This window comes from Rhizobium aethiopicum, assembly GCF_900094625.1.
Lineage (GTDB): Bacteria > Pseudomonadota > Alphaproteobacteria > Rhizobiales > Rhizobiaceae > Rhizobium > Rhizobium aethiopicum.
This window is the reverse complement of record NZ_FMAJ01000007.1, coordinates 57,672-112,665: the sequence shown is the minus strand read 5'-3', so window position 1 is coordinate 112,665 and position 54,994 is coordinate 57,672. Positions and strand designations below refer to the sequence as shown.

Sequence of the window (54,994 nt, the reverse complement as noted above, 5' to 3'; positions counted from 1 at the left end):
GCCTGCTTCAGCCGCTCGGCGAGAAAAGCGCGCACGGCAGGGCTGTCGCTGAGGCCGATCGCTGTCATGTAGGCATCGGCCGCGGCGGCATCGTCGCCGGCTCGTGCCAGAAGAAAGGCACGCACGGCCCAGTAGGGCTGATAGGCCGAAATAGTGCGCGGATCGATCCTGTCGAGCAGGTCCAGACCTTGCGCGGGGCTTAAAGCCCTGCCGACCACCGCCGCTTGGGCCACGCGTGCGCCGAGCGTCGGTTTCATCCTAAGCAGCGCGGCATAGAGCGTCGTCAGCGCCGGCCAGTCAATCGTCCCAGAGAGGCGGCGCGCCGCATGTACGGATTGGATCGCTGCCTGACACTGGTAGGGGCCGAAATGGTTGAAACTCCCGGCCTTGCGCAGCAACGCGTCCGCCTCCGCGATCATGTTCGCGTTCCATGCAACCGGATCCTGCTCGTCCAGCGGCACGTAGCAACCGTTGCCGTCACGCCGGACGTCACGGCGGGCTTCGCAGTGGAGCATCAACGAGAGGAGGCCGAGCGCTTCAGGTTCATCCGGCAGCACCGTCAGAAGCGCCCGGCCGAGCCAGATCGCTTCGCCGGCCAGCGAATGGTGCGCTTCCTCGCCGTCGAGACCGTCCCATCCGAGGCCGTAGGCGGCGTAGATCGCCGAAAGCACGGCGGCGAGCCGCCCAGGAAGTGCGGGTCGAGGCGGAACGGTGAAGGGAATGCCGGCCTCACGAATCTTCACCTTGGCCCGCACCAGCCGCTGGCTCATCGCTTCGGCCGAAACAACGAAGGCCCGTGCGATGGTCTTCGCTTCGATGCCGAGAATGGTCTGCAGCATCAGCGCCGTGTGCACGGAGCTGTCGATGGCTGGATGGGTACAGGCGAAGAGCAGCTTCAGCCGCTCATCGGGAAAGATGGAATTGCCCGCCTCGTTCATGCGCTCCTCCGCTTCCTCGAAGGCGAGCGATATCGTCGTTTGCGCTTTGGTCTCGACGGTGCGGTGACGGGCCGCCTGCATCAGGTTGCGGCGGGCGGCCACCAGCAGCCAGGCTTCCGGCTTGGCAGGAATGCCGCGTTTCGGCCAGACGCGCAGGGCCGCAGCCAGTGCTTCCGACAGTGCGTCTTCCGCTGCCGGCACGTCGCGCGAACGGGCGGCGAGAAAGGCGATCAGCTTGCCATAGGACTGTCGCGCCACCTGTTCGGCAACGCGTCCGGCATCGGGCCGCATTGCCGCTTCACATCTGCAGGCGCGGGCGCACCTCGACCGAACCATTGTCGGAAATTGGAACGCGGGTCGCCCATTCGAGCGCGGTGTCGATGTCAGGAACCTCGATCAGATAGAAGCCCCCGAGCTGTTCCTTGGCTTCCGGATAGGGACCGTCCTGGACATCGTGATCCTCGCCTTTTCGGCGCACGATCGTACCGGTTTCGGGCGCTGTCAGGCCGGCGCCGCCGGTCATGATTCCCGCCTGAACGAGCGCCTTGGTGTAAGCGACCCAGCCATCGCGATAAGTTGGATCGCTGCGGCGGGCGAAATCCTCGGCGGCTTCGCGAATAATGAGAGCATATTGCATGGAAAACTCCTGATCTCGTTGTTGCCTTTGCTTCAGGCGGGCCGACGAAAGCCGTTATGCCTGGTAGAGCGGCTCAGCCGTTCCGAGACAATGAGGCGCGACCGCCGGTCGTTTCGACATGCTTTGAAAAAAATACTGAAAAAAGAAAAAGCGCCGGAAATCCAAAAGAGGATGAGCCGCTCTCAAAGAGACCAACGGCACTCAAGGGCACGAAGAAGCAGGGCGGCGATAGCGCCGCCCGTGTCCTGCCACTCAGGCTTCGGCCTTCGTCTGGTCGACGATTTCGGCGCCGGAGGTATTCTTCTTGATGGATTCGATGGCATTCAGAGCGGACGCCTTTGCCTTGTAGCCCTCGGAACTGAACATGGTTTCCCCGTTCGATGCCTTGAAGCGGAAACGGAATTCGCCTGATTTATCCTTGTAGACTTCGAATTTATACATGGATCTCTCCCGAAACGCTGAAATTGCACCATCAGCGTCCGGGAGGCTAGATCAAAATGGCGAGCTTTTCCACTGCCTTAATGAGAATTGAATTGCCATTGCACTCAGTGGGTGGTCCACAGGAGATATTCCGGACAGACGTCTTCCCATCACTCCATCTGGATGTTCGCGCCCTTGACGACCGGTCCCCATTTGGCAAGTTCGGCTTTCACATGGGCGGCAAGTTCCTCCGGTGTCGAGCCAACGATGGTGGCGCTGAACTCCTTCATGCGTTCGGCAACGGCGGGGTCGGCGAGCGCCTTCTTGGCCGAGGCATTGAGGCGCATTACCACCTCGCTCGGCGTCTTTGCCGGAGCGAAGAGCGCATTCCAAGTATAGGTCTCGTAGCCCGGAATGCCCGACTCCGCGACCGTCGGCACGTCGGGGAAGGAGGGCGCGCGCTCAGCCGTCGTCACCGCCAGCGCCCTCAGCGTGCCCGCCTTGATGTGGCTGGAAGAGGAAGGGAGGTTATCGAACATGATCGGCACCTGGTTGCCGATAACGTCGTTCAATGCCGGCCCCGCGCCTTTATAGGGGATGTGCTGCATGCTGACGCCGGCCATGGACTTGAAGAGTTCGCCGGAAAGATGCAGCGGCGTGCCGTTGCCCGACGAAGCGTAACTGTATTTATCGGGCTCAGCCTTCAGGAGGGCGATCAGTTCCTGCACTGTCTTTGCCGGCAGTTCCGGATTGACGACCAGCACGTTCGGCACGACGACGAGCAGTGAGACCGGCGCGAAATCCTTCTCGGGATCATAAGGGGTCGATTTGAGGATCAGCGGATTGAGAGCGTGGGTCGCGACCGTGCCCATCAGAATCGTGTAACCATCGGGCTCAGCGCGCGCGACGTTGCCGGCGCCGAGGTTGCCGCCGGCGCCGGCAACGTTCTGGACGATCACCTGCTGGCCGAGGTCTTCCGACATCTTCTGCGCGACGATGCGCGCGACGACATCGGTCGAGCCGCCAGCCGCGAAGGGCACGACCATGGTGATCGCGCGATCGGGAAAATCCGCGGCAACGGCAGATCTGCCGAGCCCCAGCGTTGCAGTCAGGCCAAGAGCGAGCGCGAGGCCCGTGCGTCGCGTCATGTTGGAAAGCGCCATTCCTATCTCCTCCCACGATTTCAACAGCAATCCCCACCCAGGGGCATGAAGAGGGTAGGGCGGGAGCCCGGAAAAACAACCGCGGGGAGGCGCAGCGGCGCCAGACTTTCGTCGCGGTGCGACCGGAAGCACCTGCCGGCTATTTGGCGGCGGCAAGCACATCCTCGTTGGCGGCGTCGAATTGCAGCCGGGCGAGGCGCGCATAGATGCCACCGTGGCGGATCAGGCTTTGATGCGTGCCTTCCTCGACGACACGTCCCTCATCCATGACGAGGATGCGGTCGGCCTTCAGCACTGTGGCCAGGCGATGGGCGATGACGAGTGTCGTGCGACCATCCACCAGGCCGTCGAGCGCCTTTTGCACCAGTGTCTCGCTTTCGGCATCCAGCGCGGAGGTGGCCTCGTCGAGCAGCAGCACGGGCGCGTTCTTCAGGATGGCGCGGGCAATGGCGATGCGCTGCCGCTGGCCGCCGGAGAGAGTGACGCCGCGTTCGCCAACCTTTGTCTCATAGCCGTTCTCCAGCCGGGCGATGAATTCGTCGGCCTGGGCGGCAATCGCTGCGGCGCGGACTTCCTCACGCGATGCAACGGGGCGGCCAAAGGCGATGTTGTCATGGATCGAGGCGGCGAAGATGGTGACGTCCTGCGGCACGATGGCGATGCGCTGGCGCAACGCGTCGGGTGTCGCCAGCCGGGCGTCGATACCGTCGATCGTCACGCTGCCCTGCTGCGGATCGTAGAAGCGCAGCAGCAGTGAAAAGACGGTGCTTTTGCCGGCGCCGGAGGGACCGACGATGGCGACGGTTTCGCCCGGGGCAACGGCTAAATCCAAGCCATGCAGGGCCGATTTGCCGGGGCGCGAGGGATAGGCGAAATGTACCCCGGAAAACTCGACCCGACCACGGCTGGGCGAGGGAAGCGCCTCGGGGCTGGCCGGAGCGGCGATCGGCGAGACCTCGTCGAGAAGCTCCGTCAGCCGGTCGGCGGCGCCGGCCGCCTGCGAGAGTTCGCCCCAAACCTCGGACAGCGCGCCGAGCGAGCCCGCGGAGATGACGGCGTAGAGCAGGAACTGGCCGAGCGTGCCGGCCGACAGCGTGCCGGCAAGCACGCTGTGGGCGCCGACCCAAAGCACGGCGACGACGCTGCCGAAGATCAGCGTGATGGCGATCCCGGTCAGCAGCGCGCGCGACCGGATAGCGGCGCGCGCGGCCGCGTAGGCGGATTCGACGGCGCTGCCGTAACGTGTCGCCGCGGCATCCTCGCCGTTGAAGGCCTGTACCGTACGGGTAGCGGCGATCGTCTCGTTGGCGAAGGCGGACGCTTCGGCAAGCGTGTCCTGGGCGGCGCGCGAACGCCTGCGCACCGAGCGGCCGAAGGCGACGAGCGGGAAAACGATCAGCGGGATGGCCCCGATGACGAGGCTCGAAAGTTTCGGCGAGGTCACGACCATCATGCCCATGGCGCCGAGACAGAGAATGAGGTTCCTCAGCGCCACCGAGGCGGTGGCGCCGACGGCTGACTTGATCTGTGTCGTATCGGCGGTCAGACGCGAGATGATTTCGCCGGACTGGTTTACGTCGAAGAAGGAGGGCGACAACCGCGTCACATGGTCGAAGACGTCGCGGCGAAGATCGGCGACGATGCGCTCGCCGATGGTGATGACGAAATAATAGCGCAAGGCGCTCGCGACCGCGAGCACGATCGCCATGACCATCAGCATGGCAAAGTAGCTGTTGATGAAGCTGCCGTCGGACCGGGTGAAGCCGTGATCGATCATGCGGCGCACCGCAAGCGGCAGCGCCAGCGAGGTGACGGCGGCAAGCGTCAGTGAAAACAGCGCGCCGGCCACGAGGCCGCGATAACGCATGACGTAAGGCGTCAGCCTGCCGAGCGGCCGCAGCGACCGCCTCTTGTTTTCCTCAGCCTGTGCCTGTTCTGCCAAATCGTCTCCGTTCGCCCGCAGGAGCCGCGCAATGCAGCCTGTTGGCTCTTGTTATCTAGGCGTCCTTCATGTATAGGCACCGCATCCTAATGGGAAGCCGTAGCCATCACGACTGCGGCTTCATTTATTCAAACGGTTCGTTGGCCGCAACTGCATGCGGCAAATTGAACTCCGGTATCGCAGGAAGATTGTTATGAAGGCAGGCATCCATCCCGACTATCACACGATCAAGGTAGTCATGACCGATGGCACCGAATACGAAACCCGCTCGACCTGGGGTTCGGAAGGCGCTGTCATGAACCTCGAAATCGACTCCAAGTCGCATCCGGCATGGACCGGCGGCAACCAGCAGCTCATGGACCGCGGCGGCCGCGTTTCCAAGTTCAACAAGCGTTTCGGCGGCCTCGGCCTCTAATCGCTTTTGCTGACGGAATTTCGCAAAAAGCCCGGCTCTGCCGGGCTTTTTTGCGTTTCCAGGACGCGTGCAGCGGCAACAAAAAACCGGCCGCGCACTGCGCAGCCGGCTCATTGAATTTCACAGATCGGTCAGTTGTTGCCGAAGGCCGTCTGCAGCAGGGAAAGCTGCGCCTGGACGCTGTTCTGATTGTCATGAACGATTACGGCTTCGGCCGGGCGATAGATTTCGCGATCCAACAGGGCGATGCGGTTCTGCAGACGCAGCGAGCGCTCGACGAGATCCCGGAAGGATTCGGGCAGGTCGCCCCAGCCGGGTGCTGCGCGGTCGACGTTGAAGCCGTCGAGCCGGACCTTGTTCTTCTCGGCCAGCACCTGGTCGCGGGACATTTCGCCGTTGTTGACGGCGCGCTGCAGCAGCAGCCACGAGGCCATCTGCATCAGGCGAGTGGTCAGCCGCATCGATTCAGCCGCGTAGAGGACGGATGCCATGCGCGGCAGAACCTTGGAGGCTGCGCGGCCTTGGCCATCGAGATAGGCGGCGGTCTCTTCGACCAGCGACATGCCTTCGGCGTAGAGTGCCTTGAACTGTGAGGATGCAGCCGCGCGGCCCGCAAAACTGATCGTGTTCAATCCAACTTCCGACATCGCAATAGTCCCTGTTGCACGCAGCTACTTATGGTCAGGTAACGCCGGGGTCGACGGAAAAGTTTCCGTGTCCGGTCTTTATGACTTTAAGATGGTATCATTAGCGCAAATGCGCAAGCCGTTTCTTAAGAAAAGGTTAATCTCCACAGTTTCATGGAAATTCCTCGGCCGCAACAAAAAGAAGAGCCGCAAAAGCGGCTCTCAAGGTAAAACAGGGAGAAAAATCAGACCAATTCACCGCATGGAAAACTGTCTGAGATCCAGAGAAAATCTGGATGAATATAGTAATACCTTATAAAGCTTAATAATTTATTAACATTGCGCCGAATGAAGACTTGAGGTCGGTTCATTTTGCCGCCTAGAACATTGTTCTTCGAGGCTTTTGGCGGATCATGAGCGGAAGAAGCTTTCAGCCGCCTGTCGTCCGGAGGCTTTGCGGGCGGCTTCGGCTTCGAGCCGGGCGATCTCCGCTTTCAGCAATTCCACCCGGGCCTTCAGCTCGTCGACCGAAAGCATGGAGAGATCGGCGCCGATCTCGTGGCCGGGTTTCTTCTGCGGCTGGTCGTCATCGATAAAGCTCATCGGTTCTCCTCCGTTTGCTGGTGGCGGCATAATGCCGAAAAATACGGGCGATACGGAATCGGAATTTAGGCCGATCCGGCCTAAATCCAGCCTCGCCTGGAGCATTTTCCGTTTTTTGCGAGCCACCGGCAAAACCGCAGCGCGGGTTTACCGGAAGTCCTAGCCGAACTTTACAGCAGGATCGCCGCCTTCGGGAGATTTGCCGGTGCCGCGATCGGCCAGCGACATGCTCTGCGGTGTCAGCATCGGCGACGTGCCGGTCGGGATCGTCGTGTAGGCGTCGCGATCGCTGGCCGGGACGGCAGCACGGATGCGGCTTCTGATGATGGCGTAAGCCGTGATCAGCACATGGGCGACGGCCGTGACCAAAAACAGCGCATGCGGGGTGATTGCCGACATAACGGGACCGCCGAGCGTCGGGCCGATGACTGTGCCGATGCCGTAGAGGAGCAGCAGGCCGCCGGAGACCTTGACGAAATCCTCCGACGCCGCGAAGTCGTTCGCGTGTGCAACTGCGATCGGATAGAGCGTATTGGCTACCGCGCCGTAGAGGACAACGAGGCCGATCAGCAAGCCGGGGGATGTCGGGTTCAGCAGAAAGATCAGCAAGCCGGCGATCGCGGCAATGGCCGACAGGGCGGCGAGCACGTAGCGCCGGTCGATACGGTCAGAAAGCCGGCCGGCCGGCAGCTGCATCACGGCGCCGGCAAAGATGGTAGCGCTCATCATGACGGCGATGCTGGTGTCGGAAAGGCCGGCGCCGGCGCCGAAGACAGCACCCAGTGTGCCGTAAGCGCCATTGGCAATACCGACGAGCAGGATGCCGAGGCAGGAAACGGGCGAATTGCGATAGAGCGCCGGCAGGTCGAGGCGCACGGCCTTAAGCGGCTGCGGCGAGGCCGCGGTCGAAAGCGTCGTCGGCAGCATGGCGATGCAATAGAAGATGCCGCAGATCATGAAGAGCACCGGCGTGCGCACATCCTCGAGCGGGATCATCATCTGGCCGGCGACGACGCCGATCAGGGTGATGCCGATATAGAGCGAGAAGATCGCACCGCGGCTCTCGTTGCTGGCACGTTCGTTCAGCCAGCTCTCGATGATCATCGACGTACCGGCGGTGGAGAAGCCAGTGACAGCGCGCAGGATCACCCACCAGATCGGGTCGATGATGATGCCGCTTACCAGCGCGATGATGGCGATGATCGAGATGAAGCCGGAGAAGGCGCGGACATGGCCGACGCGGCGCACCAGTTTCGGCGCCACCAGGCAGCCGATGACGAAGCCTCCGGCCCATGAGGTGCCAAGCAAGCCAAGCGTCGTCGTGGCATAACCTTCGATATTGCCGCGCACCGGAAGCAGGATGCCCTGCAGGCCGTTGCCCATGAAAAGGAACAGCGTGCCAAAGAGCAGCGCGGCGACGGACAACAGATTTCTCTTCATTTCCCCAGACTCGGTCTCAGCAATTGTGAATAGACATAAAGCAAGACCTGCGCCTGCCCAGTCTCAAGATGATTGATTGTGTCCCGGAATGCCTTTACGGCCTGTCGAGATCCTGTGTTCGCGCGGAAAAATGTCCGTCCTGTGACATTCCGAAAAATGGAAAAAATAAAGCATGACAAAGCTGATAGGCTTGCTGCTCATCCTTGCCATGGTGATACAGGTGATCAAGCCGCTCGGTTTTCCCGGTCTGAGACGGCGGATGGATTTCTGGAAGATCGCGCTGATCGCCTTCGGCGTCTGGGCAGTGGCGCTGCTGTCTCGCGACTTCCTGATGTAAACCTCGGAATTATGCCTCGATGCGGCCGTCAGTCCTGTAGGATGATTTCGCCGCGCATGACGGCAACGCAGCTTCCCGAGATGATGACATCGGTGATCGCGCCATCGGATTTCGTGACATCAAGGGCGATGATACTGCGTCGACCCATTTCCACGCCCTGTTCGATGGTGATGCGGGTGTTCATATCGGCCTCCGCCGTGAGCGAGACGAGATAGGCGCCGAGCGCTGCGGAAGCGCTGCCTGTCGCGGGATCCTCGGGGACATTGTCGAGTGGCGCGAACATACGAGCGCGGATATTCCACGGATTTTCGGCTGTCCTGACATAGACGAAGAGCGAGAAGTCGTGGCCGCTCGTGGTCTGGCCGCCGGCAGCCGCCTGGAAGCCCGCGAGGTTCGGACGTGAGGCGGCCAGCGCTTCAAGTCCGTTCAATTCGGCGACTGCGAAGTTCAGGCCGACCGAGGCAAAGACCGGCGCATGTGTGGTCGTGAGAACGAGGCCGGGATCGAGTGAGATGCAGCGGGCGATGGTTTCCTCGGCGACGATACCGCCGATCGTCAGCGGCTGCGGCGCGCGAATAGCGGCGGCCGCGATCTTTCCGCCGCTGCGCTTCAGCCTGACTTCGACGATACCGGCCCGTTCCTCGAAGCGCAGCGTATCGCCGACCGGTTTGCCGAAGATTTCCGCCTGCCGGCCGAGCACATAGGCGGTGCCGACATTGGGATGGCCGGCGAAGGGGATTTCCATCGTCGGGGTGAAGATGCGCACGCGGGCGGAGTTCGCGGGATTTTCCGGCGGCAGGACGAAGGTCACTTCGGAATAGTTGAACTCGGTGGCGATCTTCTGCATCGCCGCATCGGTGAGGCCCCGCGCGTCGGAGATGACGGCCAGAGGATTGCCCTCGAAACGCGTGGAGGTGAAGACATCGACGGTGACGTAGGAAATGGTGTCCATAGCGGCTCCTCTTGCAGCGGGCCGTTATGAGTAATCACGATTTTTCGTGGGGCGAAGCGGTTTCTTGTCGCCGAGACAATGATGAGGGATGTATGTACTCAGGCGTTGAGTTGCTTTTCTTGCTCCCTCTTCTCCCCGCTAGGGAGAATGGGTATGTGGCGGCACTGAGTTCCTCCCTCTACGTCACGGGCACAGAAGTTGCGAGGGAGCCGGAGGGATTGGGCAGGAGCGCGGTTGCCGCCCCCACCCGAATCCCAAATGCAAAAAATCAGGCTGCCTTTTCAAGGTCCTTTTTCCAGCTGCCCTTGGCGGCAAGGCTGTTCATCTCGGCGCGATGCGTGAATTCGCGCTGGCCGGCGGCGACGTTTTCCGGCTTGCCGTTCCAGGCCTTCAGCGCGCTGTCCTGCAGAGCGCGGCCGTAGGAGAAAGTCACGAACCAAGGCAGGTCGGCGGTGGCATTGATGGCCGAAAGGTGCGCGCTTGCCTCTTCGGTCGACTGGCCGCCGGAGAGGAAGGCGATACCGGGAACTGCAGAGGGAACGGTGCGCTTCAGCACCTGGACGGTGCGTTCGGCAACTTCCGCGACCGAAGCCTTGCGGGCATTCTTGCCGTCGATCACCATGTTCGGCTTCAGGATCATGCCTTCGAGGCTGACGCGGGCATCGGCCAGTTCCTCGAAGACGATGCGCAGCGTCGCTTCGGTGACTTCGGCGCAGCGGTCGATATTGTGGTCGCCCGGCTTGCCGTCCATCAGGCATTCGGGCTCGACTATCGGAACGATCTTGGCTTGCTGGCAAAGAGCCGCATAGCGGGCAAGCGCCTGAGCGTTGGCGCGGACCGAACCGCGGGTCGGCAGCGATGAGGAGATGGCGATAACGCCGCGCCACTTAGCGAAGCGGGCGCCGGCTTCATAATATCGGGCAAGGCGCTCGCCGAGGCCATCGAGGCCTTCGGTGATGGTTTCGCCTGGAAAATTAGCCATCGGCTTGGCGCCGGTATCGACCTTGATGCCGGGAATGGAACCGGCAGCGCGGATGATGTCTACGAAAGGCGTGCCGTCTGCAGCCTTCTGGAAAAGCGTCTCTTCGAAGAGGATAACGCCGGAGATATATTTCTTCATCGCCTCGTCGGAGCGGAAAAGCATCTCGCGGTAATCGCGGCGGCTCGTTTCCGTCGATTCGAGGTTGATCGTGTCGAAACGCTTCTTGATCGTGGAGGTCGATTCGTCGGCCGCAAGCAGTCCCCGGCCAGCTGCAACCATCTGCACTGCAATGTCTTCCAGTCGTTCGCTCATTCGTTCTCTCCACAGCATGAAACATCGGCGGTTTAGGATAGGACGGCGATAACAGAAGTTTAGAGTGAGGAAAATGGAGGGCTAAGTCATTGAAACGATTGAATTCAATTCAATCGTTTGAAAATCTGGGATTTTTTCCAGGCGTTGAGCAAAAGACCGCGGAAGGCTCTCGCCACCGCGGTCTATCTACATGTAAAACCTGTCAAATCAGGCGCGGCAGCTATCTGCCGGGGTTGAGGACGGCGACGCCGGGAAGCTCCTTGCCTTCCATCCATTCCAGGAAAGCGCCGCCGGCGGTGGAGACATAGCTGAACTCGTCGGCAACGCCGGCATGGTTCAGCGCCGAGACGGTATCGCCGCCGCCGGCAACGGAGGTCAGTTTGCCGGCCGCCGTGCGCTCGGCGGCGTATTTTGCGGCAGCGACGGTTGCGGCATCGAAAGGCTCGATCTCGAAGGCGCCGAGCGGACCGTTCCAGACGAGGGTCGAGGCCCTCTCGATCCAGGCATTGATGGCCTGGACGGATTTCGGGCCGACGTCGAGCACCATGGCATCGGCGGGGATGGCGTTGATGTCGACCGTTTCGTTGGCCGCGCCTGCCTTGAATTCACGGGCGACGACGCCGTCTTCCGGCAGGATGATGGCGCAGCCGGCGGTTGCGGCCTCGATCATGATCTGCTTGGCGGTATCGGCGAGATCATGTTCGCAAAGCGACTTGCCGACATTAGTGCCGCGAGCGGCGATGAAGGTATTGGCCATGCCGCCGCCGATGACGAGCGCATCGACCTTCTTCACGAGGTTCATCAAAAGATCGATCTTGGTCGACACCTTGGCACCGCCGACGATGGCGACAACAGGGCGAGCGGGGGCACCAAGACCCTTTTCGAGCGCTTCCAGCTCGGCCTGCATGGTGCGGCCGGCATGGGCCGGCAGGTGATGGGCAAGGCCCTCGGTGGAAGCATGGGCGCGGTGGGCGGCGGAGAAGGCGTCGTTGACATAGATATCGCCGTTGGCGGCGAGCGCCTTGGTGAAATCGGGGTCGTTCTTTTCCTCGCCCTTATGGAAGCGAGTGTTTTCCAGGAGCAGGATATCGCCGTCCCTCATTGCGGCGACGGCGGAGGCGGCGGCCTCGCCAATGCAGTCGGAGGCCGTCAGCACGGCATGATCGAGTACTTCCTCGACGGAAGGGGCGATCAGCGACAGCGACAGATCTGGCGAGGGGCCATCCTTCGGCCGGCCGAAATGGGCAAGCAGGATCACCTTGGCACCCTTGCCCGACAGTTCGAGGATCGTCGGCGCCACACGCTCGATGCGCGTCACATCGGTGACCTTGCCGTCCTTGACCGGGACGTTGAGGTCGACGCGGACGAGAACGCGCTTGCCGCGGATATCGGAAAGATCGTCGAGGGTCTTGAAAGAAGGCATGGGGAGGATCCAGTCTTGGTTGGCGGAAGTCGCGCCGACCATAGCAAGGATCATTCGAGACGCAAGGCGTTCAACGGCCGTTTTCGCGTCTCACTTCGTCGCCTCCGGCCGATGCTTTCGGCAGGGTTTCAGCGGCTGCGGCTTCGCGGTTGCGCCGTCCGTTCAGCCGCTCGCGGATGCGCTGGATGATGTCCTTGAGATTGAGGAAGATCGGCAGCGTGATCGCTGGTTCGACCGCTTCCAGCGACATGCCGACTGAGGTGATGTGGTCGTGCTCGTCGAGATCGCGGACGATCAGGATGATCGAGCCGAGACGGACGCGATCGGCGTAATCGGCCTTGCCGCCGAGGCGCTGCCGCATCAACTCGGCGATCGTCAGCCCCTTTTCGGATTCGTTGAGCAGGCCGGGGCCGTAGGCAGCGTCGAGATCGGCGGCCGGGCGGGCAGGCGAGAGCGCGAAGGCGCCGAAGAACTCGGCATCGTCCTCGTCCACCGGCGCGCGGCTGGCGAAGAGGCGGTCGAGCAGGCGGGAATAGCTCGGCACGATGAAGAGATAGACGAGATCGTTTTCGCGCAGCCGCCCGGCATATTGGTAGCGCATCGACTTGCCGTCGCGGATGACGAGGGAGGGGGTCGCCCAGCGCGGAATGCGCTCCCCGCGCAGCACCGGGCTGTCCTTAATAACGCGGTAGGAGAGCAGTTCGTGGTTGGCCGCACCCGGCAGGTCGACCTCGACCTTGTCGACGGCGCCGATGCGCGGCGGGATGATCAGGCCGAGCTTCTTGGCGACGGGTTTAATCGTCCAGCCTTGAACGAGCAGGGAGACCAGCACGATGATGAAGGCGGTATTGAAATAGATCTGACCGTTTTCCAGCCCGCCGAGGATCGGCATGATGGCCAGCAGAATGGAGACGGCGCCGCGCAGACCGACCCAGGCAACGAAGCCGATTTCCTGCTGCGTGTAATCGAAGGGAAGCAGCGACAGCCAGATCGCCAGCGGCCGGGCGACGAAGATCAGGAAGAAGGCAAGCAGGATGGCCGGCACGATAATGTCGGGGAATTGCGACGGCGTGGCGAGCAGGCCGAGCACCAGGAACATGATGATCTGCGCGAGCCAGGTCATGCCGTCCTGGAAGCGCTTGATGGTGCCGATCGCCTGCATCTTGCGGTTCCCGGCATAGATGCCGGCGACGTAGACGGCGAGGAAGCCGCTGCCGCCGGCCGCGCCGGTGAAGGAGAAGACGAGAAGAGCGAGCGCCAGCACGAAGATCGGCGTCAGGCCACGATCCGTGTCGAGCTTGCTGACGATCAGCACGATCATCATGCCGCCGAGCAGGCCGAGGATGACGCCGAGCCCCATCTGCTGGATGAACATGGCGAGCATGCCGATATCGATGCCGGCGTAGCGCTCGCCGCTCGCCAAGACCTCGACAAGCGCGATGGTGAGGAAAATCGCCATTGGATCGTTGGTGCCGGATTCGACTTCTAGCGTCGAGCGCACCTTGTCACGGATGTTGATGCCGCCGATGCGCAGCAGGAAGAAGACGGCGGCGGCATCCGTCGATGCCACGATCGAACCGAGCAGCAGACCTTCGAGCCAGCTGAAGTTCAACAGCCACATGGCAGCGGCGGCAAAGAGCGAGGCGGTGATCAGAACTCCGACCGAAGCGACCGTCAAAGAAGGCACGGCCGCGAGCCGAAAGGCCTGCATCGGCGTGCCGAAGCCGGAATCGAAGAGGATGATGGCCAGGGCAATGGTACCGAGAATATAGGCCAGATAGTTGTTGCTGAATTCGATGCCGAGGCCATCGACACCGGCGGCAAGGCCGATCATCAGGAAGAGAAGAAGCAGCGGGGCGCCGAAGCGGAAGGCGAGCAGGCTCGAAAAAGCAGCAAGAAGCACGAGCGCTGTCGCGACCAGCACCACGATATAAAACGCTTCCATGCCCACCCCTTTCCATCGAATGCTTTGCGGATGCGGCCACCCCCGACCGATCCGTCCGTCTTAACCCCTCCGCTACGCTCGTCGATCCATCAGTAAACGGCAAAACGGCAGAGAAGGGTAGGCCTCGCGGCTTAACCTCGTCTCGTGCTGCATCGTGCTGCTGAACGGCTGCCGGACGGCCACCGACACGGAAATGCTACGGGAGAAACTCCCTAGAAAGAATGTATAAGAAAATCAGGCAAGAGCAGGGCGAAAGGCGAGAAGATCGATTTTTCCTGCGGGTATCCGCAAACCGCAGCAGGATAGGGCACGCTTCTCTGTTCACGCGGCCCGTTCGTCTTGTCTACTGGCGGGAAGAAGGGATTGCCGCCGCCGATTGGCGTTATCCCAACACCGCCTGAAGTGTGATGACGGCGAGAAACGAAAGACCGATGAATACGGCAGCCCGAACGACCAGACGATTGGCCTTTGCCAGCACGACAGGTCTGACGTCCCGCTTGCGATGAAACCGCTGCCGCCGCTTGAGGGTGGCATGGGACAAGCGTTTTTGCGCCTCTGCCATTTATCGCCTCCACTTGCATTTCCTCAATCTATCACGCCTGGCCAGTGGATTGCCAACCGTGATTTCATCCTCGCGGCCACCGAAGCCGTCGCTTCGAGTTGGCCTTCTACTGGAAGGCGGCGATAATCGATTGTCAGTCTTCGGTGTCGTCACCCTCGTCGGTCAGATCCTCGACCGGAACCAGGAAAACGACGAACTCGTCGTCGATGGTCCTTTGCGGATCGTCGTCGAATTCATAGGCGTGCTCGACTTCGCTGGCTTCCTCGGCGGTCGCCTTGCGCAGGCTGAGCGCGGCCTTGCGGTCCCACAGGGGCTTGCCTTCGGATTCCAGGATGGTCAGGTCGTCGCGAAAATCTTCCGCCTCGAAGAAGTGCGTAGCTTCCTCATGGTTTTTCGAGCGAAAGCTGGCAATGGCGCGGCCGGCGATCTCAACGGTAAAGTAATCCATGCATCTCTCCCTATCTGCCCGGCCGCCGATGCGGTTCAGGGCTTCGTGCACCATATCAGGTTTCGCAGTCGATCCGGCGCGGTGCTTATAACAAAGCGGCCCGGTTTCCCGGGCCGCTTGCGATTATTCGTTTATCAGGCGCTCAGATGAGCTTGGCGAAGGCCACGGCCGTGTCGGACATGCGGCTGGAGAAGCCCCATTCGTTGTCGTACCAGGACAGGACGCGCACGAAGTTTCCTTCCATGACCTTCGTCTGATCGGTTGCGAAGATCGAGGAATGGCTGTCGTGGTTGAAGTCGCGGGAGACGAGCGGCTCGTCGGTGTAGCCGAGAACGCCCTTCAGCTTGCCGTTGGCGGCAGCCTTGATCGCTTCGTTAATTTCGCCGACCGTGGTGGCCTTCTTGGCGACGAACTTGAAGTCGACGACCGAGACGTTCGGGGTGGGAACGCGGATCGAGGTGCCGTCGAGCTTGCCCTTGAGGTGCGGCAGTACGAGGCCGACGGCCTTGGCAGCGCCCGTCGAGGTCGGGATCATGGAGAGAGCGGCAGCACGGGCGCGATAGAGGTCCTTGTGCATCGTGTCGAGCGTCGGCTGGTCGCCGGTATAGGAGTGGATGGTCGTCATAAAGCCGTGGTCGATGCCGACGGCGTCGTCGAGAACCTTGACGACCGGCACCAGGCAGTTGGTGGTGCAGGAGGCGTTGGAGATGACCGTGTGCTCCTTGGTGAGCTGGTCATGGTTGACGCCGTAGACGACGGTCAGGTCGGCGCCGTCGGCGGGAGCCGAGACGATGACGCGCTTGGCGCCAGCCGTCAGGTGAGCGGCAGCCTTGTCGCGGGCGGTGAAGATGCCGGTGCACTCCATGGCGATGTCGACGCCGAGTTCGCGGTGCGGCAGCGTTGCGGGATCCTTGATCGCGGTGACCTTGATCGGCTTGCCGCCACCGACGATGATCGTGTCGCCTTCGACCTTCACTTCGGCCGGAAACTTGCCGTGGATCGAGTCGTAACGCAGCAGATGGGCATTGGTCTCGACCGGGCCCAGATCGTTGATGGCGACGACTTCGATGTCGGTGCGGCCGGATTCGACGATAGCGCGGAGGACGTTACGGCCGATGCGGCCGAAACCATTGATGGCAACCTTGACTGTCATGTTCATTCACTCCCGATAGAATAGGGCCCGATAGGTTAGGCCTGGAATTGAGGAGATGGAGAGCGCCTCAAGGCGCTCTCATTAAAGCTTTGCTTCCGCGGCTGCAACGACGGCGTCGGCGGTGATGCCGAAATGCTTGTAAACGTCCTTGACGGGACCGGATGCGCCGAAGCCCTTCATGCCGACGAAAGTGCCTTCCGGACCGATAAAGGCGTCCCAGCCTTCGCGGACGGCGGCTTCGACGGCGATCTTGACCGGCGAGTTGCCGAGCACTTGCTTGCGGTAGCTTTCCGGCTGTTCGAAGAACAGTTCCGTGCAGGGAACCGATACGACGCGCACCGTCACACCCTTGGCTTCGAGGGCTGCGCGGGCGGCAACGGCGATTTCGACTTCCGAGCCGGAGGCGAAGATCGTCACCCTGGCGTCGGCATTGCCGGCGAGCGTATAAGCACCCTGTTCGCAAAGGTTCTTTTCGCTGTATTCGGTGCGGGCCGGGCTGAGGTTCTGACGCGTCAGGGCAAGGCCCGACGGGCGGTTGTGCGTCTTGACGGCGATCTGCCAGCATTCTGCCGTTTCCGTGGCGTCGGCCGGACGGAAGACCAAGAGGTTGGGGATGGCGCGCAGGCCGGCGAGCTGTTCGACCGGCTGGTGCGTCGGGCCATCTTCGCCGACGCCGATCGAGTCATGCGTCAGGACGTGGATGACGCGGATGCCCATCAGCGCAGCAAGGCGGATCGGCGGGCGGCAATAATCCGAGAAAATCAGGAAGCCGCCGCTATAGGGAATGAGGCCGCCATGCAGCGCAATGCCGTTCATGGCCGAGGCCATGCCGTGCTCGCGGATGCCCCAGTGCACGTAACGGCCGGCGAAATCCGTCGGCGTGATCGAGTGCATCTGGCTGGTTTTGGTGTTGTTCGACGGCGTCAGGTCGGCGGAACCGCCGAGCGTTTCCGGCACGAAGCCGTTGATGATCTCAAGTGCGTCTTCGGATGCCTTGCGGGTGGCAACCGTCGGCTTGGTCTCGGCGAGCTTCTTCTTATATGCGCTGATCGCAGCGTCGAAGCCTTCCGGCAAGTCGCCTGCCATGCGGCGGGAGAATTCCGCCTTAACTGGAGACTTTGCAAGGGTTTCTTCCCACGCCTTGACGACATTGTCGGAGCGGGTGCCGGCCAGGCGCCATGCATCGAGAACGTCGGAAGGAACGACGAAGGGCTCGTAGTCCCAGTTCAGCGCCTTGCGGGTGGCGGCGATTTCGTCGGCGCCGAGCGGGCTGCCGTGAACCTTGTGGCTGCCGGCCTTGTTCGGGGCGCCGAAGCCGATGACCGTCTTGCAGGCGATGAACGTTGGGCGGTCGGACTTATGGGCCTCTTCGATCGCGTTTGCGATGGCGGCCTGATCGTGACCGTCGATCTCGATCGTGTTCCAGTGAACGGCTTTGAAGCGGGCGATCTGGTCGGTCGAATCCGACAGCGAAACGGCGCCGTCGATGGTGATCGAGTTGTTGTCCCAGAAGAGGATCAGCTTGTTGAGCTTCAGGTGGCCGGCAAGCGCGATCGCCTCATGGCTGATGCCTTCCATCAGGCAGCCGTCGCCGTTGATGACGTAGGTGTAGTGGTCCTGCAGGTCCGCCCCGAACTCCTCGCGCAGCTTGCGCTCGGCGATCGCCATGCCGACGGCGTTGGCGATACCCTGGCCAAGCGGGCCGGTGGTGGTTTCGATGCCGGTCGCATGGCCGTATTCCGGGTGGCCGGCGGTCTTGGAGCCGATCTGGCGGAACTGCTTCAGATCCTCGACGGTCATGTCGGGATAGCCGGTCAAATAGAGCAGCGAATAGAGCAGCATCGAGCCGTGGCCGGCGGAAAGCACGAAGCGGTCGCGGTTCGGCCAGTGCGGCTTCTTCGGATCGAACTTCAGATATTTGGTGAACAGGACCGTCGCCACGTCAGCCATGCCCATCGGCATGCCCGGGTGGCCGGAATTCGCCTTTTCAACGGCGTCCATGGCGAGAAAACGGATCGCATTCGCCATCCGGTCGTGTTGTTCGGGAGAGGTCATGGCTTTTCCGCAAGCTCCGGAGTGTCGGGGGATGGCCTCGAGCCTCCAAGACCATCGTGTGAAAGCGGCTGAGACATACCAGTTAAGACGGCCAAGTCAATCAATGGTGGGCTGAATCCGGGTGCGCTGCGGCATTTTTTGACATTTGATCGCGCGATTGTACAAATGACAAATCTCGTGTGGCGGGCATCGGTAAAGCGCTCATCCACAGCTTAGGCCGGCCGAGAGATGACGGCATTTATTGACGGGCCGTTGGCGAGCTGCATATCCTCTTGAAATCACAGGATCGGCGCCGAGGGTCGATTCGCGGGTCCTGCACGGGAAGCGGAAGGCATGACGCCCACAGGCAAAACGATGGAAGCAGCGCTCAACGAGCTGAGGCAGGCGCTTTCGAGCCTCGAAAACGCCGTCGACATGCGCGTCGAGCGAGAGCGGGAGCAGGGCGAGATCGAGGGCGAGGTGCGGCGTGTGCATGCCGATCGCTCGCGGCTGGCGCAGGAGCTCGACCAGGCCGAATTCCGCGCCAACCGGCTGGAAGAGGTCAATCGCGAGGTATCGCGGCGGCTGGTGACGGCCATGGAAACGATCCGCGCGGTTCTGGACCGCTGATGAGAAAGAATTTGACATGGCGCAGGTGACGGTAACGATCGACGGCAAAGCCTATCGCATGGCTTGCGAGGAAGGGCAGGAGGATCACCTGACCGATCTCGCCACCCGTTTCGACCGCTATGTTGGCCATCTCAAAGGGCAGTTCGGCGAAATCGGCGATCTCAGGATCACCGTCATGGCAGGCATCATGATCATGGACGAGATTGCCGAGCTGACGCGCCGCATCGCCGGGCTGGAATCCGAGCTCGAGTCATTGCGCGGCAACCGCGATACCGTGCTGGCCGCTACCGCCCGCACCGAGGAAACTCTGGCGGCGGCGCTCGGTGAGGTTTCGAGCCGCATCCGCGGAATCACCGACAAGCTCAATGGCCGCGCACCACCCGAACTCAATTGATGTCAATTAAATAGACACGACCTGCCGTCGCCACTGGCGCGCCGATGCAAACGACCTTATATATCGCGATGCGGTCTGCGCCTCTCGACAGGAACCACAATCCCTGGGGCCATACTCGATCCAAAGGGAGCTGTCCCTGGCCAGGCCCGTGGGCCTGGACACACGGTGCCCACCTACGTTTGTAGGCGCCCAGGATCGTAAACATCCATCGGTCGTCGTGGATCGCGCCTTTTACTTTCTTTGCGGACGAGAACCCCGGTCGACGCAGCAAGTAATCTTGCCCGCCCTGAATTGGTTCGTCCCATTCCCGACATCGATCTATTGGTGCTGGTCGACCGGATAAGGTCCTTCGGCGAAGACCTCCTCGTGATAACCCTTGGAGCCGACGTCGAGCGCCAGCGGGCTTCGCCATTCACGGTTCTCGCGCAGGCACTCGAGCAGGAAGCGGAAGTCATATCGCGGCTGCCAGCCGAGTTCGCGCCTTGCGCGCTCGTTGACATAGACGCGATCGAGCGTCGGGAACATCTTCCAGCCGCGTTCGGCATAGAGAGCGCCGGCATCCGGAAAGAGCCGCTCGACGACGGCAGGCGCGTCACGCCGGAGTGCCGCGAGATCGTCCGGTGAAAAAGGCGTTGTGGCCGAGACGATGTAGCGGCCGAAGCCAATGGCCGGGGCCCTTTCGAGCGCCAGCAAATGGGCGCCGACCACATCACTGATATCAACGCGGCGATGAAGCAGTTCATTGCCCTGCGCATTTTCCGCCGAATATCTGTTGCGGATGCCGGGATCGTCATCGCTTTCGGGAAAAAAACGCGACGTCCTGAGGATGACAATGGGCAGACGGTATTTGCGGGCGAAGAGTTCGCAGACGCCTTCGGCGGCGAGTTTCGTCACGCCGTAGATGTTCCTTGCGACAGGGAGCAAGTCCTCGGTGATCCATGCTGCGGGCTCGCCTTCGGCCGGCGTCAATGCGGCACCGAAGGCGCTGGTGGTGCTGGTGAAGACGAAGCTTGAAACGCCGGCGGCGGCAGCCTCTTCGAGCAGGGTCAACGTGCCGCCGACATTGGTGTCGAGGAAATCGCGATTGCCGTGCGTCGCCACATGCGGCTTGTGCAGCGTCGCGGCATGGATGACGGCGCTGATGCCTGACATCGCCTGTCTGACGAAATCGCGGTCGCCGATCGATCCGACCCTGTCGGTGAAGGCGGAGGGCTTGAGATCGATGCCGCGCGCCCACCGGCTCTGCGCCCTCAAGCTGCGCATCAGGGCCTCGCCGAGATGGCCCGCACTTCCCGTCACCAGTATCGTCATCGAATGCTCTCCTGACCCTTTGCGGCGGACGCTATAAAGGCCGGCGTCTGGGGACAACGCATAAATTATGCATGGGAATGCAGGAAAGCTGCAGGCTCAGTCGATTGTTGTGACGAGGCGGCCGGCGCTGCCGTCGGAAAGGGTGATCCGCTCCCAGGTCACCCGCCCGGCTGCAATCGGCATCGATGCACTGCCGTTGGCGCCGGTTTCGAAGGTCAGCGACAAGAGCCTGCCCTCATGCCAGCCACGCTCCTCCAGAGATTGTTCGGTGGCGGCGATTTCAGCGGATGCGTAGGAGAAAAGCGAGCGGCCGAGAAAGACGGCGAGCGGTGCGTGCCATTCCGCCTGGCGGGGGCGGGAGGCGGACAGCAGCCGGTGGGTGACGTCACAGATCAGATGCACCGACCGGATGGAATCCTCGACCAGCCGCTTCAGCGCCGCATCGGCTGCGGCATGTCGCGGCGAGGCAAAAATCCGCTCCAGCCTGCCGGCCTGCTCCGGCGAGAGGGGAAGCTGATCGCGCTCCCAACGCGAAACGGTAGCCTGGTTGACGCCGAGGAGTTCGGCGAGATGCTGCTGCTTCATGCTGCGCAGCAGCCGCATGCGGCGTATGCCTGCTCCCGATATCGTCATCCGTTGTGTCTCCCGCATTTCTGCCAGCATAAGGTTTCAGCGAACCGGGAGGCAAGCTGATCCGATCCTATTCCGGCTGGCCTTCGAGATCGCTTTTCAGCCGGTCGAGGATCGATAGGGCATGGCCGGCATAGGCGCTGATCCAACGATCGTAAATGTGCTTGATCGGCAGGCTGTTCAGGTGGTTCCAGCGTTCGCGGCCTTCCTTCCTGGCAATGACCAGATCGGCCTCCTCCAGCACTTTCAAATGCTGCATCACTGTGCAGCGGTCCATTCCGGGAAACATCTCGCAGAGAGCGCCTGTCGTATGAGGGGCGTCCTTGAGCAAGTCAAGGATTTCGCGGCGGCGATGATGCGCCAGTGCCTTGAAAACGGGATCATCTTTTGATTCGCTTGACATGTTATATTTTTATAACATAATCGCGACAGGTGCAATGGAGTAGAGGAGGAAGTCTCATGTCCCTCAATATTCGTGTCTCGGGTCGCATCGGCCGCCCGGTGGCGGAAGTCTTCGACGCGGTCGTCAATCCCGCGAAACTGTCGAGCTACTTCACCACCGTCGGCGGAGCGAGCGCGCCGCTGGCAGAGGGTACGACAGTAACCTGGTGGAAGGATGTGCCCGTCGAGGTGATTGAGCTTGTGCCGGACAGCAAGATCGTGCTGCGTTGGGATGGTGGGGCGGACGAGGAGAAGAAGCCCTACAAAACGCTCGTGGAAATGAATTTCAAGCCGCTGGATGACGGTGGCACCATGGTGACCATCGCCGAAGACGGATGGCGTGACGATGAACCCGGCCGCCGTGGAACATACCTGAACATGGAGGGATGGACGCAAATGTTCTGCTGCATGAAGGCCTTTGTCGAATATGGCATCAATCTGCGCGACGGCATGTTCCTCAGCGAGATGCGCGGCGAACAGGCCAGGGCGCCGGAAGGTTGAGGAGAAGCGTCATGAGCGATCTGATCTGGGGCGGCGTCGATGTCGCAATGAAGGTTCCGCCGCATCAGTATGATGCAACGGTTTCGTTTTACCGGGATGTCGTGCAGCTGAAGGAAATCGAAGGGGGCGATATATCGTTCGAACTCGGACCAATCCGGCTCTGGATCGACAAGGTCCCAACTATGAGCCAAGCCGAGCTTTGGCTGGAATTCATGACGCCGGATTTCAACCGCGCTGCCGCGCATTTAGCGAGGGCCGACGTTCCACGCTGTGATCCGATCGAGAGGCTGCCGTCCGACGTTCGCGGCGGCTGGATCCTCAATCCGGCGGGTATCGTGCATCTGGTGCGGGAGGCTGGGCGCGATTGACCTCCACCTGAAGGTCGGCGCCGCCGGTGCGCTCCGCGTTTAGAATGATATAGCCGCCCGAGTGGCGGCTATATGTTTGTTGGAGGGTGGAATTTCGCTCCCAAAGCGCCAGATTAGCGACCGCGGGCGTTTAGTCGCGCACAAGGGTGCAATCGTCGCATCGCCTTTGCGCCAGACTTCGCTTGCCTGTCACGATGCCGGTGCTAGTTTCCGAATCATAGATAAATCCCAGGAGATTTCAGATGCAGCTTGGTATGGTCGGTTTGGGCCGCATGGGCAATTTCATGGTCCAGCGGCTGATGCGAGGCGGTCACGAATGCGTCGTTTATGACGCCAGGCCAGAAAGCGTTGCCGAGCTTGCCGGCCTCGGCGCGACCGGCAGCGCCTCGCTGGAGGAGTTCGTCTCGAAGCTCGCCCATCCCAGAGCGATCTGGTTGATGCTGCCGGCGGCGATCGTCGACAAGGTGCTGGCGAGCCTGGTGCCGCTGCTGCAGAACGGCGACATCGTCATCGATGGCGGCAATTCCTATTATCACGACGATATACGCCGCGGCGCCGAACTCATCACCAAGGGTATCCACTACGTCGATGTCGGCACGAGTGGCGGCGTCTTCGGTCTGGAGCGCGGCTATTGCCTGATGATCGGCGGCGAAAAGGGCATCGTTCAGCACCTGTCCCCGATCTTCGCAACACTGGCGCCCGGGCCGGGCAAGACGGAAGCTTCGCCGAACCGCAGCGCCGAAGCGGCGGCGGCCAGCACCGCCGAGCAGGGATATCTGCATTGCGGACCGCACGGCGCCGGCCATTTCGTCAAGATGGTGCATAACGGCATCGAATACGGTCTGATGGCCGCCTATGCCGAAGGTCTCAACATCCTCAAACATGCCAATATCGGCGCGGCCTCGCATGAGGCCGATGCGGAAACCGCGCCGCTCGCCCATCCCGAACATTTCCAATACGACTTCAATCTGCAGGATGTCGCGGAAGTCTGGCGCCGCGGCAGCGTCATCACCTCCTGGCTGCTCGATCTTACGGCCGATGCCCTGCATGCCGATCCAGCGCTTTCGAAATTTGCCGGCCGAGTCTCAGATAGCGGCGAAGGCCGCTGGACGATCATGGCGGCAATCGACGAAAGTGTGCCGACGCCGGTGCTGAGTGCAGCGCTCTACGGCCGCTTCTCATCGCGCGACAACGACGAATTCGCCAACAAGGTGCTCTCGGCAATGCGTGCGGGCTTCGGCGGCCACGTGGAGAAGCCGGTTCCGAAATCCTGACGGCCAAGGACTTCCGGCGTTACTCCACCCTTATGTCTTTCCTAGCCATCGGTATGGTTTTTCTACCGCTTGCTGGCGGCAATGGTCGCGAGTATCCATTGCTGAAAGGGGAAATGTCGCGGCTGCTTCCATTCGAGCGGCCGACACTCCATTGGAGGCGGTCATGGAGAGTGGCACGGCAGGTGGTCTGAAGGCCGCCCTATCGGGCATATTGGCATTCATTGTGCTTTTGGGGCTTGCTTCGCAAAGCTTTGCCCAGACGCCACCGGCGCAAACGCCGGCCACAGCCGCCCCGCCGGCGCAGGTGCGTGAGATGATGCAGCTCATGCAGACGCCCGAGGTCAAGCAGTGGATGTCGACGCAGATGGCGGCAACGGCTACGGCCGACGCGGCGGTTGAAAACCAGATGTCGGTCTTATCGGGTTTGCTGCAGCATTCCCGCCGGCATGTGTCGATGGTCTCCGATGCCGCCATGACGCTGCCCTCGCAGATCGGCAATGCATCCGCGCTGCTTTTCGGTGAAATCGCCGTCACCGGCCGGGTTCACATGGCGGCCCAGTTCCTGGCGATCTTTCTGCTCGGCGCGATCGTCGAAAGCATTGCCCGCTATGCCTTTCGCCGCCGGCGGCGCCGTCTGGCTGCAATGGCAGGCATGCATCTGGCGCCGCGCGTCATCCCGGCGCTGATCTTCGCGGCGGCGACGGTGCTCACGCTTCTCAGCCTCAGCTGGCCGCCGCTCAGCCAGAGTATCGCCATCGTCTGTGTCGTAGCGCTCATCATCCAGCGTTTTACGATCTGCCTCGGCGGCGTGCTGGTCGACCTTATCGGGCTGGCGCGCGCCGATGAAGAGCGGCAGGGCATCACCTCGCCGACCATGCCGGGGCGGGCCGCCGCGCTCTTCTGGTATCGCCGCTGCGCGATTTTCCTCATCTATTTCGCTTTCGGCTGGGCGGTGATCCAATCGATAGCGCCGCTCGGCTATACACCGAGCGCCCGGCTCCTCGTAGGTTATATCCTAGGCATCGGCCTGCTGCTGATGGCGATCGAGGCAGTCTGGTCGCGTCCCCACAAGGACGAGAGGCGCGGTCACGGAATCTCCTGGGCGCTCACCCTCTATTTCCTGCTGCTCTGGGGGCTGTGGGTCGCAGGCTTCAACGGGCTGCTCTGGCTCGGCATCTATGTGCTGCTGCTGCCACGTGTGCTTGCTGTGTCGACGCTCGCGGTGAAATCGCTGCAGCAGACCGAAGCGAGCTTCCTTGCCACGCGCCGCATCGCAACCGTGCTGCTCGACCGCGGCGTGCGGGCGCTGATCATCGCAGTGGCCGCCATCTGGCTCGGGCGGATGCTCGGCGTCGGAGCCGACACGATGGCCGCCGGTGATCGGGTGGCCGACAAGATCGCGCGCGGCATCATCGGCGGAATCGTGATCCTGCTTGCCGCCGATCTGCTCTGGCATGTGATCAAGGCCTATATCGACGGCAAGCTGCTCGATTCACCGCTTGATGGTACCGCGACGGACGAGGAGAAGGCCAAGCGCGCCCGGATACAGACGCTGCTGCCGATCTTCCGCAACATCCTCGCCGTCGTTATCGCCGTTATCGCCGTGCTGATGGTGCTGTCGGGCCTCGGCATCGAGATCGGCCCGCTGATCGCCGGCGCCGGCGTCGTCGGCGTCGCAGTCGGTTTCGGGGCGCAGACAATCGTCAAGGACGTCATCAGTGGCATGTTCTATCTCTGGGACGATGCCTTCCGTGTCGGCGAGTATATCGAAAGCGGCAGCCACAAGGGCGTGGTGGAAGCCTTCAGCCTGCGCTCGGTGAAGCTCAGGCATCATCGCGGCCCGCTGACGACGGTGCCCTTCGGCGAACTTGGCGCGGTCAAGAACCTCAACCGCGACTGGACGATCGACAAGATCATCCTCAACGTCAAATACGACACCGACCTCGTCAAGGCGAAGAAAGTGATCAAGCAGATCGGCCAGACGCTGCTCGAGAATCCGGAATTCGGTCCGCACATCATCGAGACGCTGAAGATGAAGGGTGTCGAGCAGTTCGGCGAATTTGCGATCGAGATCCGGCTGTCGATGATGACGAAGCCCGGCGAGCAGTTCGTCATCCGCCGCAATGCGCTGGCGATGATCCGCAACGCCTTCAAGGAAAATGGCATCGAATTTGCCGTGCCGACGGTGCAGGTGGCGGGCGACCGCGACGCGGAAGTGGATGCCGCCGTGGCACGCTATGCCGCGCAGGCGCGCGCCGGGAGCGAACCGGCGGCATGAGCTCCTTCACATTGCGCCGGCGGCTGCGATCAGCAGGCCGCCGATGATGGCCATGTTGCTTTTCCAGCTGTTGATGACGCTCTCACGGACAGTTCCTTGCATGTCCCAGAAATTCAGCAGCATTACGGAGGCGGCAAGCGTGAAGACGATGAGGCCGAAAGCTGCGGTGGCGATAAAGAGGCCCAGCATCAGCAGGAGACCGGCGGCAATCTGAAAAACGCTGCCGGACAGCAGCACCCATTTGGCAAAAGGCACGCCACGAGCTTCGATGGCGTCGGTCAGCGGCACGATGACGAAGAAATGTTGAATGCCGGCGGCGACGAAATAGCCGCCAAGCAGCAGCCTGCCGAGGACGAGGATCATGAACGTCGGACCATCTTCCATGTCGGATCCCTTTCTCGCTTCTCAAATCTGCACCATCGTCGCAAAGCTCGTTGCAAGCTTACGAAAATGCAATGTGCCGCCCGGGTCCGCCTGCGCAAATTCGCCCCAATTGGGGATGATGGAGGCGCAGGCGGCGGGCCTGGGGCGGCAGCGGCATTTGCTTCATTCAGCTTATATGCCTCTCATGTTACGTCTTCGAAAATGATTCCCGCAGAGCCGGAAATTGCGCAGGTACGAGATGTCGGGTCACGGCAATTTGGAAGAGATGGAAGAAACGGAGGGTTTTTCTTTCCGTGGGCTTTTCAGGCGTTACAGGACGCCGCTGACGGCGGCCGCGACACTCGTGGTCTTCTGTCTCGTCGGCTACGCGATCATGCAGCTGACCAACGAGGTGCGCTATGACGATGTGGTCGGCGCTCTGGCGGCGACCAGGCCGAGCGCGATCCTGCTTGCGCTGTTCTTCACCGCGCTGAGTTTCCTTTCACTTGTTTTCTACGATCTCAACGCCATCGACTACATCGGCAAGAAGCTGCCCTTTCCGCATGTGGCGCTGACGGCGTTCAGCGCCTATGCGGTCGGCAACACCGCCGGATTCGGCGCGCTTTCGGGCGGCGCGATCCGCTATCGCGCCTATACGCGCCTCGGGCTCTCGCCGGAGGATATCGGCCGGATCATCGCCTTCGTCACGCTCTCCTTCGGATTGGGGCTTGCCGGGGTCGCGGCAATCGCTCTCATCATCATCGCCGACCAGATCGGGCCGCTCATCGGCATCAGCGCCTTCCTTCTCCGGCTGATCGCCGGCTCGATCCTCGCCGTTCTCGGCGCGGTGCTGATCATCGGCCGTGACGGCCGTGTGCTCGATCTCGGTGTGGTGGCGGTCCGCCTGCCGGATTCGCGCACCTGGTCGCGGCAGTTCCTCGTCACCGCCTTCGATATCGCTGCATCGGCCTCCGTGCTCTACGTGCTGCTGCCGCAGACGGCGATCGGCTGGCCGGTCTTTCTTGCCGTCTATGCGATTGCCGTCGGTCTCGGCGTGCTGAGCCACGTCCCAGCCGGACTCGGCGTGTTCGAGACGGTCATCATCGCTTCGCTCGGCAGCGCGGTAAACATCGACGCCGTGCTCGGGTCGCTGGTGCTCTATCGGCTGATTTATCATGTGCTGCCGCTCTTGATCGCCGTGCTCGCTGTCTCGGTGACGGAACTGCGCCGTTTCGTGGATCATCCGGCTGCCTCCAGCGTGCGGCGCATCGGCGGACGGCTGATGCCGCAGCTGTTGTCGGCCTTGGCGCTGCTGCTCGGCGTCATGCTGGTGTTTTCGAGCGTCACGCCGACGCCGGACCAGAACCTGGAATTTCTCTCCAACTATCTGCCGCTGCCGATGGTCGAAGGGGCGCACTTCCTTTCCAGCCTGCTCGGGCTGGCGCTGGTGGTCGCGGCGCGCGGCCTCGGCCAGCGGCTGGACGGCGCATGGTTGGTTGCCGTGTTCTCGGCCGTCGCGGCGCTGACCTTGTCGCTTCTAAAGGCGATCGCGCTCGTCGAAGCGGCCTTTCTCGCCTTCCTCGTTTTCGGGCTTTTCGTCAGCCGCCGGCTCTTCACCCGCCACGCGTCGCTGCTCAACCAGGCGATGACGACGTCATGGCTGATGGCTATCGCCGTCATCGTCGTCGGCGCCGTCGTCATCCTGCTTTTCGTCTATCGCGACGTCGAATACAGCAACCAACTCTGGTGGCAGTTCGAATTCACCGCCGAGGCGCCGCGTGGATTGCGCGCCTTGCTCGGTATCACCATCATCTCCTCGGCAATCGCCATTTTCAGCCTGCTCCGGCCGGCGGCTTTCCGGCCGGAACCGGCGAGCGAAGAGGCGCTGGCGCGCGCCGTCGAAATCGTCGGGAAGCAGGGCAGTGCGGACGCCAATCTGGTGCGCATGGGCGACAAGAGCATCATGTTCTCGGAAAAAGGTGACGGCTTCATCATGTACGGCCGGCAGGGCCGTTCATGGATCGCTTTGTTCGACCCGGTTGGCGATCACCGCGCCGTGCAGGAACTCGTCTGGCGCTTCGTCGAAGCGGCGCGTGCCGCCGGCTGCCGTGCCGTCTTCTACCAGATCTCGCCGGCGCTGCTCTCCCATTGCGCCGATGCCGGGCTTCGCGCCTTCAAGCTCGGCGAACTGGCGGTGGCGGATCTCAGAACCTTCGAAATGAAGGGCGGCAAATGGGCGAACCTTCGCCAAACTGCGAGCCGCGCCCAGCGGGACGGGCTGGAATTCGCGGTCGTCGAACCTGAAGATGTGGGCGGGATCATCGACGATCTCGCTGCCGTTTCGATGGCCTGGCTCGAACATCACAATGCCAAGGAAAAAGGTTTCTCGCTTGGCTCGTTCGATCCCGACTACGTTACTTCGCAACCTGTCGGCATCCTGAAGAAGGACGGCAAGATCGTCGCCTTCGCCAATATCCTCGTCACCGACTCCAAGGAGGAGGGTACGATCGATCTCATGCGTTTCTCGCCGGACGCGCCCAAGGGGGCGATGGACTTTCTCTTCGTGCAGATCATGGAATATCTGCGTAGCCAGGGTTTCACCCATTTCAATCTCGGCATGGCGCCTCTCTCCGGCATGTCGAAACGCGAGGCGGCGCCCGTCTGGGACCGCATCGGCAGCACCGTCTTCGAACACGGCGAGCGCTTTTATAACTTCAAGGGCCTTCGGGCATTCAAATCCAAGTTTCATCCGCACTGGCAACCGCGCTATCTTGCGGTCTCCGGAGGGGGCAATCCGATGATCGCGTTGATGGACGCGACATTTCTCATCGGCGGCGGATTGAAAGGGGTAGTGAGAAAATGATCAGAACAATCCTTCTTGCCACGGCGTGCATCTGCATGCTCGCGGCGGCACCGGCTGATGCCGCGGAGGAAACCACGCAGAGCTTCGAAACCGGGCTGATTCCGTCGCCGCACGTCTTCCTGCCGGAAGGCGAGGTGAAGGGCACGGTGATGCTGATCTCGGATGCCGCCGGCTGGGGCGACTTTGAGAAGGCCGAGGCCGACAGGCTGGTCTCCGAAGGTGCCGTCGTCATCGGCGTCGACTTTCCCTCCTACATCCAAGCGCTCAACCGCTACGACGTAAGCCTCAACGACGGCTGCGTCTACATGGTCTCAGACATCGAGTCTCTGAGCCAGCAGGTGCAGCGCGCGACCGGCAACAATGCCTATCACCTGCCGATCGTCGCCGGCATCGGTGAGGGTGGTGCCTTGGCGCTGGCGATCGCAGCGCAAACGCCGGATGCGACGATCGGCCAGACGCTTGCGGTCGATCCGAAGGCCGGCATCCCGCTTTCCAAGGAGCTTTGTACACCAGCTTCCAAGCAGGTGGTCGGCGAACGCACGGTTTATGGTCTCAGCGACGGGCCCCTGCCGGACCCTGTCATATCGATTTTCACACCCACGGCCGACAAGGACGGCAGGGCGCATGCCGAGGCGCTGAAGAAGGCCCATCCGGAGATCGAGATCCGCGATTCCACCGACGATGCGCAAACGGCATTTGCCGATACGCTCGACGATCTCGTCACCGCCTCCGGCGCTTTCGGCAATCCGCTCGGTCTGCCACTGGCGGTGCTCGAGGCGACGCCCGCTTTCGATACGATGGCGGTGATCTATTCCGGCGACGGCGGCTGGCGCGATATCGACAAGGAGGTCGGCGGCACGCTTCAGAAGGAAGGCATCCCCGTCGTCGGCGTTGACTCGCTGCATTATTTCTGGTCGGAGCGCAAGCCGGAGGAGACGGCGAGCGATCTCTCGAAGATCATTGATTTCTACCGCAAGCAGTGGAAAGTGAAGCACGTACTGCTAGTCGGCTATTCCTTCGGCGCCGACGTCGTGCCTGCCACCTATCAGCTTCTCAAGCCGACCGAAAAGTCCGCGGTGGTGCAGTTGTCGCTGTTGTCGCTGTCGCATCAAGTCGACTACGTCATCTCCGTGCTGGGCTGGCTCGGCCAAAAGACGGAAGGGGCGGGAGGCGATCCCGTCGCCGATCTGAAAAATATCGATCCGAAGCTCGTGCAGTGCATTTACGGCAAGGATGATGATGACGATGTCGCCTGTCCGGCGGTGCGGGATAGCGGCGCCGAAGTCGTCGAACTGCCAGGCGATCATCACTTCGACGAGAATTACGACATCCTCACGAAGACGATCATCGACGGGCTGAAAAAGCGGCTTCAACATTAGAGCCTTTCCGGGTTGGATTGAAGCATTCTGCCGGAGCAGGTTTTCGTCAGGGCAAGGGCGATTGGCGACGGACATACCCCAGGTACGTCCGAGCCGATCGCCTTGACCCTGGCGGAAAGATGTCCGGCCCTTCGGATTGGCTGAAACGGGCCGGCTGATCGACCGGCTGGCTTGGCCGTAGAGCTGGGCTACGACGCGCGCCGGCCGGTCGACCATCCGACTCGTTGAGCCAACAGAATGCTTCAATCTAACCCCCTGCGTTCTCTCGGGCGCACGAACCAGCATGCGCTAACGCATGATCGTCTCTTCGCTCCAGCCGAGCTCCGCGACTTCCCTGCCGCGAAATCTCGCGTCGTCGGCGACGATGAATTCGTCGAGCTGCGGCGGAGCGACGCTGGTGCCCGCGAGCATCGCATGAACCTGGCCGCGATGATGGGTCTGGTGCTGGAAGAGATGTGCAAGCACGTCTTCCATTCGCTCCTCCTGGATGCGGTCGCCGCGATGGAGACGGACGGTGGATACCAGCTTCTCCGGAGTCAGGGCTTCGCACAGCGCCATCAGGCGCCGATCGACCTCCGCCTGCGCGTGCGCCAGTGACGGGACGTCATCGAAGGGTTCGTCGACCTCGAAGGCCTGAAAGCCGAGCGTGCCGCCTTCCATCCCGTCGACATAGAACCAGTCGACTGTGATGATGTGGTTCAGGGTTTCCTTGATCGAAGGGAAGAAGCTCGTGCGCGGCGCTTCGAACTCACCGGGCTTCAATGCCGCGCAGGCCTGAAGCAGGCGGCGATTGGCAAGCGCATTGTTATAGGCGAGTTTGCGAAATGACCTGACGGGATCGAAGGTCGGCATCGGTGCATCTCCTCTTCAGTCGCGGCTGGAAGGCGTCAGTCCTCGTCATCGATATTGCCGTCGCGCCAGACGAGATGGCGGGGTGCTGCGGGCAGGTTCTCGATTCATCAGCGATGAAATAGGGCGGGATGTCGAGCGCGGTCAGGGCTGTGCGCGTCGCCGATACCCCATTTAAAACTCGAGATGGTTGTCGCCGTCTTCGACGCGATGGATGATCTCGTGCGACTGAAAGGGGAATTCCGGCGGGATCTCCATCGGATAATAGAGGCCGAGCTCATGCCAGTCGCGCTGCTCATAACGGAAAAAATTCGCGACGACCCAGAGCAGCGGGAGACGATGACGTTGACGCCCAGTTCCTCCATCATCTCCCGTTACAGCGTCTCCTCCGAGGCTTTGCCGATCTCCGCCCTGCCGCCCAGAAGGTCCAGAACGGCACATGCACGGCGCGGTGGACGAGCACGTGGCCATCGCGGAAGCCGAGGCCGGCGATGCGATAGTTAAAACGCTCAGCGCCCGCAGTCAGGAGGATGAGAGTGCGCTTGCCCATATCGTTTTTATCCGAGATCGATCACGACGATTTCCGGCGGCACGCCGAAGCGCACCGGTGCGATGGAGCAGCCGAGCCCGCCGGAGACGATGATATTACGGCCCTCTTCGACCATATGGCCATAGGCGTAGCGATTGCCGTAACGCGAGGGGACGACCGGCGAACGGCCGAGGAAGCGGATCTGTCCGCCATGGGTGTGGCCCGACAGCGTCAGGGAGACGCGCTCAGGCACGCGCGGAAAGATATCGGGTTCGTGGGCAAGCAGGATGACGGGCGCATCGTCGGTTACTTGCGCCATCGTTCCATCGAGATCGTCGAGCCCCAGCATACGCGTGCGGCCCCATTTGCTGCCGGGCAGCAGCGCCAGCTGATCTTCAAGCCCGGCAAGCCAGAAGCCATGACCATCCTTTTGAAGTCGAACGGCGCGGTTGCCGTAGACAGGAATTCCGACGTCAGCGAGCGCCCGGTGCCCGAAGGTTTCCATCCCGCCGTTCTTCTGCGCGGTCCTGTCCTCCCACCAGTCGTGGTTGCCCATGATCGCGTGGACGCCGAGCGGGGCCTGCAGGGTTGCCAGCGCCTTCGACCATTGGCTCGAATGCACGTACTGCGTCACCATGTTCATGCCCGAGGCGTAATCGCCGAGCAGGACGGTCATGTCGCCTTCGAGTTCGTTGGCCCGGCGGCAGATCGCGGCAATGCGGTTTGCCGACATCCAGGGTTCGCAGGCATGGATATCGGCGAGCGCGACAACGCGGAGCTTCAGCCCCGGCGTCCATCCCGGCGGCGTCAGCCGGTAGCGGGCTATGCCGAGCCGCGCCAGCGGTTCATAAGCGAAGGCGTAACCGCCGATCGCCATGACACCTGCGATGCCGCCGCCAAGAAACTTGAAAAACCCACGGCGGGTGATCACTCAGTCATCCTCCTGGAACAGCCGGAACTGCGCAGCCTCCATCTCCTTCGGCGGTTGCATTCCCAGATGTTTCCACGCGATTGCGGTCAGAACGCGGCCGCGTGGTGTGCGCTGAATGAAACCCTGCTGGATCATGTAGGGTTCGATGATGTCTTCGATCGCGTCGCGCGGCTCGGAAAGGCCGGCGGCGATGGTTTCTATGCCGACCGGGCCGCCGCCGAAATTGACGGCGATCATGTTGAGATAACGTTTGTCGAGCTGATCGAAACCGACATTGTCGACCAGCAAGCGGGTCAGCGCTTCGTCGGCGATCTCGCGGGTGACGGCCTCGGCCCTTGCCACTTCGGCGAAATCACGCACGCGCCGCAGCAGCCGGCCGGCAATGCGGGGCGTGCCACGGGCACGCCTGGCGATTTCGCGCGCACCCTCTTCGGTCATCGGCAGGTTCATCAGCCGCGCGCCACGGCGCACGATCAATTCCAGCTCCTCGACGGTATAGAAGCTGAGACGCACCGGGATGCCGAAACGATCGCGCAACGGGGTCGTCAGCAGCCCGAGGCGGGTGGTCGCTGCCACCAGGGTAAATTTCGACAGATCGATCTTCACCGAGCGGGCTGCAGGGCCTTCGCCGATAATGAGATCGAGCTGGAAATCCTCCATGGCGGGATAGAGGATTTCCTCGACAGCGGGATTGAGGCGATGGATCTCGTCGATGAAGAGCACGTCGCGCTCCTCGAGATTGGTGAGCAGCGCGGCGAGATCGCCGGCCTTGGCGATGACGGGGCCTGATGTCGAGCGGAAATTGACGCCGAGCTCCTTCGCCATGATTTGCGCCAGCGTCGTCTTGCCGAGCCCAGGCGGGCCGACGAAGAGCACATGGTCCAGCGCCTCGCCGCGGTTCTTCGCCGCCTCGATGAAGATCTTGAGATTGGCGCGCGCCTCGGCCTGGCCGGTGAATTCGTCCAGCGATTGCGGGCGCAGCGTCACATCAAGGTCTTCGCCCCGCTTTTCCGGCGATATCAGGCGGGCGGGTTCGCTCATGCTCTCATTCCGTTTCGAAAACTCTCACACCAATACACGAAAAAACGGCTGCCTCGATATCCAACCGCTGATTTTCCGCCCTTCACCGCGCCAATTCCTTCAAACCTAGCCTGATCAGCTTGGCGCTATCGGCGCCTTCGCCGGCCGCTTTCATCGCCGCGGCAACGGCATTTGCCGCCTGGTCTCTGCTGTAGCCGAGATTGGTCAATGCAGAAACCGCATCGGCAACCGGTGCGGCAGCGACGCCTTCACCGAGTTCCTGCTTGAGGGCAAGATTGATTGCCTCCCCGGCATAGGCCGGTGCACGGTTCTTGAGTTCGGTCACGAGGCGCATCGCTACTTTCGGGCCGACGCCCGGCGCGCGTGAGACGGCGGCGCGGTCCTGCAGGGCGATCGCATTGGCGAGTTCGCCCGGCGTCAGCGTCGAGAGCACGGCGAGCGCCACCTTGGCACCGACGCCCTGGACGCTCTGCAGCAGGTTGAACCATTCCCTTTCCAGCGCCGTCATGAAGCCGAAGAGCTTCAACTGGTCCTCGCGCACATAAGTCTCGATGAACAGCACGCAGGCTTCGCCCGCCGATCCGAGTTTGGACAAAGTGCGGGCCGAGCAATGGGCGACGTAACAGACGCCGTGCACGTCAACGAGCACATAGTCTTCGCCGATCTCGTCTATTGTGCCTTTCAGCTTGCCGATCATGTGTCGCGGTCTTTCAAGGGTGTGTTTCGGGAGAAATAATTTCGAGCCCCGGGAAATAAGAGCGGTAACGCGCGCCCTCGCGCGTCAAAAGGCGGTGCGATCGAACGAGAGCATGTGCGCCGATGAAGAAATCCGGCAGGGTCCGCTCGCGCAAGCCGCCGCCTCTTCGGTACTGTGCGTGCGCCATGCCTGCGCGATAGGCGGCGGAAAACGGCAAAGCCTCACGGATCAGGTTTAACCGTGACAGGAGAAATGCAAGAGTTTCCTCGCGTGGGGCCATGCTCGCCAGCTCCGCCCAGACGACCGGCGTCATGATGAATTGCGAATCCGGCCGCAATGCGCTCAAGGCGCGCGCAGACCATTCCCTGAACGGATTGTCGGGGCCGAAGATATCGATGAAGATGTTCGTATCAACGAGAACCGAGGTCATCGCGTGGTCCCCGCAGCCATTCCATGAATTCGTCGGTCGTCATGCCGCCGGTGTCGAAGGTTCCGCTCATGCTGCCGAGCCAGGACTGAAAATCGTCCTGCGATGGTTCCGTACGGCTGGACAGAACGACGAGGCGAGCACCCTTTTCATCAGCAATGAAATCCACCTCGGATCCAGGGCCGATCTTCAGGCGGTCCCTGATGTCCTTGGGGATGGTTACTTGGCCTTTTTCGGTCACGCGCATGGTAATACCTCTCAGGTATTACTTACCAGTGAATCGGAACAAGTCAAGAACGAATTACCCGGCAAGCACCTGGCGCATCCGATGGCCGCCGCGATTGTGTGCATGGCAGATAGCGATCGCCAATGCGTCGGCGGCGTCGTCGCCCTTGAATTCGACTTTCGGCATCAGGATCTTCAACATCATGTGGATCTGATGTTTTTCGCCGTGGCCAACGCCGATGACGGCCTTCTTTACTGCATTCGGGGCATATTCGGAGACAGGCAACCCGGCGCGCGCAGGTACCAGCATAGCTATGCCGCGGGCCTGGCCGAGCTTCAGGGTCGCCACCGCGTCCTTGTTGACGAAGGTCTGTTCGACGGCGGCTTCATCAGGCTGGTAGCTGTGGACGATATCGGCCAAGCCGTCATGCAGCTGGCAGAGGCGGGAGGCGAGGTCCATCTCGCCATCCGAGGTCACCGTGCCCGATGCCACGAACTTCAGGGAATTGCCTAAGGTCTCGATAATTCCCCAGCCGGTCCGGCGAAGACCGGGATCGATGCCGATGATGCGAATCGTGTTTTGCATGGTTCAACCTATAGCGATTGCGAAATAAGTGCCATCGATAAGTGAACAAAACAAAAACACCCTCGGTTTTACGACGCGCCATTTACCGCGAATTAAAAGAGATGTCTGAATTCTAGTTCATCGAATGTCCGAGGTCTTCATTCCGCAAGAATAAGCCTTCGATGTTCTGTTGACAGGTCAGCCGGCCGGGGATGCGCCGCGTGCCCGGGCTGGCCGGCGCCGTTCAGAAGGGTTCGTCGTATATGGCTCAGAGATTTCAATCCCTGTCCTTCAAGGTCATAGTCACCTTCATCCTGATGACCGTGCTGTCGATCGCGGTCATCGACGTGCTTGCTTATTTCGCCAGCAGCCGCATTTCCGACGAGCAGGCGCTGAAGGCCAAGGAAAGCGTGCTGATCTTCCGCGGTGATATGTTGCAGGACCAGCTGTCGCAACTCGAGAACCAGGCCAATTCCATTGCGCGCATCGAGGCGCTGCAGATGTCGATCACCAGCTTGAAGAGCGGCTGGAAGACGATCCAGAAGACTTCGGGCGACGCCCGCGCCGAGTTGAAGAAGGTTTTCATCACGGGCAATCCCAACCCCGCTGACCAGCGCGAGAAGCTGATGAAGCCGGAAGGGCCGAGCGGCTTCTATTATTCGAACCATGAGCAGACACAGGGCGAAGTTGCCCGCGACCTCGAAGGCACCGCTTTCAGCGATCTGCTGATCGCCGATCTCGACGGGACCGTCCTCTATTCCTACAAGAAGGAGGATGACTTCGCCGAGAACCTGAAGTCGGACGCCTGGAAGGCGTCAGGGGCCGGCATCGCTTTCGCCAAGGCGATCGAAAATATAGCCAATGCGACCGATGACGCCGCGCCGACGGGTTTTTCCGGCCTCCGCGTCGATGCCGCCAGCGGCAAATCGGCGATCTTCTATGCCGTGCCGATCGTCAAGCTTGGAGCGGCCAAGGGCATCTTCCTCTTCAAGGTGCGGGAGGACATCGTCACCAGCATTCTTGCCAAGGGCATTATCCAGGGCAGCACGGCGCGGGCGGCCATTGTCTCCGGCGATGGTTCCGCGGTCGGTCTCGATGCGAGCGGCAGGCTTGCGCCGCTGGATGCGACACCCTTCGCCTTTGTCAAGGACGCGCTTGCCAGCTCCGCGATGACCGTGGCCGATTTCGACAGGGCGGATGGCGCGGCGCGCGCCTATGTCCGCGGCATCGACTATCGCGGCGACCGTTCCCTGGTGGTCGAGAGCGTGCTGCTCAGCGAACTCAATGCCGGCTCGCTCGAGATCGCCACTCTGCTGACGATGATCGGCGTCGGTGTGCTTGTCGTCATGGCGGTCGCGACCGGGCTCGTGACCAAGTTCCTGTTTTCGCCACTGGCGCGGCTTGCTAGCGTCACTCGCGACGTCGCCGACGGCAAGCTCGACAGCGAGATCGGCAGCCTGAACCGCAAGGATGAAATCGGCACGATGGCAAACGCACTTGCCCGCTTCCGCCAGTCGTTGATCGACAGCCGTGAGCTCGAAGCTGCGAGCGAAGCGACGCGCCTGCAGGCCGAGCACGACCGCCAGCGGAACCTGGCCCAGCGGGAGGCCGAAGCGCAGACGCTGCAGCAGGTAGTTCAGGCGATCGACGAGGGCCTGCATCATCTGGCGAGTGGCGATCTCGCCTATCAGATCGATACGCGCTTCCCGAACGAGCTTGAAAGCCTGCGCATCAATTTCAACGAGGCGCTCGCCACCCTCAGCGAAACGATGACGGCGATCGGCGGCAACTCGATGGCGGTGCGGGCCGGCTCCGAGGAGATGCGCACCGGCGCCGACGAGCTTGCCGGACGCACTGAGCGTCAGGCGGGCTCAATCACCGAGACGGCGAACGCGATCAGCGCCATTACCCAGTCTGTCCGCCGCCAGATCGAGCGGGCCGAACAGGCCGAGCGCATTGCCCGCGACGCTAAGAAGGAGACGACAGGCTCCAGCCAGATCATGCGTGAGACGATCGCTGCGATGGAGGCGATCCAGACCTCCTCGCGCCAGATCAACACGATCATCTCGGTCATCGACGAAATTGCCTTCCAGACCAACCTCCTGGCGCTCAATGCCGGCGTCGAAGCGGCGCGCGCCGGGGAATCGGGCAAGGGCTTCGCGGTCGTCGCCATGGAAGTCCGGGAGCTCGCCCAGCGCTCGTCGAGCGCGGCCAAGGAGATCTCCAGCCTGCTGCAGAAGTCGACGCATGAGGTCGAAAGCGGCGTTGCGCTTGTGGAAAGGGCCGGCGTTGCTCTGACCGGCATCGGCGCCCATGTCGAGGCGATCAACGGCCAGATCAACGAGATCATGGAGTCGACCCGCGAGGAAGCCGTTACGTTGCGCGAGATCAACAGCGCCGTCGCCGAACTCGACGCGATGACGCAGCAGAATGCCTCAATGGTCGAAGAGACGACGGCGGCGATCCACCGGCTGGCGACGGAAGCTGTGGAAATGGACCGCCAGCTCGGCAATTTCACGCTGCCGCAGGGGCATCATAGGCCGAGCGCCGAGGTGCATGTATTGCGTCGTCACCGGTGAGCGCCGCTTAGAGCCTTTCCGGGTTAGATTGAAGCATTCTGCCGGAGCAGGTTTTCGTCAGGGCAGGGCGATTGGCGAAGGGCATACCCCGAGGTACGTCCGAGCCGATCGCCTTTGATCCTGGCGGAAACATGCCCGGCCCTCCGGCCGCACCGCTTCGCCGTGGCGAAGCGATAAGTGCGTCCGGCGATTCCATGGTCTTGCAGATTTGCCTGGCAAATCTGCGGGAGGGTTGGCTGAAACAGGCCGGCTGATCGACCGGCCGGCTTGGCCGTAGAACCAGGCTACGACGCGCGCCGGCCGGTCGACCATCCGACTCCGTTTGAGCCAACAGAATGCTTCAATCTAATCCGGAAAGGCTCTGGGATACTCGACAAAGGGCCGCCTTCGCGCGGCCCTTTTGTTTCAGCCATGGTTTGGAATGAGGCAGACGCCAACCTACATAGACGGCATCCTTCAACTGCCCTGTAGGTTTCCATGGTTCCCTTCTCCATACTCGACCTTTCTCCCGTTGCCGAAGGCAGCACCGTGCGCCAGTCGCTCGAAAGCTCGGCGCGGATGGCGCGACGGGCGGAAGAACTCGGCTATAAGCGTTTCTGGCTCGCCGAACATCATGGCATGCCGGGGATCGCCAGTGCCGCGACCGCCGTCGTCATCGGCCATGTCGGCGCTGCGACCAAGCGTATCCGCATCGGTTCCGGCGGCGTCATGCTGCCCAATCATTCCCCACTCGTGATCGCCGAGCAGTTCGGCACGCTGGAGGCGCTCTTCCCCGGCCGCATCGATCTCGGCCTCGGCCGGGCGCCAGGGACGGATATGCGCACGGCACAGGCGCTGCGGCGCAATCTCGAAGCCGGCGCCAACAGTTTTCCCAACGACGTCGTGGAATTGCAGCAACTGCTCGGCACGCCAGTCGAGAACCAGGCCATCCTTGCGGTGCCCGGCAATGGTTCGCACGTCCCGATCTGGCTGCTCGGCTCCAGCCTTTACAGCGCCGAGCTTGCCGCCATGCTCGGGCTTCCCTATGCCTTTGCTTCGCATTTCGCGCCCGACATGCTGCTCGACGCCATCGCGATTTATCGCGACCGCTTTCAGCCGTCGGCGACACTCGATAAGCCCTATGTGATGGTCGGCGTCATGGGCGCGGTCGCAGAGACGGACGAGGAGGCGCGTTACCATTTCACTTCCGCCCAGCAGCAATTCGTCAACCTGCGCCGCAATGTCCGTGGTCCTTTCCCACGGCCGGTGGCCGATATGGAAGGCGTCTGGTCGCCGATGGAGAAGATGAACGTCGAACACACACTGCGCTACGCCGTGGTAGGCTCGCCGGAGACGGCGGAGGCAAAACTGGCGGCGTTTCTCAAGGAAACGCAAGCCGACGAGGTGATCATCTCGATGCCGATCCATGACATCGAGGCGCGGCTGAGGTCGGTGGAACTGTTCGCGAGGCTTAGGAACTTTATGCGGGTCGCGGCCTGAGATATTCCAAGCAGTCGTCAGGGACGCCAAGGCAATGCTTAACAGCAAACTATTTATTTTCAGGTGCTTAAGTGGGCCGGCGCAGATCCTCGGCACAAGGCCGAGGATGACGTCGCAGGTTTTGCGGTGGCTTGTCACAGCCTGAACCGGCGCCACGGCCGGTTTTTATATTGATGCTTGTCTGAGCGAACTCAGGCGGAGAGCTTCGCCAGAACCTCTTCCGAGACCTCGAAGTTGGAATAGACGTTCTGCACGTCGTCATCATCTTCGAGCGAGTCGATGAGCTTCATCAGCGACTGAGCTTTTTCTTCGTCGACCGGCACATTGTTCTGGGCACGCCAGACGGCCTTGACGGTTTCGGCTTCGCCGAGGCTTGCCTCCAGAGCTTTCGATACTTCGCCAAGCGCTTCGAAGGCGCAGGTGATGTAGTGGCCTTCCTCGTCGGTTTCGACGTCATCGGCACCCGCTTCGATCGCGGCTTCCATCACCTTATCGGCGTCGCCTGCGGTGAGCTTGTAGGTTATTTCGCCGACATGATCGAAGGAGAAAGAGACGGAACCGGTTTCGCCAAGAGCGCCGCCCGCCTTGGTGAAGATCGAGCGCACGTTGGAGGCGGTGCGGTTGCGATTGTCGGTCAGGGCTTCGACGATGATCGCCGTGCCGCCTGGGCCGTAGCCCTCGTAGCGGACTTCATCATAGTTTTCGCTGTCGGCGCCGGCTGCCTTCTTGATGGCGCGGTCGATATTGTCCTTCGGCATGGACTGGGCTTTGGCATTCTGGATTGCCAGGCGAAGACGGGCATTCATCGTCGGGTCAGGCAGGCCGGCCTTGGCGGCAACGGTAATTTCGCGCGCAAGCTTGGAGAACATTTTCGACCGCACGGCATCCTGACGGCCTTTGCGGTGCATGATGTTTTTAAACTGTGAATGGCCAGCCATGGCACCCCTGTTCACGTCTCATTGTTCGGAATGGGCCGCCTTATAAGAGCGAAACGGCAGCCGTTCAAGGGAAAAGCAGTTCGGAACAAAGGCGAAAGGATGACGTTTCAACCGAACTCCATCCAACGGAAAGGAACGGTCATGGCAAGTCTCAGCGAGGCGCGGGAGCAACCGGCACGTCAGCTTTGGGATCAGGTCAACGGTATTCATGCCGGCATGCTCGGAATTTCCGGGCTGGACATGCACATGCAGCCGATGGCGCCGCATGCCGATCCCACCACCAACACGATCTGGTTTTATACAAAGACCGACGCCGATATCGTGCGCGCCATCAAACCCGGAAGCCGCGCACATTTCTGCGTCATCGGCAAGGATCACGACTATCACGCCTGCCTTTCCGGCGTGATCGAGGTACGCCCCGACCCTTCCAAGATCGAGGAATATTGGAGTTCAATGGTGGCGGCCTGGTATGACGGTGGCAAGAAAGACCCGAAACTCACCATGCTTTCCCTGCATGTCGACGATGCCGAGATCTGGGTTTCCACCGGCAGCACGCTGAAATTCGGCTGGGAGATCGCCAAGGCCAATCTCGACGACGACAAGACGCCCGACGTCGGCGTAAAGCGCCATCTGCAGTTTGCTTGATGAGAAAGCCCGGAGGAAACCTTCGGGCTTTCTATTGCACGCCTTTCATCACATAGATCAGCGGCTTCTTCGGCAGCGTGCGCATGGAAACGGTAATGCTGTCCTCAGGGGCGTAGGCGATATCGAAATCCTTGCCGAACATGGAAACAAAGGCATTGACCGGCGGGCCGCGGCGATGCATCGGCAAGATCAGAGACGAACGCAGCCGCTTGATGACGCGGCTCATGCTGTCGGCGCCCATGGTGAGGCCGCCGTCGACCGGAACCATGACGATATCGAGCCGGCCTATCTCGGAATAATGCACATCGGTCAGCTCGTAATGCAGATGGCCGAGATGGCCGATGCAGAGGCCGGCAATCTCGAAAATGAAGATGGAGTTGCCGTCCACCTGCGAACCGCCGAGGCCGTAGCTGAAGCGGATATCCGTCGTGACGTTGCGGATATAGGCATCGCCGACGACGAGATTGATATTCGCCTTCTCACCAGGAACGTCGCTCCAGCCGTGCAGCACATGTTTAATGCCTTGATCGGGCGTCAGAGTGAAGTGGGTTGTGTGAGCCTTGTTCATGGTCACGACGTCGGGTGTGATCGCGGGCCTGTACCAGCCATTGTAGTCGGTCGCGATGACGATGCCGCCAGGCGTCTCGATCCCGAAGGTGGAGTGGCCGAGAAATGTGAGTTTGACGTCTTCGCCTTCGGAGACGGCCGATACAATCGGCCGGGCGCCGGAAAAACCGGCGAAGGTCACCTTCGGGATATTCTGAGCGATTGCCTGGCATTGGCTGACGGGCGGGCGCTGCTCCTGCGCCACGGCGGGGCCTGAGGCGGCGAAGGCCGCGAGGCATGCGATAGCGAGGATAAGATATCGCGGCTTCATGCCACCCCCTCCGGCGCTTTCACTGAGAGCGCCGCGCCTCCGAAAGGCGCGCTTAGGACGCTCGATCACTTTGCATTGGCGGCGGGAGGATGCGGCATGAGGTCGCAGCGGTCCAGATGCAGGCCGCTCACGATTGCGTGTTGGGGTTAACGCCAGAACTCCGGCACCGTTTCGGCCAGCCGCGGTCCGAGCCGGAGCGGCGCGATCTTTTCGGCCAGTCCGGTCGCATCGGAAATCTCCACGCCGACGCCGCAGATCGTCGCGGGGCCGCTCGCCGCTTCCATGCGGCCCTTCGGCATCTTCGAGATGAAGCGGTTGAGCGGCTCCTCCTTGTCCATGCCGAGGGAGGAATCATAATCACCGCACATCCCGGCGTCCGACATATAGGCCGTGCCGCCGTTCAGGATCTGTGCGTCGGCGGTCGGCACGTGGGTATGGGTGCCGACGACGAAGCTGGCGCGGCCATCGACGAAATGGCCGAAGCACTGCTTTTCGCTGGTCGCTTCCGCGTGGAAATCGAAGATGATTGCATCGGCCTGCTCCTTCAGCGGGCAGGCGTCCAGGATCACTTCCGCCGATTTGAAGGGGTCGTCGAGTTCCGGATGCATGAACACCCGGCCCATGACATTGGCAACGAGCACGCGCGCGCCGTTCCTGGCATAGAAAAGGCCGGAGCCGCGGCCGGGTGTGCCTTGCGGATAATTGGCCGGCCGCAGGAACTGATCGTGCCGCCCGGCAAAGGCGACGGCTTCCTTCTGGTCCCAGACGTGATTGCCCGTCGTCACGACGTCGGCGCCGGCATTGATCGTTTCCAGAAAAATGTCCTCGGTGATGCCGAAACCGCCGGCGGCATTCTCACCATTGACGACGACGAAATCGAGCCTGAGGTCGGAGATCAGGCCGGGTAGGCGCTCCCAGACCGCCGTACGCCCCGTCTTGCCGACCATGTCACCCAAAAAAAGCAGCCGCATTCCCTATCCAATCCAAGAGGCAAAAAAGCGAAGGCCGCTTTCTGTCAGGATGGCATCCAGGCTTATATCATGCGGCTCGTCGGGCACATGTGCCACTTCCTGGCAGTCGAATGCAATGCCGATCAGCTTGGGATGAAGACGTTTCTCTCTTAGCCGGCTGATGGCGCGGTCGTAGTGACCGGCGCCGTAGCCGATACGATGGCCCCTGATATCGAAGGCCGAAAGCGGCACCAACATGATCTCGGGATCGAGAATGGCGGCCTCGGCGCCAGGGCCGACCGTGCCGAAGCCGGTCTCGATCAGCGGCACGCCTTCCGACAATTCGCGAAAGACGATGGTCTGCCGGTCGAGGATCGCCGGCACGCAGAGCCGCGCGCCGCGTGCCGCAAACCGTGCCATCAGCGGCCTGAGATCGGCCTCCGAACGGATCGGCAGGAAACCGGAGATGATGGTGCCCGGCTCGAAGGCGACCGCCTCGCCGGCGTGATCGGCCATTGCAAGGCTTTTGGCGGTGCGCTCTCCAGGCGCGATGGCGTCGCGGGCGCCCAGCCGTTCGTTGCGCAACTGCGCTTTCAGGTCTTTTGCGGTCATTCGATCTGCCTGATTGAGAGGGTCGGCCGAGCATAGACGGCCGGAGACCGGATGCAAATGCCGGCTGCGACAGGGGCGCGTCTGTTTCACGTCGTCAGATGTTGCCGATCGTCAGGCGAGGATGCTCATTGGTTGTGCGTGTCCGCTGACACCGGCAGCGCGGCGGCCAGCCGTCGCATCGTTTGCTCGAACAGAGGGGCTCCACCTGGTATCCAGCCGAGCGCGCCGATTTTCTCCGTGCTCATCGGATTGAGGGCCGCCTTGTCAGCGGGGGGCGGTAAGGCATGAGGACAGCTCGTTTCACGGCGGATAGGCGCGAGAATGTCGCGTGTGTCGACGGAGAGGTCCGAGATGTTGAAGACCTCGCCTGAGATGCGGGTGCTTTCCGTCTCCAGCATCAGCCGCACGGCGCGGCCGAGGTCGCGGCCATGAACCTCTGTTCCGGCGCGAGCAGCGACCGGCCTGCCGGCGAGATAGTCGGCGATGAGACCATCCCATTTGTTCGGCGTGAGATCGCCATAGATGCCGGTTGCCCTCAGGCTTACGCCGGCAAAACTTGGTGCCGAGAGATGGGTAAGCGCACCTTCGGCATCGAGTTTGATCTGGCCGTAGAGCGTCTCCGGCTTTGGCATCATCGTTTCGTTAAGCTCGGTTCCCGGCGGGTGTTCGCCATAGGCAGCGCGGCTGGACAGGAAGACACAGCGGCGCGTGCCGGCACGTTTGGCCGCTTCGAACAGCCGGACGGTGCCGTCGAGATTCAATTTGTGGAAACTCTTGGGATCATCACCCTCGCCGCCGCGATATTTGCCGGGAACATGGTTGAAGGCGGCATGGACGAAGAAATAGGCGTCGTCGAAGGCGTCGATCTGATCCCTGTCGGGGTCGAGCGAAAGTGCTGCGAACTCGACCGGACGGGAGAAGAAGCGAGGCAGTGGCGCACGGCGTGCGCCGACGATCACCTGGTAGCCGGCGGCCAGCAGCTCCTCGACGACGTAACGGCCGACGAGACCCGTTCCCCCGGATACCAGTACTTTCATGTCGTTCCTTCCGGATTTTCCAGCGCCGTGATCTCGGGCAGATCGCCGTCTTCGTGTAGACGATGCCATAGATCGATCAACGGTTGTAGCTGTCTTGCCTTGGGATGATCCTTTTCCCACGGTTTTTCATACTGGTAGTGCAGGATCGAAATGCTCTTCCAGTCCCAAAGCTCCGGCATGGTGAACCATACATATTGCAGCATGTTGAAATAGACCGGCAGGCCGTGCCATTCCGGGAAGAACGTCTCCAAAAGCGTCTGATCGGTGCGCCGCCAGAAGGCCTCCGGCCTGTCGAGGCATTCGAGCATGTGTCGGAATGTGTCATGCGAGGGCGTGGCGACGAAGACGCCGGAGTTCATCCGCCGAAAATTGGCGAGGCTTTCGTAGACGTTGGGAGCGGCGGAAAATTCCGGGTAGAGGAAGAGCTTGTCGACGTTCCTCAGCACCAGCGCGTCGGCATCAATGAAGACGCAGCGCGCGTATTCGACGAGCTGCCAAAGCCTAAGCTTGCAGAAATTGTCGAGTGGCGAATGGAACTCTGGTTTGCGGCCCTTGGTGAAGGGGGCTGCGGAATGTAGATGGCCGCGGGCGTGGCGCTCGTTGAAGGCATCGGAGAGCGGCAGGTGCTCGACTTGGATTAGGCGGCAGCCGAGGGTTTCCAGTGGGGCGAGAGCGGCTGCGTCAACGCCGCCGGTGTGGAGGACGACGATGTCGGCGCTGGTGCCGGTGCGGCGCAGGGAGCGGGCGAGGGCGGTGGCGCCCATCGCGTAATCGGCGTTGGTGACGAGGGTGACATAGGCGAGGTTTGAGGTAGAAGTCATCGGCGCCGGCCGCCCCTACATTCTCTCTCATTCCTGTCCTCGGGCCTGACCCGAGGGATGTCACAGGAATCTAGCCACGGCGCGTCTGCGCCGTGAATGACTCTCGTTCTCATGGGTAGGGCTCTCCCGCGCCCAAGGACTTGGGCGCGCTCGATTCCCGTAACCAGCACAGGAATGCGGGAGTGTCAGTTGAACCTTCCAGTTTAAACTCACCCTCGCTCATGACACCGATTTCAGCCGCTTGCCTTCCGGATCGTGGTCGATCGTCGCGGCAATGTCCTTGGTCCAGGCGGAGACGGCCGGCACGCGGGAGCGGTCGACGCGATAGGCGAATTTCTTGGCGACGTCGACGATCTCGCCGAGCAGGCCGGCTTCCAGCGTGATCGGTTCGAGACCAAGATCGAGGAACTTTTCGTTGCGGACGATCAGCTCGTTTTCGGCGGCTTCCTTGCGCGGGTTGGGCAGCCAGGCAATTTTGGCGCCGCTCATCCTGGCGATCATTTCGGCGAGGTCGCGCACCCGGTGGGTTTCCGTCATCTGGTTAAAGATCTCGACGCGGGCGCCGCGAGCGGGCGGGTTCTTCAGCGCCAGCTCGATGCAGCGCACCGAATCCTGGATGTGGATGAAGGCGCGGGTCTGGCCGCCGGTGCCATGTACCGTCAGGGGATAACCAATGGCCGCCTGGATGAGGAAGCGGTTCAGCACCGTGCCGTAGTCGCCGTCGTAATCGAAACGGTTGATAAGCTGCGCATGGCGGCGCGTCTGTTCGGTATGGGTGCCCCAGACGATGCCCTGATGCAGATCGGTGATCCGCAAGCCGTCATTCTTGGCGTAGAACTGGAAAAGAAGCTGATCCAGGCACTTGGTCATGTGGTAGATCGAACCTGGGTTGGAGGGATAGAGAATCTCCTGACTGACCGTCTCGCCCCCCGCGGTTTCGATGCCGACCGGCAGATAACCTTCGGGGATTGCGGCTCCGACCGTCGAATAGCCGTAGACGCCCATAGTGCCGAGATGGATGAGGTGGGCGTCGAGATTGAGCTCGGTCAGAGCGTTCAACAGGTTATGCGTGGCGCTGACATTGTTGTTGACGGTGTAGTTCTTGTGGCGGTCGCTCTTCATCGAATAGGGCGCGGCGCGCTGCTCGGCGAAATGGATGATGGCATCGGGACGGTTTTCCGAAAGCCATTTCTTCAGGAGCTCGTAATCCTTGGCAAGATCGATCAGATTGAAGTGGATGCGGCGTCCCGTTTCGGCATGCCATATGCGGGTGCGCTCCTGGATCGAATCCATCGGCGTCAGCGACTGAACGCCGAGTTCGGTGTCGATCCAGCGGCGCGAGAGGTTATCGAGGATATGGATGTCGTGACCGGCGTCGGAAAGGTGGAGCGAGGTGGGCCAACCAATGAAACCGTCTCCGCCCATAACCGCAATTTTCATCACATCGTCTCCTGATTGGTCGCCCTTTACCCGGGATAATTAGAAATTATGACAATCATTCAATGCCTGCCTGCCGGGCATTCATGCTTGCCTGTCCGGAAGCGTTGCGCCAAAGAGGGCACCGGAGTTTGGAGAAAATTATGACGGATCGCCCTTTTTCCATTTCGGGAGAGCTGACGGAGGCGGGGCATCGCCTCGTCCAGCGGGTCTATTATGAAGATACGGATTTCTCGGGCCTCGTCTATCACGCCCGCTATCTGCATTTTCTGGAGCGCGGCCGAACCGACTATCTTCGCTGTCTCGGCGTCGAGCAGCGCGAGCTCGTCAGCGCCGATGAGGAAGGACTCGTCTTCGTCGTCCACCGCATGGAGATCGACTTCAAAAGCCCGGCGCGCATGGACGATGTGCTAACGATCCTGACGCATACGGAAAAGGCCGGCGGCGCCAAGATGGTGCTCAACCAGCAGATTCGTTCGGGCGAGACGCTGCTGATCGCTGCCAAGGTGATCATCGCCGTCATCAATGCCAAGGGACGGCCGCGGCGCCTGCCGGAAACGCTGGCGGCCAAATTCCTAGAAGGCAGCACGCCGTTATAATCGGGAACGCCTGGAATTCAGGCCTTGTCAAAACTTGAACTTCATGTGAAGGAATTCCCGCGCCGCAGGATGAGCGCTCGGGCAGCCGGACTTTAGCTCCGGTCAAGTAAATCCATGGAACAAAATCTCCCAAATATAAGCTTGCTGTCACAGTCCGGCACTAACGATCTATTAACCATAATAGTGTCTTACTGGGAAAGTCGGAGTTTGCGCGGTACACGCCTTCCTTTGACCAAATTTGACGGCAAGAAGGCGGAAGATGAGCTTGGAAGCTTGACCAGGGCTTTGGGCAGCGGCCGCCGGACGCTTCTTGCGAGATCACTTTGTGCCGCCCGGTCCTGCGCCGGGCGTTTGGATTCGGGGATTTTGGATCAATGGAACAAGTAGGATTGGCAGCAGCCACGACGGACGTCAGCCTCTGGTCGCTTTTCATGCAGGCCGGCATCGTCGTCAAGCTCGTCATGCTCGGGCTCATCGCGGCCTCGGTCTGGACGTGGGCGATCGTCATCGACAAATACCTGGCCTATGGCCGCGCACGGCGGCAGTTCGACAAGTTCGAGCAGGTCTTCTGGTCGGGGCAGTCGCTGGAAGAGCTCTATCGCTCGCTATCGGAACGCAACAATACCGGCCTAGCGTCGATCTTCGTCGCAGCCATGCGCGAATGGAAGAAATCCTTCGAACGCGGCGCCCGCTCGCCAATCGGCCTGCAGATGCGTATCGACCGGGCGATGGACGTGACGCTCGCCCGTGAAACCGAATATCTCGGCGCACGCCTCGGATCGCTCGCGACCATCGGCTCGGCCGGTCCGTTCATCGGCCTCTTCGGCACGGTCGTCGGCATCATGACCTCGTTCCAGGCGATCGCCGGTTCGAAGTCGACCAACCTTGCGGTCGTAGCACCGGGTATCGCCGAGGCGCTTCTCGCCACGGCGATCGGCCTCGTCGCCGCTATCCCGGCGGTCATCGCCTACAACAAGTTCTCGGCCGATGCCGGCAAGCTCTCGGCGCGCATGGAAGGTTTCGCGGACGAATTCTCCGCCATACTTTCGCGCCAGATCGACGAGAAGCTGCAGCCGCGCGCTGCCGCTCAGTAACCAACGGAGTATTCTGACATGGGTATGGCTGTTGGAGGCAATGGCGGCGGGGGCGGCGGACGCCGCCGTCGCGGCGGTCGGAACAAGGCCGTCATTTCTGAGATCAACGTGACGCCGCTCGTCGACGTCATGCTCGTGCTTCTGATCATCTTCATGGTCGCTGCACCGATGATGACCGTCGGCGTGCCGATCGACCTGCCGGAAACGCAGGCCAAGGCGCTGAATTCCGAGACGCAGCCGATCACGATTTCGGTCAAGAACGACGGCGAAGTGTTCCTGCAGGAAACGCCGATTCCGGCGGCCGAGATCGCCGCCAAGCTCGAGGCGATCGCGACCACCGGCTATAACGAACGTATCTTCGTGCGCGGCGACGCGACGGCGCCCTACGGCGTTATCGCCGACGTCATGGCTCGCATCCAGGGGGCCGGTTTCAAGAATATCGGTCTGGTGACGCAGCAGAAGAAGGACCAATAGCGCTCAAAATGAAGGCCAGCGTCGTCACATCTGCTGTTCTGCACTGCCTGGTGCTTACCTGGGCGATGGTATCGCTCGGCGCGCCGGAATCCTTCAAGGTGGAGGATTTCGAGGCGATGCCGGTCGACCTCGTGCCGGTGGAATCCATCACCCAGATGCAGCAGGGCGACAAGAAGGCTCCGAAGAAGGAGACTTCCGCCCCTGTGCCGACGACGCGGCCACCGATCGCGCAGCCGGCCGAGAATGCCGGCGACAACAATGTCGACCTGAAGACGCCGCCGGTCCCGAACGCCAAACCGAGCAACAGCGAGGCGGCTGCCGCCAATTCCAGCGAAAAGCCGCTGCCGCAGGTCGACCCCAAGCCGAACGACGTCAAGGAAGTCAACAAGGAAGAGACCGAGGTCGAGCAGCCGAAGGAAGTCGCTTCCATTCCGCCGCCCAAGCCGGTCGAGGTGACGCCGCCGAAGCCTGAGGAAAAACCGCCGGAAGAACAAGCCAAGCCTGAGGAGCCGCCGAAGCCGGATGCCGAAGCATTGCCGGACAAGGTGCCGACGCCGGTCGTCAAGCCACAGGTTAAGCCGCCGGAACCGCAGAAGACGGCCGAAAAGCCGCCGGAAAAAACGCCGGACGAGCCGAAGGCTGCAGAAAAACCGACAGACAAGAAGAAAGCCGACAAGAAACAGGAAGTGGCGAAATCGGCTTCTTCAATGAAGAGCGACTTCAACGCGGACGAGATTTCGGCCTTGCTGAACAAGACGGATCCCTCCGCCGGCGGCGCCAAGCGCTCGACGCAGGAGGCGTCGCTGGGGGCGAAGAAGAGCAATGGCGGCTCCAAGCTCAGTCAAAGCGAAGAAGATGCGCTAAAGGGTTTGATCGAGGGTAACTGGCTGATCACTCCGGGAATGGAAGGCCTTTCCGGCATGGTCATCACCGTGCATTTCAAACTCGACAAAGATGGAAACATTATCGGCCAGCCTGAAATTGAGTCTTCCGGTGGAAGCAGCACCGATTCAACGCGTCGTGCGCTGGAAAGTGGCGCTTACCGTGCCGTGATGAAATCTGCTCCGTCGTTCCGCACGAACCTTCCGATGGACAAGTACGACGTGTGGAACGAGGTCGTTCTTAATTTTCATCCCAGCGATATGGGGATTTGAATGCTGAGAAATCCGATCCATCTCGCGAAATCTTTCGGGAGATACGCGGTGCTGACCGGGTTGATCCTTGGCCTCGCATTTCCTTTCAATGCAAATTCGGAGACCGCTGATCGCCGAAACAGCGAAGCAAATTCGCCGGTCCTCACTGGGGCTGAATTTGACGCGGTGCGAAACGCGATCGGAAGTCGATTCTTCGTTGACAATCGCCTGAAAGACATCGGCAGCGTGCGTTTGACGATCCGCATAAAGCTAGCCAGAGACGGGCAGATCGTCGGCAACCCTGATGTGCAGGTCACCGGTGGCAGTGAGCGTGCGCGAAAAAGTCTTGCCGATTCTGGCCTTCGCGCCGTTCGGCGGGCAGCTCCATTTACGATGCTTCCGAAGGATAAATACGATGTCTGGAAGGAAGTTGTTTTCAATTTCGACACCAGCGCTCTTACCCAATAAGATGCTGAAAGGCTTGTTTGATATGGTCAAGTGTTCCCTCATCCGCGCTCTGATGGTCATTGCAGGCCTGCTTGGGGTCGTATCCTTTACGACGCCGGCGAACGCGTTGGTCACCCTCGATCTTCGAAAAGGCAATGTCCAGCCGATGCCGATTGCGGTGACGGACTTCCAGGGCGACATGGGCGCGCAGGTTTCGCAGGTCATCGCCGCCGACTTACAGCGGTCTGGTCTCTTCGCACCGATCAACAAATCCGCCTTTATCGAAAAGATCTCCAATCCGGATGCGGCGCCGCGTTTCGAGGACTGGAAGGTCATCAATGCACAGGCTTTGGTCACCGGCCGGGTTACCAAGGAAGCGGATGGCCGTCTTCGAGCCGAATTCCGGCTCTGGGATCCGTTCGCCGGTCAGCAGATGACCGGTCAGCAGTTCTTTACCCAGCCGGAGAACTGGCGCCGCGTTGCCCATATCATTGCCGATGCGATCTATAAGCAGATCACGGGTGAAGAGGGCTATTTCGACACCCGCGTCGTTTTCGTCTCCGAATCCGGCACCAAGCAGCAGCGCAAGCGGCAGCTGGCGATCATGGACCAGGACGGCTTCAACGTGCGCATGCTGACGGACGGCAGCGATCTCGTGCTGACGCCGCGCTTCTCGCCGAGCCGGCAGGAAGTCACCTACATGTCCTTCGCCAACCAGCAGCCGCGTGTCTATCTGCTGCAGCTGGAAACCGGGCAGCGCGAGGTCGTCGGCAACTTCCCGGGCATGACCTTTTCGCCGCGCTTTTCGCCGGATGGGCAGAAGGTGATCATGAGCCTGCAGCAGGAAGGCAATTCCAACATCTATACGATGGACCTGCGCTCGCGCACGACGACACGGCTGACCTCCACGGCGGCGATCGACACCTCGCCCTCCTATTCGCCTGATGGTGCGCGCGTCAGCTTTGAAAGCGACCGCGGCGGCAAGCCGCAGATCTACGTGATGAATGCCGACGGCTCCGGCCAGACCCGCATTTCCTTTGGTGACGGCTCCTATTCGACGCCGGTCTGGTCGCCGCGCGGCGATCTCATAGCCTTCACCAAGCAGTCCGGCGGCAAGTTCTCGATCGGCGTGATGAAGCCGGATGGCTCGGGCGAGCGCATTCTGACGACCGGCTTCCACAATGAGGGCCCGACCTGGGCGCCGAACGGTCGTGTGCTGATGTTCTTCCGCCAGGCGGCGGGGTCGGGGGGTCCGCAGCTCTATTCGATCGATCTGACCGGTTACAACGAACAGGTCGTCAAGACGCCTAGCTACGGCTCCGACCCGGCCTGGTCGCCGCTTCTGGAGTAAGGGGCGCGGCACGCCTTCTTGTCGCCCAAGAATCATGGAAACCGGGCGACTACGGACAAATCAGTGAATTGTTAACCATAATCTTTGAGGGGCGGTTAACCGAGTGCGGTTACTGTCCGGAAACCCTGAAATCGCAAGGAGACCCGGCCATGAGCCGAATTCACACCCCGGCAATGAGCCGCATGCAGAATTTCGCCCGCAACCCCGTCATGATCGCGCTTGTCGCCGGTCTCGCGCTTGCCGGTTGCGCCAACAAGAAGAACGGCGGCATGCCGAACAGCGCCGGCGATATGGGTCTTGGCGCAGGTGCCGCGACGCCGGGCTCGACCCAGGACTTCACGGTCAATGTCGGCGACCGCATCTTCTTCGACACCGACTCCACGTCGATCCGCGCCGATGCCGCTCAGACACTCGACCGTCAGGCCCAGTGGCTCGGTCGTTACCCGAACTACCAGATCACCGTTGAAGGCCATGCCGACGAACGCGGCACGCGCGAATACAACCTCGCACTCGGGGCTCGTCGCGCTGCCGCTACCAAGGACTACCTCGCTTCCCGCGGCGTTCCGGCGCAGCGCATGAAGACGATCTCCTACGGCAAGGAACGGCCGGTCGCCGTCTGTGACGATATTTCCTGCTGGTCGCAGAATCGCCGCGCGGTCACCGTGCTTGGCGGCGCCGGCATGTAATTTCCAGAAATATTTTGTTTTTGGAAGGCGGTCCCGTCAGGGGCCGCCTTTTCTTTTTGACCACACTTTGGCCAGACTCCGTTGCTTTTTGACAGCAATTGGAAAAATCTCCTGTTCGTGCCTGATGGCGCGAAGAATCACTGGGACAGGACGATACATATGAAGAAACTTGTCGTGGCAGGCATGCTGTGCCTGGCGGCTGTGACCGGGAGCGAACGAGCGGCCTATTCGGCCTCGTTCTTCGGGCTGCATCTCGGCGGCCGATCCGCGGAACAGCAGTCGACCCCGCCCGTCGTCAAGGTGCAGAGCGGCGACGCGGAAATCCGCGTGCAGCAGCTCGAAGAACAGATGCGGCAGCTGAACGGCCGAATCGAGGAAATGAGCTTTCAGCTCCTGCAGATGCAGGAGACGATCCGCAAACAGCAGGAAGACAATGAATTTCGCTTCCAGCAGCTCGAAAAGACGGGTAGCGGCGGCGGTGGCGCCAAGGCTCCGGTCAAAAAGAGCGAGACCGAAGCCGCGCCGGCAGCTTCCGGGAGCGACGACGTCGCCAGGGTGATCCAAGCACCACAGGGGGCCGAAACGGCTCCCTCCACCGATGTGCCTGATAATACCGGCCTCGGCCAGCCGCCGAAGCAGCTCGGCTCGATCGACTTCGATCAGAACGGCAACGCGATCGGCGGAACCGTCGACGAGAACGCCACCATCGGTTCCGGCCCGATTCCCAATGCCAATAGCGGATCGCCGCAGCAGACCGCCTCGCTCGGTAGCGAATCGGATCAGTACAAGGCAGCCTACGGCCACGTACTGTCAGGCGATTACGGCACGGCCGAGCAGGAATTCAACCAGTACATCGCCCGTTACCCGAGCAGCGCGCGGGCGGCGGACGCCAATTTCTGGCTTGGCGAAGCGCTCTATTCGCAGGGCAAGTACAACGAGGCGGCCAAGACTTTCCTCAATGCGCATCAGAAATACGGCAGCTCCGAAAAGGCGCCGGAAATGCTGCTGAAACTCGGCATGTCGCTTGCTGCGCTCGACAATAAGGAGACGGCCTGCGCGACGCTGCGCGAAGTCTCGAAGCGCTATCCGAAGGCGTCACGCGCCGTCATAGGCAAGGTTGCGAGCGAACAGAAACGCCTCGCCTGCTAAGGTTTTCCGGAATGTCTCCGGAAGTCGCCCCGCCTCAACAGGCGATCCTCAAGTTTCTCGCATCGCTTCGAAGTCCTGCGCGCATTCTCGTCGCGATCTCGGGCGGCAGCGATTCCACCGGCCTGCTTCTCCTCCTCGCTGAAGCCGTAAAGGCCGCGCCGCATCTCCAGATTTCCCTTTGCGCCGCAACTGTCGACCATGCGCTGCGCGCCGGCTCAGCAGATGAAGCGCGTGAGGTCGCAGGCCTCTGTGCATCGCTCGGTATTCCCCACACCGTAGCCACCTGGCACGGCGACAAGCCGAAGACCGCTATCATGGCTGCCGCCCGCGAGGCGCGTTACGGCCTTCTGGCTGAGGCAGCGGAAGCATTCGGCGCCGATCTCATCGTCACCGGCCATACGTTCGATGATCAGCGCGAAACGCTTGCCATGCGTGAAATCCGAACGGAGCAGGTTTCATCAGGTATTGCCGATGCGGTGCTTTTCGACCGGCGGTTCTGGATTCTACGACCGCTTCTTTTTTGCACTCGCGCGGATATCCGCGTTTTCCTGAGAGAGCGAGGTGCAGGCTGGATCGACGATCCCAGCAACGAGGATATGAAGTATGAGCGTGTGCGGATGCGCCGGCAGCTATCTGCCGATCCTGCGGCTGAGACGGA

Annotated in this window: 56 protein-coding genes, 1 other RNA gene and 1 pseudogene (2 of these 58 only partly in view); 23 read left to right on the top strand and 35 right to left on the bottom strand. The window is 61.5% G+C overall.

The genetic code is table 11. The features are described 5' to 3' along the window. The 5 genes from GA0061105_RS16610 to GA0061105_RS16590 all read right to left on the bottom strand — a co-directional run. Positions 1–1,229, bottom strand: the 5' portion of a protein-coding gene (locus GA0061105_RS16610; protein WP_092751577.1) for an RNA polymerase sigma factor. Its footprint begins 22 nt before the window's first position; only the first 1,229 of its 1,251 coding nucleotides appear in the window; its start codon is at positions 1,227–1,229; its stop codon lies beyond the left edge, outside the window. A 7-nt stretch (positions 1,230–1,236) separates the two neighbouring features. Then, complete coding sequence (locus tag GA0061105_RS16605) at positions 1,237–1,575, bottom strand: YciI family protein (RefSeq protein WP_064694383.1); 339 nt, start codon at positions 1,573–1,575, stop codon at positions 1,237–1,239. A 252-nt stretch (positions 1,576–1,827) separates the two neighbouring features. Then, positions 1,828–2,016, bottom strand: coding sequence for a YegP family protein (locus GA0061105_RS16600; protein ID WP_064694384.1), 189 nt, complete (start codon positions 2,014–2,016; stop codon positions 1,828–1,830). A 149-nt stretch (positions 2,017–2,165) separates the two neighbouring features. Further along, positions 2,166–3,158 carry a Bug family tripartite tricarboxylate transporter substrate binding protein gene (locus GA0061105_RS16595; protein WP_064694385.1) on the bottom strand — a complete coding sequence of 331 codons (993 nt, stop codon included), beginning with the start codon at positions 3,156–3,158 and terminating at the stop codon, positions 2,166–2,168. 139 nt (positions 3,159–3,297) lie between these two features. Then, positions 3,298–5,100 carry an ABC transporter transmembrane domain-containing protein gene (locus GA0061105_RS16590; protein ID WP_092751575.1) on the bottom strand — a complete coding sequence of 601 codons (1,803 nt, stop codon included), beginning with the start codon at positions 5,098–5,100 and terminating at the stop codon, positions 3,298–3,300. Positions 5,101–5,293: 193 nt separating this feature from the next. Here GA0061105_RS16590 and rpmE point away from each other — a divergent pair, with 193 nt between their 5' ends. Next, positions 5,294–5,515, top strand: a complete 222-nt coding sequence (gene rpmE, locus GA0061105_RS16585; protein ID WP_009990270.1) for a 50S ribosomal protein L31 — start codon at positions 5,294–5,296, stop codon at positions 5,513–5,515. Between the two features lie 131 nt (positions 5,516–5,646). Here rpmE and rcdA read toward each other — a convergent pair whose 3' ends face one another. The 3 genes from rcdA to GA0061105_RS16570 form a co-directional block, all read right to left on the bottom strand. Next, complete coding sequence (gene rcdA, locus GA0061105_RS16580) at positions 5,647–6,162, bottom strand: protease adaptor protein RcdA (RefSeq protein ID WP_004679442.1); 516 nt, start codon at positions 6,160–6,162, stop codon at positions 5,647–5,649. 390 nt (positions 6,163–6,552) lie between these two features. Beyond that, complete coding sequence (locus tag GA0061105_RS16575; protein ID WP_092751573.1) at positions 6,553–6,744, bottom strand: DUF1192 domain-containing protein; 192 nt, start codon at positions 6,742–6,744, stop codon at positions 6,553–6,555. A 159-nt stretch (positions 6,745–6,903) separates the two neighbouring features. Next, positions 6,904–8,184 carry an MFS transporter gene (locus GA0061105_RS16570; RefSeq protein ID WP_064694388.1) on the bottom strand — a complete coding sequence of 427 codons (1,281 nt, stop codon included), beginning with the start codon at positions 8,182–8,184 and terminating at the stop codon, positions 6,904–6,906. Between the two features lie 172 nt (positions 8,185–8,356). Between GA0061105_RS16570 and GA0061105_RS32860 the strand changes: the two genes are divergently transcribed. Continuing rightward, on the top strand, positions 8,357–8,521 hold the full coding sequence (locus tag GA0061105_RS32860) for a hypothetical protein (RefSeq protein WP_092751571.1): 165 nt from the start codon (positions 8,357–8,359) through the stop codon (positions 8,519–8,521). Positions 8,522–8,549: 28 nt separating this feature from the next. Here GA0061105_RS32860 and GA0061105_RS16560 read toward each other — a convergent pair whose 3' ends face one another. From GA0061105_RS16560 to tkt, 8 genes are all read right to left on the bottom strand, one after another. Continuing rightward, positions 8,550–9,473, bottom strand: a complete 924-nt coding sequence (locus GA0061105_RS16560) for a PhzF family phenazine biosynthesis protein (protein ID WP_092751569.1) — start codon at positions 9,471–9,473, stop codon at positions 8,550–8,552. A 268-nt stretch (positions 9,474–9,741) separates the two neighbouring features. Beyond that, a complete protein-coding gene (locus GA0061105_RS16555) occupies positions 9,742–10,767 on the bottom strand; it encodes a class I fructose-bisphosphate aldolase (RefSeq protein ID WP_064694390.1) in 1,026 nt (341 codons plus the stop codon). A gap of 220 nt (positions 10,768–10,987) precedes the next feature. After that, positions 10,988–12,190, bottom strand: a complete 1,203-nt coding sequence (locus GA0061105_RS16550; RefSeq protein ID WP_208601658.1) for a phosphoglycerate kinase — start codon at positions 12,188–12,190, stop codon at positions 10,988–10,990. A gap of 70 nt (positions 12,191–12,260) precedes the next feature. Beyond that, positions 12,261–14,135: a potassium/proton antiporter gene (locus tag GA0061105_RS16545; RefSeq protein WP_092751565.1), complete on the bottom strand. Its 1,875-nt coding sequence runs from the start codon at positions 14,133–14,135 to the stop codon at positions 12,261–12,263. Positions 14,136–14,517: 382 nt separating this feature from the next. Next, complete coding sequence (locus GA0061105_RS16540) at positions 14,518–14,697, bottom strand: hypothetical protein (RefSeq protein WP_064694393.1); 180 nt, start codon at positions 14,695–14,697, stop codon at positions 14,518–14,520. A gap of 133 nt (positions 14,698–14,830) precedes the next feature. Further along, positions 14,831–15,145, bottom strand: coding sequence for a hypothetical protein (locus GA0061105_RS16535; protein ID WP_064694394.1), 315 nt, complete (start codon positions 15,143–15,145; stop codon positions 14,831–14,833). Positions 15,146–15,287: 142 nt separating this feature from the next. Continuing rightward, positions 15,288–16,298, bottom strand: a complete 1,011-nt coding sequence (gene gap / locus GA0061105_RS16530) for a type I glyceraldehyde-3-phosphate dehydrogenase (protein ID WP_064694487.1) — start codon at positions 16,296–16,298, stop codon at positions 15,288–15,290. Positions 16,299–16,379: 81 nt separating this feature from the next. Beyond that, complete coding sequence (gene tkt / locus GA0061105_RS16525; RefSeq protein WP_064694395.1) at positions 16,380–18,353, bottom strand: transketolase; 1,974 nt, start codon at positions 18,351–18,353, stop codon at positions 16,380–16,382. Between the two features lie 333 nt (positions 18,354–18,686). Between tkt and GA0061105_RS16520 the strand changes: the two genes are divergently transcribed. From GA0061105_RS16520 to ssrS, 3 genes are all read left to right on the top strand, one after another. Further along, on the top strand, positions 18,687–18,962 hold the full coding sequence (locus GA0061105_RS16520) for a DUF4164 domain-containing protein (protein ID WP_064694396.1): 276 nt from the start codon (positions 18,687–18,689) through the stop codon (positions 18,960–18,962). Positions 18,963–18,978: 16 nt separating this feature from the next. Beyond that, entirely contained in the window at positions 18,979–19,356 is a 378-nt protein-coding gene (locus GA0061105_RS16515; protein WP_064694397.1) for a cell division protein ZapA, read from the top strand. Between the two features lie 69 nt (positions 19,357–19,425). Next, positions 19,426–19,584: non-coding RNA, 6S RNA (gene ssrS / locus GA0061105_RS16510), on the top strand. A gap of 90 nt (positions 19,585–19,674) precedes the next feature. Here the strand turns inward: ssrS and GA0061105_RS16505 are convergent. The 3 genes from GA0061105_RS16505 to GA0061105_RS16495 form a co-directional block, all read right to left on the bottom strand. Beyond that, a complete protein-coding gene (locus GA0061105_RS16505) occupies positions 19,675–20,667 on the bottom strand; it encodes an NAD-dependent epimerase/dehydratase family protein (protein ID WP_092751563.1) in 993 nt (330 codons plus the stop codon). A gap of 96 nt (positions 20,668–20,763) precedes the next feature. Continuing rightward, positions 20,764–21,300, bottom strand: a complete 537-nt coding sequence (locus tag GA0061105_RS16500) for a helix-turn-helix domain-containing protein (RefSeq protein WP_092751561.1) — start codon at positions 21,298–21,300, stop codon at positions 20,764–20,766. A 67-nt stretch (positions 21,301–21,367) separates the two neighbouring features. Continuing rightward, positions 21,368–21,700: an ArsR/SmtB family transcription factor gene (locus tag GA0061105_RS16495; RefSeq protein ID WP_064694400.1), complete on the bottom strand. Its 333-nt coding sequence runs from the start codon at positions 21,698–21,700 to the stop codon at positions 21,368–21,370. A gap of 56 nt (positions 21,701–21,756) precedes the next feature. Here GA0061105_RS16495 and GA0061105_RS16490 point away from each other — a divergent pair, with 56 nt between their 5' ends. The 4 genes from GA0061105_RS16490 (at position 21,757) to GA0061105_RS16475 (ending at position 26,159) form a co-directional block, all read left to right on the top strand. Further along, positions 21,757–22,239, top strand: a complete 483-nt coding sequence (locus GA0061105_RS16490) for an SRPBCC domain-containing protein (protein ID WP_092751559.1) — start codon at positions 21,757–21,759, stop codon at positions 22,237–22,239. Between the two features lie 11 nt (positions 22,240–22,250). Next, on the top strand, positions 22,251–22,607 hold the full coding sequence (locus GA0061105_RS16485; RefSeq protein WP_092751557.1) for a hypothetical protein: 357 nt from the start codon (positions 22,251–22,253) through the stop codon (positions 22,605–22,607). A 242-nt stretch (positions 22,608–22,849) separates the two neighbouring features. Next, a complete protein-coding gene (gene gnd, locus GA0061105_RS16480) occupies positions 22,850–23,881 on the top strand; it encodes a phosphogluconate dehydrogenase (NAD(+)-dependent, decarboxylating) (RefSeq protein WP_064694403.1) in 1,032 nt (343 codons plus the stop codon). Positions 23,882–24,044: 163 nt separating this feature from the next. Continuing rightward, a complete protein-coding gene (locus GA0061105_RS16475) occupies positions 24,045–26,159 on the top strand; it encodes a mechanosensitive ion channel family protein (RefSeq protein ID WP_092751555.1) in 2,115 nt (704 codons plus the stop codon). Positions 26,160–26,165: 6 nt separating this feature from the next. On the opposite strand, the gene GA0061105_RS16470 is transcribed toward GA0061105_RS16475, so the two are convergent. Beyond that, the gene (locus GA0061105_RS16470) at positions 26,166–26,543 is read right to left on the bottom strand and encodes a DoxX family membrane protein (RefSeq protein WP_064694405.1); all 378 of its coding nucleotides are present in this window, start codon (positions 26,541–26,543) and stop codon (positions 26,166–26,168) included. A 238-nt stretch (positions 26,544–26,781) separates the two neighbouring features. Between GA0061105_RS16470 and mprF the strand changes: the two genes are divergently transcribed. Next, the gene (mprF, locus tag GA0061105_RS16465; protein ID WP_092751553.1) at positions 26,782–29,385 is read left to right on the top strand and encodes a bifunctional lysylphosphatidylglycerol flippase/synthetase MprF; all 2,604 of its coding nucleotides are present in this window, start codon (positions 26,782–26,784) and stop codon (positions 29,383–29,385) included. Further along, positions 29,382–30,764, top strand: coding sequence for a virulence factor family protein (locus GA0061105_RS16460; protein WP_092751551.1), 1,383 nt, complete (start codon positions 29,382–29,384; stop codon positions 30,762–30,764). Before mprF ends, GA0061105_RS16460 begins: the two co-directional genes overlap by 4 nt. A gap of 288 nt (positions 30,765–31,052) precedes the next feature. Here GA0061105_RS16460 and GA0061105_RS16455 read toward each other — a convergent pair whose 3' ends face one another. From GA0061105_RS16455 to ruvC, 8 genes and pseudogenes are all read right to left on the bottom strand, one after another. Next, positions 31,053–31,616 (bottom strand): DinB family protein, encoded by a 564-nt coding sequence (locus GA0061105_RS16455; protein WP_092751549.1) that lies wholly within the window; start codon positions 31,614–31,616, stop codon positions 31,053–31,055. 35 nt (positions 31,617–31,651) lie between these two features. After that, positions 31,652–32,163: pseudogene (locus GA0061105_RS16450) on the bottom strand (NUDIX hydrolase). 7 nt (positions 32,164–32,170) lie between these two features. Further along, complete coding sequence (locus tag GA0061105_RS16445; RefSeq protein ID WP_092751547.1) at positions 32,171–33,073, bottom strand: metallophosphoesterase; 903 nt, start codon at positions 33,071–33,073, stop codon at positions 32,171–32,173. Beyond that, entirely contained in the window at positions 33,074–34,114 is a 1,041-nt protein-coding gene (gene ruvB / locus GA0061105_RS16440; RefSeq protein ID WP_064694410.1) for a Holliday junction branch migration DNA helicase RuvB, read from the bottom strand. It abuts the gene before it with no gap. A gap of 82 nt (positions 34,115–34,196) precedes the next feature. Further along, positions 34,197–34,811, bottom strand: coding sequence for a Holliday junction branch migration protein RuvA (gene ruvA / locus GA0061105_RS16435; protein ID WP_064694411.1), 615 nt, complete (start codon positions 34,809–34,811; stop codon positions 34,197–34,199). A 13-nt stretch (positions 34,812–34,824) separates the two neighbouring features. Further along, a complete protein-coding gene (locus GA0061105_RS16430) occupies positions 34,825–35,241 on the bottom strand; it encodes a type II toxin-antitoxin system VapC family toxin (protein WP_064694412.1) in 417 nt (138 codons plus the stop codon). Beyond that, positions 35,222–35,485, bottom strand: a complete 264-nt coding sequence (locus GA0061105_RS16425; protein WP_064694413.1) for an AbrB/MazE/SpoVT family DNA-binding domain-containing protein — start codon at positions 35,483–35,485, stop codon at positions 35,222–35,224. The genes GA0061105_RS16430 and GA0061105_RS16425 overlap by 20 nt, the downstream gene beginning before the upstream one ends. A gap of 54 nt (positions 35,486–35,539) precedes the next feature. Further along, positions 35,540–36,049 carry a crossover junction endodeoxyribonuclease RuvC gene (gene ruvC / locus GA0061105_RS16420; protein WP_064694414.1) on the bottom strand — a complete coding sequence of 170 codons (510 nt, stop codon included), beginning with the start codon at positions 36,047–36,049 and terminating at the stop codon, positions 35,540–35,542. 242 nt (positions 36,050–36,291) lie between these two features. Between ruvC and GA0061105_RS16415 the strand changes: the two genes are divergently transcribed. Continuing rightward, positions 36,292–38,607 carry a methyl-accepting chemotaxis protein gene (locus GA0061105_RS16415; protein WP_092751836.1) on the top strand — a complete coding sequence of 772 codons (2,316 nt, stop codon included), beginning with the start codon at positions 36,292–36,294 and terminating at the stop codon, positions 38,605–38,607. 477 nt (positions 38,608–39,084) lie between these two features. Then, positions 39,085–40,086, top strand: a complete 1,002-nt coding sequence (locus tag GA0061105_RS16400; protein WP_092751545.1) for an LLM class flavin-dependent oxidoreductase — start codon at positions 39,085–39,087, stop codon at positions 40,084–40,086. A gap of 191 nt (positions 40,087–40,277) precedes the next feature. Here the strand turns inward: GA0061105_RS16400 and GA0061105_RS16395 are convergent, their stop codons facing one another. Beyond that, positions 40,278–41,024: a YebC/PmpR family DNA-binding transcriptional regulator gene (locus GA0061105_RS16395; protein WP_064694416.1), complete on the bottom strand. Its 747-nt coding sequence runs from the start codon at positions 41,022–41,024 to the stop codon at positions 40,278–40,280. Between the two features lie 141 nt (positions 41,025–41,165). Between GA0061105_RS16395 and GA0061105_RS16390 the strand changes: the two genes are divergently transcribed. Beyond that, positions 41,166–41,669: a pyridoxamine 5'-phosphate oxidase family protein gene (locus GA0061105_RS16390; RefSeq protein ID WP_064694417.1), complete on the top strand. Its 504-nt coding sequence runs from the start codon at positions 41,166–41,168 to the stop codon at positions 41,667–41,669. Positions 41,670–41,700: 31 nt separating this feature from the next. Here GA0061105_RS16390 and GA0061105_RS16385 read toward each other — a convergent pair whose 3' ends face one another. The 6 genes from GA0061105_RS16385 to GA0061105_RS16360 form a co-directional block, all read right to left on the bottom strand. Continuing rightward, positions 41,701–42,546, bottom strand: coding sequence for an MBL fold metallo-hydrolase (locus GA0061105_RS16385; RefSeq protein ID WP_092751543.1), 846 nt, complete (start codon positions 42,544–42,546; stop codon positions 41,701–41,703). Between the two features lie 146 nt (positions 42,547–42,692). Further along, positions 42,693–43,517 carry a TIGR00282 family metallophosphoesterase gene (locus GA0061105_RS16380; RefSeq protein ID WP_092751541.1) on the bottom strand — a complete coding sequence of 275 codons (825 nt, stop codon included), beginning with the start codon at positions 43,515–43,517 and terminating at the stop codon, positions 42,693–42,695. Between the two features lie 3 nt (positions 43,518–43,520). Next, positions 43,521–44,108 (bottom strand): 5-formyltetrahydrofolate cyclo-ligase, encoded by a 588-nt coding sequence (locus GA0061105_RS16375; RefSeq protein ID WP_092751539.1) that lies wholly within the window; start codon positions 44,106–44,108, stop codon positions 43,521–43,523. Between the two features lie 125 nt (positions 44,109–44,233). Further along, positions 44,234–45,145, bottom strand: coding sequence for an NAD-dependent epimerase/dehydratase family protein (locus GA0061105_RS16370; RefSeq protein ID WP_092751537.1), 912 nt, complete (start codon positions 45,143–45,145; stop codon positions 44,234–44,236). Beyond that, positions 45,142–45,966, bottom strand: a complete 825-nt coding sequence (locus GA0061105_RS16365) for a glycosyltransferase (RefSeq protein ID WP_092751535.1) — start codon at positions 45,964–45,966, stop codon at positions 45,142–45,144. Before GA0061105_RS16365 ends, GA0061105_RS16370 begins: the two co-directional genes overlap by 4 nt. Before the next feature lie 219 nt (positions 45,967–46,185). Beyond that, positions 46,186–47,406 (bottom strand): NAD-dependent epimerase/dehydratase family protein, encoded by a 1,221-nt coding sequence (locus tag GA0061105_RS16360; RefSeq protein ID WP_092751533.1) that lies wholly within the window; start codon positions 47,404–47,406, stop codon positions 46,186–46,188. A gap of 140 nt (positions 47,407–47,546) precedes the next feature. On the opposite strand from GA0061105_RS16360, the gene ybgC reads away from it, so the two are divergent. The 9 genes from ybgC to tilS all read left to right on the top strand — a co-directional run. After that, positions 47,547–48,002, top strand: coding sequence for a tol-pal system-associated acyl-CoA thioesterase (ybgC, locus tag GA0061105_RS16355; RefSeq protein ID WP_064694424.1), 456 nt, complete (start codon positions 47,547–47,549; stop codon positions 48,000–48,002). A 374-nt stretch (positions 48,003–48,376) separates the two neighbouring features. After that, the gene (gene tolQ / locus GA0061105_RS16350; protein ID WP_004671617.1) at positions 48,377–49,096 is read left to right on the top strand and encodes a protein TolQ; all 720 of its coding nucleotides are present in this window, start codon (positions 48,377–48,379) and stop codon (positions 49,094–49,096) included. An 18-nt stretch (positions 49,097–49,114) separates the two neighbouring features. Continuing rightward, complete coding sequence (gene tolR / locus GA0061105_RS16345) at positions 49,115–49,570, top strand: protein TolR (protein WP_003566333.1); 456 nt, start codon at positions 49,115–49,117, stop codon at positions 49,568–49,570. Between the two features lie 8 nt (positions 49,571–49,578). Continuing rightward, positions 49,579–50,724: a hypothetical protein gene (locus GA0061105_RS16340; protein WP_092751531.1), complete on the top strand. Its 1,146-nt coding sequence runs from the start codon at positions 49,579–49,581 to the stop codon at positions 50,722–50,724. Further along, positions 50,725–51,171, top strand: a complete 447-nt coding sequence (locus GA0061105_RS16335) for a cell envelope integrity TolA family protein (protein WP_092751529.1) — start codon at positions 50,725–50,727, stop codon at positions 51,169–51,171. It begins immediately after the preceding gene. Between the two features lie 22 nt (positions 51,172–51,193). Then, positions 51,194–52,501, top strand: coding sequence for a Tol-Pal system beta propeller repeat protein TolB (gene tolB, locus GA0061105_RS16330; protein WP_092751527.1), 1,308 nt, complete (start codon positions 51,194–51,196; stop codon positions 52,499–52,501). A 149-nt stretch (positions 52,502–52,650) separates the two neighbouring features. Next, entirely contained in the window at positions 52,651–53,187 is a 537-nt protein-coding gene (gene pal, locus GA0061105_RS16325) for a peptidoglycan-associated lipoprotein Pal (protein ID WP_064694426.1), read from the top strand. Between the two features lie 159 nt (positions 53,188–53,346). After that, the gene (ybgF, locus tag GA0061105_RS16320) at positions 53,347–54,336 is read left to right on the top strand and encodes a tol-pal system protein YbgF (protein ID WP_064694427.1); all 990 of its coding nucleotides are present in this window, start codon (positions 53,347–53,349) and stop codon (positions 54,334–54,336) included. An 11-nt stretch (positions 54,337–54,347) separates the two neighbouring features. After that, positions 54,348–54,994 carry the 5' end (the start) of a tRNA lysidine(34) synthetase TilS gene (gene tilS, locus GA0061105_RS16315; protein WP_064694428.1) on the top strand. It continues 811 nt past the right edge of the window, so 647 of the gene's 1,458 nt are visible here — the first part of the coding sequence; it begins with the start codon at positions 54,348–54,350; the stop codon falls past the right edge of the window.

Excerpts from the sequence above, each read along its gene's own strand:
- GA0061105_RS16605 (WP_064694383.1), bottom strand. The coding sequence starts at position 1,575 with ATGCAATATGCTCTCATTATTCGCGAAGCCGCCGAGGATTTCGCCCGC.
- GA0061105_RS16600 (WP_064694384.1), bottom strand. The coding sequence starts at position 2,016 with ATGTATAAATTCGAAGTCTACAAGGATAAATCAGGCGAATTCCGTTTC.
- GA0061105_RS16595 (WP_064694385.1), bottom strand. The coding sequence starts at position 3,158 with ATGGCGCTTTCCAACATGACGCGACGCACGGGCCTCGCGCTCGCTCTT.
- rpmE (WP_009990270.1), top strand. The coding sequence starts at position 5,294 with ATGAAGGCAGGCATCCATCCCGACTATCACACGATCAAGGTAGTCATG.
- rcdA (WP_004679442.1), bottom strand. The coding sequence starts at position 6,162 with ATGTCGGAAGTTGGATTGAACACGATCAGTTTTGCGGGCCGCGCGGCT.
- GA0061105_RS16575 (WP_092751573.1), bottom strand. The coding sequence starts at position 6,744 with ATGAGCTTTATCGATGACGACCAGCCGCAGAAGAAACCCGGCCACGAG.
- GA0061105_RS16570 (WP_064694388.1), bottom strand. The coding sequence starts at position 8,184 with ATGAAGAGAAATCTGTTGTCCGTCGCCGCGCTGCTCTTTGGCACGCTG.
- GA0061105_RS32860 (WP_092751571.1), top strand. The coding sequence starts at position 8,357 with ATGACAAAGCTGATAGGCTTGCTGCTCATCCTTGCCATGGTGATACAG.
- GA0061105_RS16560 (WP_092751569.1), bottom strand. The coding sequence starts at position 9,473 with ATGGACACCATTTCCTACGTCACCGTCGATGTCTTCACCTCCACGCGT.
- GA0061105_RS16555 (WP_064694390.1), bottom strand. The coding sequence starts at position 10,767 with ATGAGCGAACGACTGGAAGACATTGCAGTGCAGATGGTTGCAGCTGGC.
- GA0061105_RS16550 (WP_208601658.1), bottom strand. The coding sequence starts at position 12,190 with ATGCCTTCTTTCAAGACCCTCGACGATCTTTCCGATATCCGCGGCAAG.
- GA0061105_RS16545 (WP_092751565.1), bottom strand. The coding sequence starts at position 14,135 with ATGGAAGCGTTTTATATCGTGGTGCTGGTCGCGACAGCGCTCGTGCTT.
- GA0061105_RS16540 (WP_064694393.1), bottom strand. The coding sequence starts at position 14,697 with ATGGCAGAGGCGCAAAAACGCTTGTCCCATGCCACCCTCAAGCGGCGG.
- GA0061105_RS16535 (WP_064694394.1), bottom strand. The coding sequence starts at position 15,145 with ATGGATTACTTTACCGTTGAGATCGCCGGCCGCGCCATTGCCAGCTTT.
- gap (WP_064694487.1), bottom strand. The coding sequence starts at position 16,298 with ATGACAGTCAAGGTTGCCATCAATGGTTTCGGCCGCATCGGCCGTAAC.
- tkt (WP_064694395.1), bottom strand. The coding sequence starts at position 18,353 with ATGACCTCTCCCGAACAACACGACCGGATGGCGAATGCGATCCGTTTT.
- GA0061105_RS16520 (WP_064694396.1), top strand. The coding sequence starts at position 18,687 with ATGACGCCCACAGGCAAAACGATGGAAGCAGCGCTCAACGAGCTGAGG.
- GA0061105_RS16515 (WP_064694397.1), top strand. The coding sequence starts at position 18,979 with ATGGCGCAGGTGACGGTAACGATCGACGGCAAAGCCTATCGCATGGCT.
- GA0061105_RS16505 (WP_092751563.1), bottom strand. The coding sequence starts at position 20,667 with ATGACGATACTGGTGACGGGAAGTGCGGGCCATCTCGGCGAGGCCCTG.
- GA0061105_RS16500 (WP_092751561.1), bottom strand. The coding sequence starts at position 21,300 with ATGACGATATCGGGAGCAGGCATACGCCGCATGCGGCTGCTGCGCAGC.
- GA0061105_RS16495 (WP_064694400.1), bottom strand. The coding sequence starts at position 21,700 with ATGTCAAGCGAATCAAAAGATGATCCCGTTTTCAAGGCACTGGCGCAT.
- GA0061105_RS16490 (WP_092751559.1), top strand. The coding sequence starts at position 21,757 with ATGTCCCTCAATATTCGTGTCTCGGGTCGCATCGGCCGCCCGGTGGCG.
- GA0061105_RS16485 (WP_092751557.1), top strand. The coding sequence starts at position 22,251 with ATGAGCGATCTGATCTGGGGCGGCGTCGATGTCGCAATGAAGGTTCCG.
- gnd (WP_064694403.1), top strand. The coding sequence starts at position 22,850 with ATGCAGCTTGGTATGGTCGGTTTGGGCCGCATGGGCAATTTCATGGTC.
- GA0061105_RS16475 (WP_092751555.1), top strand. The coding sequence starts at position 24,045 with ATGGAGAGTGGCACGGCAGGTGGTCTGAAGGCCGCCCTATCGGGCATA.
- GA0061105_RS16470 (WP_064694405.1), bottom strand. The coding sequence starts at position 26,543 with ATGGAAGATGGTCCGACGTTCATGATCCTCGTCCTCGGCAGGCTGCTG.
- mprF (WP_092751553.1), top strand. The coding sequence starts at position 26,782 with ATGTCGGGTCACGGCAATTTGGAAGAGATGGAAGAAACGGAGGGTTTT.
- GA0061105_RS16460 (WP_092751551.1), top strand. The coding sequence starts at position 29,382 with ATGATCAGAACAATCCTTCTTGCCACGGCGTGCATCTGCATGCTCGCG.
- GA0061105_RS16455 (WP_092751549.1), bottom strand. The coding sequence starts at position 31,616 with ATGCCGACCTTCGATCCCGTCAGGTCATTTCGCAAACTCGCCTATAAC.
- ruvB (WP_064694410.1), bottom strand. The coding sequence starts at position 34,114 with ATGAGCGAACCCGCCCGCCTGATATCGCCGGAAAAGCGGGGCGAAGAC.
- ruvA (WP_064694411.1), bottom strand. The coding sequence starts at position 34,811 with ATGATCGGCAAGCTGAAAGGCACAATAGACGAGATCGGCGAAGACTAT.
- GA0061105_RS16430 (WP_064694412.1), bottom strand. The coding sequence starts at position 35,241 with ATGACCTCGGTTCTCGTTGATACGAACATCTTCATCGATATCTTCGGC.
- GA0061105_RS16425 (WP_064694413.1), bottom strand. The coding sequence starts at position 35,485 with ATGCGCGTGACCGAAAAAGGCCAAGTAACCATCCCCAAGGACATCAGG.
- ruvC (WP_064694414.1), bottom strand. The coding sequence starts at position 36,049 with ATGCAAAACACGATTCGCATCATCGGCATCGATCCCGGTCTTCGCCGG.
- GA0061105_RS16415 (WP_092751836.1), top strand. The coding sequence starts at position 36,292 with ATGGCTCAGAGATTTCAATCCCTGTCCTTCAAGGTCATAGTCACCTTC.
- GA0061105_RS16400 (WP_092751545.1), top strand. The coding sequence starts at position 39,085 with ATGGTTCCCTTCTCCATACTCGACCTTTCTCCCGTTGCCGAAGGCAGC.
- GA0061105_RS16395 (WP_064694416.1), bottom strand. The coding sequence starts at position 41,024 with ATGGCTGGCCATTCACAGTTTAAAAACATCATGCACCGCAAAGGCCGT.
- GA0061105_RS16390 (WP_064694417.1), top strand. The coding sequence starts at position 41,166 with ATGGCAAGTCTCAGCGAGGCGCGGGAGCAACCGGCACGTCAGCTTTGG.
- GA0061105_RS16385 (WP_092751543.1), bottom strand. The coding sequence starts at position 42,546 with ATGAAGCCGCGATATCTTATCCTCGCTATCGCATGCCTCGCGGCCTTC.
- GA0061105_RS16380 (WP_092751541.1), bottom strand. The coding sequence starts at position 43,517 with ATGCGGCTGCTTTTTTTGGGTGACATGGTCGGCAAGACGGGGCGTACG.
- GA0061105_RS16375 (WP_092751539.1), bottom strand. The coding sequence starts at position 44,108 with ATGACCGCAAAAGACCTGAAAGCGCAGTTGCGCAACGAACGGCTGGGC.
- GA0061105_RS16370 (WP_092751537.1), bottom strand. The coding sequence starts at position 45,145 with ATGAAAGTACTGGTATCCGGGGGAACGGGTCTCGTCGGCCGTTACGTC.
- GA0061105_RS16365 (WP_092751535.1), bottom strand. The coding sequence starts at position 45,966 with ATGACTTCTACCTCAAACCTCGCCTATGTCACCCTCGTCACCAACGCC.
- GA0061105_RS16360 (WP_092751533.1), bottom strand. The coding sequence starts at position 47,406 with ATGAAAATTGCGGTTATGGGCGGAGACGGTTTCATTGGTTGGCCCACC.
- ybgC (WP_064694424.1), top strand. The coding sequence starts at position 47,547 with ATGACGGATCGCCCTTTTTCCATTTCGGGAGAGCTGACGGAGGCGGGG.
- tolQ (WP_004671617.1), top strand. The coding sequence starts at position 48,377 with ATGGAACAAGTAGGATTGGCAGCAGCCACGACGGACGTCAGCCTCTGG.
- tolR (WP_003566333.1), top strand. The coding sequence starts at position 49,115 with ATGGGTATGGCTGTTGGAGGCAATGGCGGCGGGGGCGGCGGACGCCGC.
- GA0061105_RS16340 (WP_092751531.1), top strand. The coding sequence starts at position 49,579 with ATGAAGGCCAGCGTCGTCACATCTGCTGTTCTGCACTGCCTGGTGCTT.
- GA0061105_RS16335 (WP_092751529.1), top strand. The coding sequence starts at position 50,725 with ATGCTGAGAAATCCGATCCATCTCGCGAAATCTTTCGGGAGATACGCG.
- tolB (WP_092751527.1), top strand. The coding sequence starts at position 51,194 with ATGGTCAAGTGTTCCCTCATCCGCGCTCTGATGGTCATTGCAGGCCTG.
- pal (WP_064694426.1), top strand. The coding sequence starts at position 52,651 with ATGAGCCGAATTCACACCCCGGCAATGAGCCGCATGCAGAATTTCGCC.
- ybgF (WP_064694427.1), top strand. The coding sequence starts at position 53,347 with ATGAAGAAACTTGTCGTGGCAGGCATGCTGTGCCTGGCGGCTGTGACC.